General features: G+C 69.9%; 44 protein-coding genes and 1 tRNA gene (1 of these 45 running past the window's edge). 23 read left to right on the top strand and 22 right to left on the bottom strand.

Going from position 1 to position 57671, the window contains the following annotated elements:
* The 6 genes from bioC to bioB form a co-directional block, all read right to left on the bottom strand.
* On the bottom strand, positions 1-774 hold the 5' portion of the coding sequence (gene bioC, locus Q7W82_RS01030) for a malonyl-ACP O-methyltransferase BioC (RefSeq protein ID WP_242159258.1). It extends 117 nt beyond the left edge of the window; only the first 774 of its 891 coding nucleotides appear in the window; it begins with the start codon at positions 772-774; the stop codon falls past the left edge of the window.
* Positions 775-897: 123 nt separating this feature from the next.
* A complete protein-coding gene (locus Q7W82_RS01025) occupies positions 898-1680 on the bottom strand; it encodes an SDR family oxidoreductase (protein ID WP_242159259.1) in 783 nt (260 codons plus the stop codon).
* Between the two features lie 514 nt (positions 1681-2194).
* Positions 2195-2956 carry a pimeloyl-ACP methyl ester esterase BioH gene (bioH, locus tag Q7W82_RS01020; protein ID WP_242159260.1) on the bottom strand — a complete coding sequence of 254 codons (762 nt, stop codon included), beginning with the start codon at positions 2954-2956 and terminating at the stop codon, positions 2195-2197.
* Positions 2957-3004: 48 nt separating this feature from the next.
* On the bottom strand, positions 3005-3358 hold the full coding sequence (locus Q7W82_RS01015) for a hypothetical protein (RefSeq protein ID WP_242159261.1): 354 nt from the start codon (positions 3356-3358) through the stop codon (positions 3005-3007).
* Positions 3355-4560 (bottom strand): 8-amino-7-oxononanoate synthase, encoded by a 1206-nt coding sequence (bioF, locus tag Q7W82_RS01010; RefSeq protein WP_242159262.1) that lies wholly within the window; start codon positions 4558-4560, stop codon positions 3355-3357. The genes Q7W82_RS01015 and bioF overlap by 4 nt, the downstream gene beginning before the upstream one ends.
* Before the next feature lie 100 nt (positions 4561-4660).
* Entirely contained in the window at positions 4661-5698 is a 1038-nt protein-coding gene (gene bioB, locus Q7W82_RS01005) for a biotin synthase BioB (RefSeq protein ID WP_242159263.1), read from the bottom strand.
* 49 nt (positions 5699-5747) lie between these two features.
* Between bioB and Q7W82_RS01000 the strand changes: the two genes are divergently transcribed.
* Both Q7W82_RS01000 and Q7W82_RS00995 read left to right on the top strand, forming a co-directional pair.
* Positions 5748-6479: a ComF family protein gene (locus Q7W82_RS01000; RefSeq protein WP_311195493.1), complete on the top strand. Its 732-nt coding sequence runs from the start codon at positions 5748-5750 to the stop codon at positions 6477-6479.
* 257 nt (positions 6480-6736) lie between these two features.
* Positions 6737-7216: a preprotein translocase subunit SecD gene (locus tag Q7W82_RS00995; RefSeq protein ID WP_242159264.1), complete on the top strand. Its 480-nt coding sequence runs from the start codon at positions 6737-6739 to the stop codon at positions 7214-7216.
* Positions 7217-7349: 133 nt separating this feature from the next.
* On the opposite strand, the gene ubiA is transcribed toward Q7W82_RS00995, so the two are convergent.
* Positions 7350-8252 carry a 4-hydroxybenzoate octaprenyltransferase gene (gene ubiA, locus Q7W82_RS00990; protein ID WP_242159265.1) on the bottom strand — a complete coding sequence of 301 codons (903 nt, stop codon included), beginning with the start codon at positions 8250-8252 and terminating at the stop codon, positions 7350-7352.
* A 317-nt stretch (positions 8253-8569) separates the two neighbouring features.
* Here ubiA and Q7W82_RS00985 point away from each other — a divergent pair.
* From Q7W82_RS00985 to Q7W82_RS00950, 8 genes are all read left to right on the top strand, one after another.
* Positions 8570-8646, top strand: a tRNA-Arg gene (locus Q7W82_RS00985).
* A gap of 559 nt (positions 8647-9205) precedes the next feature.
* The gene (locus Q7W82_RS00980) at positions 9206-11224 is read left to right on the top strand and encodes a sensor histidine kinase (RefSeq protein ID WP_242159266.1); all 2019 of its coding nucleotides are present in this window, start codon (positions 9206-9208) and stop codon (positions 11222-11224) included.
* 75 nt (positions 11225-11299) lie between these two features.
* Positions 11300-11965, top strand: a complete 666-nt coding sequence (locus tag Q7W82_RS00975; protein ID WP_242159267.1) for a response regulator transcription factor — start codon at positions 11300-11302, stop codon at positions 11963-11965.
* 304 nt (positions 11966-12269) lie between these two features.
* Positions 12270-13997: a ShlB/FhaC/HecB family hemolysin secretion/activation protein gene (locus tag Q7W82_RS00970; protein ID WP_242159268.1), complete on the top strand. Its 1728-nt coding sequence runs from the start codon at positions 12270-12272 to the stop codon at positions 13995-13997.
* Positions 13998-14031: 34 nt separating this feature from the next.
* Positions 14032-20556, top strand: a complete 6525-nt coding sequence (locus Q7W82_RS00965) for a YDG domain-containing protein (protein WP_353949504.1) — start codon at positions 14032-14034, stop codon at positions 20554-20556.
* A 557-nt stretch (positions 20557-21113) separates the two neighbouring features.
* Complete coding sequence (locus Q7W82_RS00960) at positions 21114-21956, top strand: alpha/beta hydrolase (RefSeq protein ID WP_242161512.1); 843 nt, start codon at positions 21114-21116, stop codon at positions 21954-21956.
* Positions 21957-22359: 403 nt separating this feature from the next.
* The gene (locus tag Q7W82_RS00955) at positions 22360-23448 is read left to right on the top strand and encodes a carotenoid 1,2-hydratase (RefSeq protein WP_242161513.1); all 1089 of its coding nucleotides are present in this window, start codon (positions 22360-22362) and stop codon (positions 23446-23448) included.
* On the top strand, positions 23445-24602 hold the full coding sequence (locus tag Q7W82_RS00950; RefSeq protein ID WP_353949503.1) for a lipocalin-like domain-containing protein: 1158 nt from the start codon (positions 23445-23447) through the stop codon (positions 24600-24602). The genes Q7W82_RS00955 and Q7W82_RS00950 overlap by 4 nt, the downstream gene beginning before the upstream one ends.
* Before the next feature lie 470 nt (positions 24603-25072).
* Here the strand turns inward: Q7W82_RS00950 and Q7W82_RS00945 are convergent, their stop codons facing one another.
* Positions 25073-26596 (bottom strand): YifB family Mg chelatase-like AAA ATPase, encoded by a 1524-nt coding sequence (locus Q7W82_RS00945; protein ID WP_242161515.1) that lies wholly within the window; start codon positions 26594-26596, stop codon positions 25073-25075.
* A 13-nt stretch (positions 26597-26609) separates the two neighbouring features.
* The gene (locus Q7W82_RS00940) at positions 26610-26879 is read right to left on the bottom strand and encodes an accessory factor UbiK family protein (protein ID WP_242161516.1); all 270 of its coding nucleotides are present in this window, start codon (positions 26877-26879) and stop codon (positions 26610-26612) included.
* 176 nt (positions 26880-27055) lie between these two features.
* On the opposite strand from Q7W82_RS00940, the gene Q7W82_RS00935 reads away from it, so the two are divergent.
* The gene (locus tag Q7W82_RS00935; RefSeq protein WP_010341856.1) at positions 27056-27394 is read left to right on the top strand and encodes a P-II family nitrogen regulator; all 339 of its coding nucleotides are present in this window, start codon (positions 27056-27058) and stop codon (positions 27392-27394) included.
* A 320-nt stretch (positions 27395-27714) separates the two neighbouring features.
* On the opposite strand, the gene speE is transcribed toward Q7W82_RS00935, so the two are convergent.
* A complete protein-coding gene (speE, locus tag Q7W82_RS00930; RefSeq protein ID WP_242161517.1) occupies positions 27715-28566 on the bottom strand; it encodes a polyamine aminopropyltransferase in 852 nt (283 codons plus the stop codon).
* A gap of 224 nt (positions 28567-28790) precedes the next feature.
* Between speE and speA the strand changes: the two genes are divergently transcribed.
* Positions 28791-30680 carry an arginine decarboxylase gene (speA, locus tag Q7W82_RS00925; protein WP_242161518.1) on the top strand — a complete coding sequence of 630 codons (1890 nt, stop codon included), beginning with the start codon at positions 28791-28793 and terminating at the stop codon, positions 30678-30680.
* 209 nt (positions 30681-30889) lie between these two features.
* Positions 30890-32008 carry an acyltransferase gene (locus Q7W82_RS00920; RefSeq protein WP_242161519.1) on the top strand — a complete coding sequence of 373 codons (1119 nt, stop codon included), beginning with the start codon at positions 30890-30892 and terminating at the stop codon, positions 32006-32008.
* A 16-nt stretch (positions 32009-32024) separates the two neighbouring features.
* On the opposite strand, the gene Q7W82_RS00915 is transcribed toward Q7W82_RS00920, so the two are convergent.
* A complete protein-coding gene (locus tag Q7W82_RS00915) occupies positions 32025-32936 on the bottom strand; it encodes a LysR substrate-binding domain-containing protein (protein WP_242161520.1) in 912 nt (303 codons plus the stop codon).
* Positions 32937-33039: 103 nt separating this feature from the next.
* Between Q7W82_RS00915 and Q7W82_RS00910 the strand changes: the two genes are divergently transcribed.
* From Q7W82_RS00910 to Q7W82_RS00900, 3 genes are read left to right on the top strand one after another with little or no spacing between them, the layout of a single operon-like run.
* Positions 33040-33390 carry a carboxymuconolactone decarboxylase family protein gene (locus Q7W82_RS00910; protein ID WP_242161521.1) on the top strand — a complete coding sequence of 117 codons (351 nt, stop codon included), beginning with the start codon at positions 33040-33042 and terminating at the stop codon, positions 33388-33390.
* Entirely contained in the window at positions 33390-33788 is a 399-nt protein-coding gene (locus tag Q7W82_RS00905) for a tautomerase family protein (protein WP_242161523.1), read from the top strand. The genes Q7W82_RS00910 and Q7W82_RS00905 overlap by 1 nt, the downstream gene beginning before the upstream one ends.
* Positions 33785-34330: a DUF4865 family protein gene (locus Q7W82_RS00900; protein WP_242161525.1), complete on the top strand. Its 546-nt coding sequence runs from the start codon at positions 33785-33787 to the stop codon at positions 34328-34330. Before Q7W82_RS00905 ends, Q7W82_RS00900 begins: the two co-directional genes overlap by 4 nt.
* Before the next feature lie 18 nt (positions 34331-34348).
* Here the strand turns inward: Q7W82_RS00900 and Q7W82_RS00895 are convergent, their stop codons facing one another.
* The 7 genes from Q7W82_RS00895 to radC all read right to left on the bottom strand — a co-directional run bounded on the left by Q7W82_RS00895 (position 34349) and on the right by radC (position 44839).
* Positions 34349-35356 carry a pyridoxamine 5'-phosphate oxidase family protein gene (locus tag Q7W82_RS00895; protein WP_242161527.1) on the bottom strand — a complete coding sequence of 336 codons (1008 nt, stop codon included), beginning with the start codon at positions 35354-35356 and terminating at the stop codon, positions 34349-34351.
* A 256-nt stretch (positions 35357-35612) separates the two neighbouring features.
* Positions 35613-37667 carry a TonB-dependent receptor gene (locus Q7W82_RS00890; protein WP_242161528.1) on the bottom strand — a complete coding sequence of 685 codons (2055 nt, stop codon included), beginning with the start codon at positions 37665-37667 and terminating at the stop codon, positions 35613-35615.
* 303 nt (positions 37668-37970) lie between these two features.
* Complete coding sequence (locus tag Q7W82_RS00885) at positions 37971-40022, bottom strand: TonB-dependent receptor (protein WP_242161530.1); 2052 nt, start codon at positions 40020-40022, stop codon at positions 37971-37973.
* 248 nt (positions 40023-40270) lie between these two features.
* On the bottom strand, positions 40271-41026 hold the full coding sequence (locus Q7W82_RS00880; RefSeq protein WP_160946710.1) for an SDR family NAD(P)-dependent oxidoreductase: 756 nt from the start codon (positions 41024-41026) through the stop codon (positions 40271-40273).
* Positions 41027-41405: 379 nt separating this feature from the next.
* Positions 41406-42260: an SPOR domain-containing protein gene (locus Q7W82_RS00875; protein WP_242161532.1), complete on the bottom strand. Its 855-nt coding sequence runs from the start codon at positions 42258-42260 to the stop codon at positions 41406-41408.
* Positions 42261-42275: 15 nt separating this feature from the next.
* Positions 42276-43964 carry an arginine--tRNA ligase gene (gene argS / locus Q7W82_RS00870; protein WP_242161533.1) on the bottom strand — a complete coding sequence of 563 codons (1689 nt, stop codon included), beginning with the start codon at positions 43962-43964 and terminating at the stop codon, positions 42276-42278.
* 200 nt (positions 43965-44164) lie between these two features.
* On the bottom strand, positions 44165-44839 hold the full coding sequence (radC, locus tag Q7W82_RS00865) for a DNA repair protein RadC (protein ID WP_242161535.1): 675 nt from the start codon (positions 44837-44839) through the stop codon (positions 44165-44167).
* A 96-nt stretch (positions 44840-44935) separates the two neighbouring features.
* Between radC and coaBC the strand changes: the two genes are divergently transcribed.
* From coaBC to Q7W82_RS00850, 3 genes are read left to right on the top strand one after another with little or no spacing between them, the layout of a single operon-like run.
* Positions 44936-46225 (top strand): bifunctional phosphopantothenoylcysteine decarboxylase/phosphopantothenate--cysteine ligase CoaBC, encoded by a 1290-nt coding sequence (gene coaBC, locus Q7W82_RS00860; protein ID WP_242161537.1) that lies wholly within the window; start codon positions 44936-44938, stop codon positions 46223-46225.
* Entirely contained in the window at positions 46222-46692 is a 471-nt protein-coding gene (gene dut / locus Q7W82_RS00855; protein ID WP_017907877.1) for a dUTP diphosphatase, read from the top strand. Before coaBC ends, dut begins: the two co-directional genes overlap by 4 nt.
* A gap of 15 nt (positions 46693-46707) precedes the next feature.
* Positions 46708-49044, top strand: a complete 2337-nt coding sequence (locus Q7W82_RS00850; RefSeq protein ID WP_242161539.1) for a phosphomannomutase/phosphoglucomutase — start codon at positions 46708-46710, stop codon at positions 49042-49044.
* Positions 49045-49093: 49 nt separating this feature from the next.
* Here Q7W82_RS00850 and Q7W82_RS00845 read toward each other — a convergent pair whose 3' ends face one another.
* Positions 49094-49765, bottom strand: a complete 672-nt coding sequence (locus Q7W82_RS00845) for a hypothetical protein (protein ID WP_242161541.1) — start codon at positions 49763-49765, stop codon at positions 49094-49096.
* Positions 49766-49783: 18 nt separating this feature from the next.
* Positions 49784-50443, bottom strand: a complete 660-nt coding sequence (gene pyrE / locus Q7W82_RS00840; protein WP_242161543.1) for an orotate phosphoribosyltransferase — start codon at positions 50441-50443, stop codon at positions 49784-49786.
* A 128-nt stretch (positions 50444-50571) separates the two neighbouring features.
* On the opposite strand from pyrE, the gene Q7W82_RS00835 reads away from it, so the two are divergent.
* The 3 genes from Q7W82_RS00835 (at position 50572) to Q7W82_RS00825 (ending at position 52981) form a co-directional block, all read left to right on the top strand.
* Positions 50572-51372, top strand: coding sequence for an exodeoxyribonuclease III (locus tag Q7W82_RS00835; RefSeq protein ID WP_242161545.1), 801 nt, complete (start codon positions 50572-50574; stop codon positions 51370-51372).
* Entirely contained in the window at positions 51369-52688 is a 1320-nt protein-coding gene (locus tag Q7W82_RS00830) for an MFS transporter (RefSeq protein ID WP_242161548.1), read from the top strand. The genes Q7W82_RS00835 and Q7W82_RS00830 overlap by 4 nt, the downstream gene beginning before the upstream one ends.
* Positions 52689-52753: 65 nt before the next feature.
* Entirely contained in the window at positions 52754-52981 is a 228-nt protein-coding gene (locus Q7W82_RS00825; RefSeq protein WP_026143529.1) for a hypothetical protein, read from the top strand.
* Between the two features lie 21 nt (positions 52982-53002).
* Here the strand turns inward: Q7W82_RS00825 and Q7W82_RS00820 are convergent, their stop codons facing one another.
* Together Q7W82_RS00820 and Q7W82_RS00815 are read right to left on the bottom strand one after the other, a co-directional pair.
* A complete protein-coding gene (locus Q7W82_RS00820) occupies positions 53003-54133 on the bottom strand; it encodes an anhydro-N-acetylmuramic acid kinase (protein ID WP_242161550.1) in 1131 nt (376 codons plus the stop codon).
* Between the two features lie 89 nt (positions 54134-54222).
* Entirely contained in the window at positions 54223-55677 is a 1455-nt protein-coding gene (locus tag Q7W82_RS00815) for a peptidoglycan DD-metalloendopeptidase family protein (protein ID WP_242161552.1), read from the bottom strand.
* Positions 55678-55845: 168 nt separating this feature from the next.
* On the opposite strand from Q7W82_RS00815, the gene tyrS reads away from it, so the two are divergent.
* A complete protein-coding gene (gene tyrS, locus Q7W82_RS00810; RefSeq protein ID WP_242161554.1) occupies positions 55846-57057 on the top strand; it encodes a tyrosine--tRNA ligase in 1212 nt (403 codons plus the stop codon).
* The last annotated feature ends 614 nt before the right edge of the window (positions 57058-57671 follow it).

Here is a 57671-nt window from a genome sequence, read left to right as displayed (position 1 = left end):
CCAGGTGCTGGGCAGGGTGCCGTCGGCACCGCGCAGCGGCTCGTAGGCGGCGCTGGCGGCGGCGAACCGGCCGCGGCCGGTGAGGGTGTGGCGGCGCGCCTGCAGCGCGTTGGTGGCCCCGATCGCGCGCAGTTCGCGCATCAGCGCGGCGAGGTCCGGATAGGTCAGGTTGAACACGTCGCGGTCCAGCACTGGATCGCGGAAGCCGGACAGCATCAGCGCATCGCCGAACTGCGCGATCGGCGCGAAGCGGCTCACGTGCGGCGTGGTCTGGTCGGCCTGGGCGAAGGCCTCGCGCAGTTCGATCAGCGTGTCCGGGCCGAAGCTGGAGCACAGCAACAGGCCGCCGGGGCGCAGCACGCGGCGGAACCCGGCGAACACCGCCGGCAGGTCCTCGACCCACTGCAGGCACAGATTGCTGAAGATCACATCGACGCTGTGCTCGGCCAGCGGCAGCGCGCGCGCGTCGGCGCAGACGCGGCCGAACGGCTTCCACCAGCCGGCCTGGCGCTTGGCCTGCTGCAGCATCGGCAGGGCCTGGTCGAGCGCGATCACCTGCGCGCGCGGCCAGCGCTTCTTCATCGCCGCGGCGGCATGCGCCGGACCGCTGCCCACGTCCAGCACCACCTGCGGCACGCGGTCGCCGAGGTAGTCCAGCGATTCCAGCAAGCGCCCCTGCACCTCGCGTTGCAGCGCCGCGGCGGCGTCGTAACTGGCGGCCGCACGCGCGAAGGCGCGGCGGATGTGCTGGGAGTCGAACGCGGAAGGATCCATCCGCGCATTATCGCCGCCCGCGTCGCGCTGCGGCCAGCGGTGGCGCCTGCATCACCGCGTTCTGCGCACGCGCCGCCAATCTCGGCTGACGAATCCCGACTCCCCAATCCCCAATCCCGGCTTTCAGAATGTCCCCGGATAGCTCCCGCCATCCAGCAACAGGTTCTGCCCGCTCAGGTAACCGGCCTGCGCGCTGCACAGGAAGGCGCAGGCCGCGCCGAACTCCTCGGCGGTGCCGAAGCGCGCGGCCGGAATCTGCCGGCGCTTGCGTTCGGCCAGGTCGGCGGGGTCGACACCCTCGCGCTGCGCGGCATGGGCGATGTTGCCGCGCAGGCGGTCGGTGTCGAACTGCCCCGGCAACAGGTTGTTGATGGTGACGTTGTACGCCACCGTGCGCCGCGCCAGCCCGGCGACGAAGCCGGTGAGGCCGGCACGCGCGCCGTTGGACAGGCCCAGGCTGTCGATCGGCGCCTTCACCGCGGCGGAGGTGATGTTGACGATGCGGCCGAAGCCGCGCGCCTGCATCGCATCGACCGTGGCGCGGATCAGCGCGATCGGCGCCAGCATGTTGGCGTCGAGCGCGCGCAGCCAGTCCTCGCGTTCCCAGTCGCGGAAATCGCCGGGCGGTGGCCCGCCGGCGTTGTTGATCAGGATGTCGACCTGCGGGCAGGCGGCCAGTGCGGCGGCGCGTCCGGCCTCGGTGGCGATGTCCGCGGCCACGGCGACCACCTCGCCACCGCCGTGCAGCGCGCGCAGTTGCGCCGCGGCCGCATCCAGCCCGGCCTGGCCGCGCGCCACGATCGCCACATGCACGCCCTCGCGCGCCAGCGCCTGCGCGCAGCCCAGTCCCAGCCCCTTGCTCGCGGCGCACACCAGTGCCCACTTGCCGGCGATTCCCAGGTCCATGCTTGCACTCCGGTTCGAAGGAGTGGCGATGATCGGACATCGCCGCTGTGGCGGCCAGCGTCACATCGCGACGTTGAGGACACTGAGCACGCAAGGCAGGTGCAGGAGCGGCCTCGCTGCGCAGCGTTCATGCGTCGCGACTGAAGTCGCTCCCACAGGGGTGGCCGGCATCCTTGTGGGAGGGACTTCAGTCCCGACGACGGAGGCTGTCAGTCGGCTTTCTGCTTCGCTTGTCGCGGCGGTACGACAGTTGAGTCCCACGGCGGAGCCGCTTGCGTCTTTCTGACGTCGGTGCGGGTCGCGTGATGCGTTGTGGGAGTCAACTGTCATGTAGCGCGCGACGCACGAGACGGTGTGCGCTTTCCGACGGCGCAATGCGTCGGGACTGAAGTCCCTCCCACAGTGCACCCGGCGGGCTCGCCGCGAGCGGCTTCAGCCGCGACCCGACGCAACGGGCGCGTCGCGGCTGAAGCCGCTCCTACGACAGCATCGTGGAACGCGCGGCGCGACGCCGCTAGTCCAGCGTCGCCAGGAATCCGCGCAGCGCGTCGGTCACGGTATCGGCATGGCCGAGGAACGGGGCGTGGCCGCCGCCGGCGACGATCAGCGCGTGTGCGTTCGGCGCCAGTGCCGCGGCAGCCTCCATGCCCGCGGGCGGGACCAGGCGGTCGCGCTGGCCACCAATCCACAGGCTGGGCACGCGCAGACCGGGCAGGGCGCGGCGCAGGTCGGTGCGTTCCAGCAGGGTCAGGCCGTCTTGCAGCACATGCGGGTCGGGTGCGCCGCGGGCGTCGAGCGCTTCGCGCAGGGTGCGCAGTTCGGCGCGCGCGTGCGCCGAGCCGAGCGTGTCCAGCGCCAGGAAGCGTTCGAGGGTGCCGCGGTAGTCCTCGGCGAGGTCGCGGCCGAACTGTTCGAACACCTGTGGCTCCACCGCGTGCGGCCAGTCGCTGCCGCGCACGAAGCGCGGCGTCGCCGCGAGCATCGCCAGCCCGCGTACCTGCGGTTGCGTGGCGGCGGCATGCAGCGCGAACAGCCCACCCAGCGACCAGCCCAGCCACACCGCCGGCGGCGTGGCCGCGGCGATCGCGCTGACCACGTGCGGCAGTGCCAGCGGCGTGTCGTCGCCGCGGCTGTGGCCGTGCCCGGGCAGGTCCACCAGGTGCAGGCGGTACTGCGCCGACAGGCGCTCCACCAGCGGCGCGAAGATGCCGCCATTCAGTGCCCAGCCGTGCAGCAGGACCAGATCGGGGCCCTGCCCCAGGGTGTCGATATGCATCGGTGTCGGTCGTCGCGAAGGAACAGGAGAGCGGCGTCGGCCGCCGCGTCAGTGCGCCGCGCGCCGCGCCAGCACCTGCGGCAGCAGCAGGCGCCAGTGCCGGCGCGGATAGCCGCGGGTGCACCAGGCCGACCAGCGATGCGCGCCGCGGCGCTGCTGGATCGCCGTACTCAGCCAGTCGCCGTCGATGCCTTGCCAGGCGCCGGCCGGCGTCAGCAGGTTGGGCGCCAGCCGTGGATGCACGTCGTCGCGCAGCATCTGCCAGAGCGTGTCGGTGGCGAACGGCGAGGCGGCGAGCACGCCGGCGATGTGCGGGTGGTGCGCGTCGACCGCAGTGTCCAGGTACAGCGCCGACAGCGCCTCCCAGACCTTGCGCCGGGCGGCCAGCGCACCGTCGCTCACGCCGGCAGACCGGGCGGATGCGCGGCCACGCGGTCGCGGGCCAGCGCCAGCGCATCCAGCAGCGCCTGCACCTGCGCCGGCGTGTGCAGCGCCGACAGGGTCACGCGCAGCCGCGACTTGCCTTCCGGCACGGTCGGCGGGCGAATCGCCGAGACCAGATAGCCCGCCTGTTCCAGCGCCGCCGACCACGCCAGCGCGGTGCGCTCCTCGCCGCACAGCAGCGGTTGGATCGGCGTGTCCGAGGCCATCAGGTCGAGGCCATGGCGACGTGCGCCGCCACGGAACAGGGCGATCAGTTCGACCAGGCGTTCGCGCCGCCATTGGTCGCGCCGCGCCAGCTTGACCGCGGCCAGCGACGCGGCGGCCTGCGCCGGCGGCAGCGCGGTGGTGTACAGATACGGCCGCGCGGTTTCGGCCAGGTGCCGGACCAGCGTGGCATCGCCGACCACCGCGGCGCCGTAGCCGCCCAGCGCCTTGCCCAAGGTCACCAGTTGCAGCGGGACGTCGTCGACCCCGAGGCCGGCCTCGGCGACGCTGCCGCGCCCATGCGGGCCGACCACGCCGACGCCGTGCGCGTCGTCCACGTACAGCAGCGCCTGTTGCGTGCGTGCCACCAGCGCCAGCGAGCGCAGCGGGGCGACGTCGCCGTCCATGCTGAACACGCCATCGGTGGCGAGCATCGCCGCGCCGTCTGCAGCGTGCTTGAGCTGGCGCATCGCGCCTTCGGCATCCAGGTGCGGATAGCGGCGCAGGCGGCAGCCGGCCAGACGGCTGGCGTCGAGCAGGCTGGCGTGGTTGAGCCGGTCCTGCACGCACACGTCCTCTTCCTCGCTCAGCAGCGCCTGCTGCACCGCCAGGTTGGCGATGAAGCCGCTGCCGAACAACAGCGCCTGCGGATAGCCGAGCCAGTCGGCGATCTCGCGTTCCAGCGCCTCGTGCAGCGCGTGGTGGCCGCACACCAGGTGCGAGGCGGTGGCGCCGGCGCCTTCGCGCGCGGCCGCGTCCTGCAGGGCCGCGACCACTTCGAACTGCTGCGCCAGGCCCAGGTAGTCGTTGCTGCAGAAGCCGGTCAGCCAGCGGCCGTCGACTTCCAGGCGCACGCCGTCGCGGCGGCCGACGCTGCGGCGCATGCGCAGGCGCCCCTGCGCTTCGCGCAAGGCGCGCGCGGACTGGATGCGGTCGTGCAGGTCGGGACGGGCCATGGGCGCGGGACGGGCATCTGGCGGGCTAGCGTAGCGCGTCCCCGGCCGGGCCGGGCGCCGCCGGCGATGGACGGCCGGATCGGCGGACGGACGCGCGACGTCAGACCAGGGCGGCGGCGATCGCCGGCGGGGTGGTGATGTCGGCGTGCACGGTCCCGGGATGGTCGTGCGCATCGGCATCGACCATCACCTGCATCGGCCGCAGCCCCAGCCGTGCGAACAGCGCCCGGTCGCGTTCGGTGTCCGGGTTGCCGGTGGTCAGCAGCTTCTCGCCGTAGAAGATCGAGTTGGCGCCGGCGCAGAAGCACAGCGCCTGCAGTTCGTCGCTCATGCTCTCGCGCCCGGCCGACAGCCGCACCATCGCCCGCGGCATCGCGATGCGGGCAACGGCGATCGTGCGCACGAACTCGAACGGGTCCAGCTCGACCGTGCCGTGCAGCGGCGTGCCGGCGACCTGCACCAGGCGGTTGATCGGCACCGAATCCGGATGCACCGGCAGGTTGGCCAGCGCCTGCAGCAGGCCGGCGCGCTGGTCGCGCGACTCGCCCATGCCGACGATGCCGCCGCAGCAGGTCTTCAGGCCGGCGTCGCGCACGTGGGTCAGGGTGTCCAGGCGGTCCTGGTACTGGCGGGTGTGGATGATCGAGTCGTAGAAATCCGGCGCGGTGTCCAGATTGTGGTTGTAGTAGTCCAGCCCGGCCGCCTTCAGCGCCTGCGCCTGGGTGCCGTCGAGCATGCCCAGGGTGGCGCAGGTCTCCAGGCCCAGCGCCTTCACCTCGCGGATCATCTCCGCCACCTTCGGGATGTCCCGGTCCTTGGGCGAACGCCAGGCCGCGCCCATGCAGAACCGCGACGCACCGGCGGCCTTGGCCTGGCGCGCCTTGTCCAGCACCGCCTCGGTGCTCATCAGCTTCTGCGCTTCCACACCGGTGGCGTAACGCTGCGCCTGCGGGCAATAGGCGCAGTCCTCCGGGCAACCGCCGGTCTTCACCGACAGCAGCGTGGACACCTGCACCTGCGCCGGATCGAAGTGTTCGCGGTGCACGGCGGCGGCGCGATGCAGCAGCTCCGGGAACGGCAGATCGAACAGGGCGAGCAATTCCTGGCGTTGCCAGTCGTGTCGGACGACAGCGGACATGGGGGTTTCCTGACGGTCAGCGGCTGGGAAAGCGGGCAGTCTGGTGAGCATGCAAAGTCCTGTCAACTTCATGGGTGGCGGTTTGGTTGACGGCGGCTGGCGCTGGCTGCAGCGCCGCCTGCTGCCGGAACGCTGCCTGGTCTGCGCCGAGCCAGGCGTGCCCGGCCTGGACCTGTGCGCGGCCTGTCGCGATGGCGTGCCATGGAATGCGGCGGCCTGCTGCCGCTGTGCACTGCCGCTGCCGGCGCTGGATGCCGAGCAGGTCTGCGGCGCGTGCCAGCGCCGGCCGCCGCCGCTAGAGCGGGTCGCCAGCGCCTGCGTGTACGCCGCGCCGGTCGATGGGCTGCTGCGCCGCTTCAAGTTCCACCAGGATCTGGCGGCCGGGCGCCTGCTCGCCGCGCTGCTGCAGACACGCTGCGCGGCCTTGCCGCGGCCGCAGGCGCTGCTGCCGGTGCCGTTGCATCCGGCCCGGCTGCGCCAGCGCGGCTACGACCAGGCGCTGGAACTGGCGCGGCCACTGGCGCGCGCGCTGGCGCTGCCGCTGTGCCTGGACCTGCAGCGGATGCGGGCGACCGCGGCGCAATCCGAACTGGATGCCCGCGCGCGCCGGCGCAATCTGCGCGGCGCGTTCGCGGTGCCGGCCTCGGCGGCGTTGCCGGCGCATGTGGCCCTGATCGACGACGTGATGACCACCGGCGCGACCCTGCACGCCGCGGCAAAGGCGCTTCGCCGCGCCGGTGTGGAACGGGTCGATGCCTGGGTGGTGGCGCGGGTGCCGTGAGCGTGGTGCGTCTGTCGCACGCGCTGGCACAGGGGGCTCGGCAGCAAAGGACGTGCGGCGCGGCGCATTGTCTGTCGTGAGCGCCGGCCGCGACGCACTGCGCCGCGCGCATCGGTCGACGTGCCGCAGTGGCGATCTCTGCCAGGGCGCCGACGCCTTGGCGCATGAACGGTCGGCAGACACGCGCGGCTTTATGCTGGTGAAGAGGCCAACAACGAAAGGAGCGTGCGATGCGCTGGAAGGCTTTGGCTCTGTCGATGACGCTGTGTGTCTTCGCTGTCGCCGGGTGCGGTTATGGCAAGGCACCGGATGTCGCCGCCGCCATCCCGGTCAAGGCGAAGATCGAATGGCGCCTGGCCAGCCATGCGCCCACCCCCGACGCTGTCCAGGCCGACGACCACGGACAGCCGGTGTACCTGGCGCCGCAAGCGTTGCTGGTCGTCGAGGAGGCGGCGACCGTCGCGCCCGCCGACAACGGCGATGGCCAGCCAGCGCTGGATCTGCGCTTTCCTGGACATGGCCAACGCCTGACCCGGGCCACCGAGCAGAACGTCGGCAAGCCGATCGCACTGCTGGCCGACGGTCAGGTGCTGACCGTGGCCACGATCATGGCGCCGCTGCCGGGGGACAGCCTGCGGATCAGTGGGTTGCAGGACATGCAGGAGCAGCAGCGGGTGCTGGCGCTGTTGACCCGCGCGCCGGCCGCGACCGTGCCGGCACCGGCCGCCAAACGCTAGAACGCATCGGTGCAAGGAGCCGCGGCGGGGTGCACCCTGGCTCATCTCGGTGAGCGCCGGAGCAGCGGCCTTTGTGAGGACTTGAAGTTGATTCCAGCGCACGACGCGCGCTGCGCGTGATCGATGACAGGCCCTAGGCTGCGCGCAGCGCCAGCGCCGCAGCGATGCCGACGAAGATCGCCAGGCCGACCCAGTTGTTGTGCATGAAGGCGCGGAAGCAGGCTGCGCGTTCGCGGTGCCGGGCCATGCGGAACTCGGCCGCCACCAGCAGCGCCGCCACGCCCAGGCCGACCCAGTACCACATGCCCAGGCCCGCGCGGTGGCCGACGAAGGCGAGGGCGACGAACATCAGCGCGTACAGCACGCCCTGGATGACCAGGTCCAGTTCGCCGAACAGGATCGCGGTGGACTTGGAGCTGGCGCGCAGGTCGTCCTCGCGATCGACCATCGCATACCAGGTGTCGTAGGCGGTGGCCCACAGGATGTTGGTCGCGTACAGCAGCCAGCCCAGTGCCGGCACCTCGCCGCGCACGGCGGCGAAGGCCATCGGGATGCCCCAGCCGAAGGCCATGCCGAGGTAGACCTGCGGCAGGTAGGTGTAGCGCTTCAGGTAGGGATAGCTGGCGGCCAGCAACAGCCCGACCACGCTCATGCCGATGGTCAGCGCGTTCATGGTCAGCACCAGTGCGAACGCCACCAGCATCAGCACCGCGAACACCGCCAGTGCCTCGCGGCCGCTGACCGCGCCGGTGGCCAGCGGCCGGCTGCGGGTACGCTCGACCTGCGGATCCAGCCAGCGGTCGGCGTAGTCGTTGATCACGCAGCCGGCCGAGCGGGTCAGCCACACCCCGGCGGTGAACACGAACAGGGTCCACAGCGGCGGCACCCCGTCGGCGGCCAGCCACAGCGCCCACCAGGTCGGCCACAGCAGCAGCAGCGCGCCGATCGGCCGGTCGCCGCGCAGCAGTTTCCAGTACTGGCCCAGGCGCGCGCGCGGCGGCAGCGCGGCAGGCGTTTCGTAGCGTTCGTAAGCCATCGCGCAAGGGTAGCAGCCGCGTGGTGTGGGCGGCAGCACGCAATGTCGTGGCGGTGGCCTGCCACGCACGGTAACTGCCCGGGGCGCGAGGCGGCGTCGTCGCGTGTGGGTCTGCAGATGCACTTTGCAGTCAGTCCGGCCCCAACCTGCGGGCGCGTCTGCTACGCCTGGGGGATCGGCCTCGGCGCCGCCTGTGCGCCGCGCGCGGTTGCCTGGTCAAGCGGGACGGCCTCGAGAACGTCCGCGGGGGTGCTGTCGCAGGGAGTTGCGGCCGGGGGAGACGCGGACCACGAATGCCGTTAGAATGCGCGTCCGTTGCGCCCGTAGCTCAGCCGGATAGAGTAGTGGCTTCCGAAGCCATTGGTCGGGGGTTCGAATCCCTCCGGGCGCGCCATCCCCCGCCGTGCATGCCGATCCTGTCTGGCATCGCCCGCGTCCCGTCTGCCATCTGCGCAGGCTCCTCTCTCCCTCTCTTCGCATCCACTGCCCTGCGGCCGTACGAACGCCTGCGTTGCTCGCTGCCGGGCGCTGTGGCGTCGACGCGTCATGCCCGTGCGATCCCGACCTTGTACGAGCGCTTGGCCAGCGCCCCATCCGCTCCCAGAAGCATGATGCGCGGCGTGTCCTGCTGGAGCCCGCTTGCGCGGTGTCCGAGCAGGGCGCCAGGCGTGGCACTGGCCGCGGGACATGGAATGGGGTGCGTGCAGGTTTGGAGACGGGCCGTGCGCCGGAAGGTGCGGAACGAGGTGTGTCTCAAGGTCTTATGTTGATGAATTTCACATTACATGTCTCCCTGTGTAGAATTTCGGAGCGGGCAGGGTAGTGTCCGCCACAGGGCCGGCATGGGGATGCCGCCTCGCAGTGCTTTCAGTGACGACCGCCACCTGCATACGCACACGTTCGGATACAACGCCGGTTTCTTCATGCGCCGCCGCTCGACGCTCACGCTCCTGTTGCTCCTGGTCGTCGTGCTGCTTGGCGGTTGCGGCGGGATCCAGTCGGTCTCCGAGCAGGGCCGCCGCTCCATTGCCCTGGACGGGCAGGTGCAGATGCTGCGCGACCGTGCCGGCACGCTCGACGTGCACGCGGTGGCGGCGCGCGGCGACCTGCAGCCGGCGTCGCCGGAGTTCAGTCTCGGTTACATCCCTGATGCGGTCTGGCTGCGCCTGCGCCTGGATCGCATGACCGGCCTGCCGCGGGTCCTGATGTTGCAGGTGGACGCGCCGCTGGCAGACACCGTGCGCCTGTACGTGCCGCAGCCGGGCGGTGGCTTCCGCGAACTGCGCCGCGGCGAGGACGTGTCGCGGCGCGACTACCCCTACCTGCTGCGGACGCCGGTGTTCCAGTTGGAAGCGCCGGATGGACGCTATCCGGAGGTCTACCTGCGCCTGACCGAGCGCAACGCGATGACGGTGGCGCTGAAGCTGTGGGAGCCGCAGGCGCTGCTCGCCCACGAGGCCTTGTCCGCCAGCCAGGACAGCATCTTCCTGGGCTTCATCCTCGCGCTGTGCATGGCCGGCACCTTCATCTGGCGACGCAGCGGCGTGGGGCCGGTGCGCTGGTATGTCGCCTACATCGCCACCAGCGGCTACAGCGTGTACAAGACCCGGGGCCTGGTCGGCCCGTTCTTCCGTCTGGACACGCATGATGGCGGCGACACCGTACTCGGCGTGGTGCTGGCGCTCAGCGTGGCCATCGCGGTGTCCTTCAGCGTGCGGTTGATGGCCTTGCATACGCATTTCCCGCGGCTGTCGCGCGCCTACGAAGCCTTCGTGTGGCTGGTGATCGGCGTCGCCTGCACCGGGTTCCTGCTTGGCAGGTTCGGCACGGTGATGCCGTTCGTGCAGGGGCTGAGCCTAATCAGCGTGCCATTGCTACTGCTGGTGGCGGCCTACCTGAGCTGGCGCGGCCAGGCCATGGCCAAGCTGTACTTGGTGGCGTTCCTGGTGCTGTACATCGCGTTCTTCCGCGGCTTCCTGATCAACCTGGGCCTGCTGCCGAACACGCCGTGGCTGCGCAATGGCGCGCCGCTGGCGGTGGGCCTGACCCTGCACCTGCTGTTGCTGACCTTCAGTTTCGCGCAACGCTTCTACGCGCTGGAGAAGCAGCGCCAGGATGCGTTGGCCCTGGCGCTGGAACTCTCGCAGCAGTCCGAGGCATCGCTGGAGCACAAGGTGCGCGAACGCACCCGCGAACTGGCCGAGGAGATCGTGCAGCGCCAGGCCACCGAGCAGCGCCTGCGCGAGAGCAAGATGCAATTGCGGCAGGCGCTGGTCGCCGAGCAGCGGCTGCGCGAGGAGCAGCGCGAATTCGTGACGCTGCTGTCGCACGAGTTCCGCACGCCCTTGTCGATCATCCATGCCAGTGGCCAGATGCTGCAGGACACCGAGACCGCGCTGCAGCCGGCGGGACGCCGCCGCATCGAGAAGATCCAGCGCTCGGTGGAGCGCATGTCCGAGTTGATCGAGCGTTTCCTCGACGACGAGCAGGTGCTCTCGGACGAAGGCGCGCTCAAGCGCGAGGTGTTTGCGCTGCCCGCGCTCATCGACGAGGTGCTGGACGCGCTCGATCCGTCACGCGAGCGCGTGCAGGCCGAACTGGCGCAGGCGCCGCTGCGGGTGGATTGCGACCGCGGCCTGCTGCGGATCGCCCTGGACAATCTGTTGGGCAACGCCCTGAAGTACTCCGGGCCGGGGCAGCCGGTGCGGCTGACGGCCACGGCGCAGGCGCAGACCCTGGTCCTCGGCGTCGCCGACCAGGGACCCGGCATTCCGCAGGACGAGCACACCGGGATCTTCCGCAAATTCGCGCGCGGTAGCGGCAGCGGCGGCACCGCCGGCGCGGGGTTGGGGTTGTACCTGGTCAAGCGCATCGCCCTGCGCCTGGGTGGCGAATTGACCCTGGACAGCGACGGCCGCGGCGCGACCTTCAGCCTGCGCCTGCCCCAGGCCGTGGCCGCGGAGGGGCCGTGAGCATGCGCACGCACCGCACATGCGGCGCACGGCATGGCGCCGCGCGCCACCGCCGCGCCGGGGAGGCTCGCTGACATGGCATTGATCGGTCTGCTCGAAGATGAAGTGGATCTGTGCGAGGAACTGCAGGGTTATCTGGTCGGCGCCGGCCACCGCGTGGTGTCCGCCGGCTCGGCCGCGGCCTTCTTCGCCGCAAGTGCCGGGCTGCGCTTCGACGTGGTGGTCCTCGATCGCGGGCTGCCCGATGCCGACGGCCTGGAGATCGTGGAGCGCCTGCGCAGCGCCTCCCCGGGCATCGGCATCATCATGTTGACCGCGCGCGGTGCCAGCGAGGACCGCATCCATGGCCTGGAGAACGGGGCCGACCACTATCTGGTCAAGCCGGTGCGCCTGGCGGAACTGGCGGCGCACGTGCATGCGCTGTTGCGGCGGCTGCCGCGCGGCTGGCGTCTGGTCGCCAGCGAATGCTGCCTGTATACGCCGGAGGATGCGCGTCTGGGACTGAGCGCGCGCGAGTTCGCGCTGTTGCGGGTGCTGGCCGTGCGCGCAGGCGAGATGGCCGGCCGCCGCGAGGTAGCCGAGGCGCTGGGCTGGGACTGGATGTCCTTCGACCAGCGTCGCCTGGACACCTTGATCAGCCGACTGCGTCGGCGCTGCCGCGACGCCTGCGGCCAGGAACTGCCGATCCGCACCGAGCACGCGCGCGGCTACCTGACGACCGAGCCCGTGCGCGTGGAGTGAGTGCGCCACAACGTAAGGCGAGCGTGCGATGGCGATCTTGCGCAATCGAGCTCGCACACGCTGTGGCGCCAGCGATGCGCGTCAAAATGCCGCCGCCGATGACGTGACGCGCCGGGCACCGACCGCTTGAGCGCGCCAAAAATTCGCCGAAAACGCCTGCAATTCTGCTGCGCGAGCTACATGCGTATGCGGTCTTCTGACGTTACGCGGGCGTGTCAGAACTCGTAAGTTTTCACACCCTCGTGATCTCCAGAATGGCGCCGATCAACAAGGGCGCGTTCTGCGCACCACACGGGGACATTGCATGAATACCACGCGGCTGGCCAAGCTTCTTGGCCTCGGCTCGTTGCCACTCGCTGTCAATTTGGCTCTTGCGCAGACGGCGCCGCCGGACGCGGGTTCGCTGCTCAACCAGCAGCAGCGCCAGGAACGGCTGCAGCCGCCGGCCGACGATGCGGCCGCGTTGCTGCAGGCGCCGTTGCCCGATGCGCCGGATGGCGGCTTCAGCGCACGCATCGACCGCGTCCGCTTCAGCGGAGCCGAGGGCGCGATCGACACGCAGGCGCTGCAGGCGGTGGTCGCCGATGCGCTGGGCAAGTCGCTGACACACGCGCAGCTGCAGGCGCTGGCGCAGCGGGTCAGTGCCGCGCTGCAGGCGCAGGGTTATCTGCTGGCGCGCGCCTATCTGCCGCGGCAGGACCTGAGCAACGGCGAGCTGGAGATCGCGATCATGATCGGGCGTCTGCAGAATGCGCCCGGCCGCGTGCAGGTGCTCTCCGACGATGCCGCGCTGCGCGTCCGCGCGACCGGCATCGCCGATGCGGCCTTGCCCGAAGGCCCGGTGCGCAACGACCAATTGGAGCGTGCGCTGCTGTTGATCAACGACGTGCCCGGCGTGAGCGCGCGCGCGACGCTGGAAAAGGGCGCCGAGCCCGGCAGCAGCCGCCTGCTGATCCGTGCCGACAGTGCGCCGGCGTGGATCGGCGGCGCGAGCGTGGACAACTTCGCCAACCGCTACACCGGCGCGTGGCGCAGCAGCGCCTGGGGCGCGGTGAATCGGCCGTTCGAGCACGAGGACCTGCTCGGCGTGAACCTCAGCCACAGCAGCGGCAGCGATCTGCTGGGTCTGAACTACGCCATTGGCCTGACCCCGTCGGGTCTGCGCGCCAACGTCGCCGCCTCGTCGATGCACTACGCGGTCGGCGCCGAGTTCAAGCCGCTGGACCTGCGCGGCAGCGCGCGTACCGTCAGCGCCGGCCTCAGCTATCCGCTGTTGCGCACGCGCAAGCGCAGCCTGTGGATCAGCATGGACGCCGAGCGTCGCGAGCTGGTCGACAAGGCGCTGGGTCAGGTACTGCGCGAGCGCAATCTGGACCGGCTCACCACCATGCTCAGCGGCAACGCCTGGGACGGTTGGTGGGGCGGCGGTTACTTCGGCGCCAGTCTGGGCTGGGTCGCCGGCCGTGTGGATCTGGACAACGCGGCCGACCGCGTCGCCGACGGGCTGAGCGCGCGCACCCGCGGCAGCTACAACAAGCTGGTCTGGCGCGTGGAGCGCAATCAGAGCCTGGGCGGCTTGAGCAACTGGGGCCTGTACGTGGGGGCCAATGGCCAGTTCGCCAGCAAGAACCTGGATTCATCGGAGAAGTTCCTGCTCGGCGGCCCGTCCGGGGTGCGCGGGCATGCGGTAGGCGAAGGCAGCGGCGACAACGGCTGGCTGGTCAATGCCGAACTGCGCCGCGATTTCCTCGTCGCCAGGCACGTGCGTGCGCAGGCGCTGTTGTTCGCCGATCACGGCCACGTGCGCCAGCACATCGATCCGTGGGCGGGGTCGGTGATGCCGTGGTCGGGCAATGCGTACGACCTGTCCAGCGCGGGTATCGGCCTGAACCTGCAAGGCGAGCGCTGGTCTCTGCGCGGTGCCTGGGCGCACCGGTTGGGCGACAACCCCGGCCGCAGCGCCGCCGGTCTGAACGCCGACGGCCTGCGCGACGACCACTACCTGTGGCTGCAGGCCAGCCTGCGCTTCTGACGCCGCAACTCCACGCCTTCTGAGGACGATTCGCATGAATCACATCTACCGTTTGATCTGGGACGAACTGCGTGGCGCCTACGTGGTCGCCGCCGAAATTTCCCGCCGCCGCGGCAAGCGCAGCGGCACCGTGGTGCGCGCTGCCGCCGCCGCGATCGCCATCGGCAGCGTGCCGTTGTCGGCCTATGCCGTGGATCCTGGCGCATTGCCCGACGGCGCACAGATCGCCGCCGGCAATGCGCACCTGGACCAGCATGGCGCCAACCTAACCGTGCATCAGGACAGCCAGCGGCTGATCCTGAACTGGAACAGCTTCGACATCGGCAACCAGGCCAGCGTGCGCTTCGAACAGCCCGACAGCACCGCCATCGCGCTGAACCGCGTGCTCGGCGGCGCGCCCAGCCAGGTGCTGGGCGAACTGAGCGGCAACGGCCAGGTCTGGCTGGTCAATCCCAATGGCGTGTACTTCGGCAAGGGCGCGCAGGTGGACGTGGGCGGGCTGCTGGTCAGCTCGCTGGGCATCAGCGACAGCGACTTCCTGGGCGGACACGCGCGCTTCGTGGCCAGCGGCGCGGCCGGCGCGGTGCGCAACGATGGCACGATCCGCGCCAACGGCGGCGTGGTGGCATTGCTGGCGCCGGCGGTGAGCAACACCGGCAGCATCGCGGCGGGCCAGGTCGGCCTGGCCGCAGGCGATCGCGTTGCGGTGGACTTCGGCAGCGACGGCCTGCTGTCGCTGGCGGTCGCCCAGGACGCGCTGAAGGCGGAACTGGCGCAGAGCGGCACTATCCGCGGCAACAACGTGGTGCTCAGCGCCGCCGGCGCCAGCGCGCTGCGCTCCAGCGTCATCAACATGGATGGCGTAGTCGAAGCGACCTCGCTGGGCGCGCATGGCGGGCGCATCCTGCTCGACGGCGGCGACGCCGGCCAGGTCCACGTCGGCGGCCGTCTCGACGCCAGTTCGGCGACCGGCCAGGGCGGCCGCATCGACGTGCTCGGCCAGCAGTTGCGCCTGGACGGCGGCGCGCGCCTGGACGCCAGCGGCGCGACCGGCGGTGGCGCCATCCACGTCGGCGGCGGTTGGCAGGGACACGATCCGGCGTTGCGTAACGCCACCCACGTGGAGGCCGATGCCAGCGTCGCGCTCGACGCCAGCGCCGGCAGCAGCGGCAACGGCGGCGAGGCGGTAGTCTGGTCCGATGGCGACACCCGGTTCGCCGGTAGCATCGCCGTGCGCGGTGGCGCGCAAGGCGGCAACGGCGGCCGCGCCGAAGTCTCCGGCAAGCAGCAACTTGCCTACAGCGGCCGCACCGATGCCAGCGCGGCCAACGGCGCGATGGGCGACCTGCTGCTGGATCCGAATACCATCACCATCCAGGCCGGCGCCGGCAACGGCAGCCTCACCGGCAGTACCGTCTACGTGCAGGACCTGCAGGCGCAGAACGCCAACGTGATGCTGGTGGCCGACAACGGCATCACCGTCGCCGACCTGTCGCAGAACGGAGGCAACGGCCGGCTGAGCATGGCCAACAATGTCAGCCTGCGCCTGGAGAACACCAACGACACCATCAGCTTCGCTAATCCGACCAACACGATTGAAGTGTTCGGCACCGGCAGCATCTACATGCAGAGCGGACGCACCGGCACCGGCTTCCTGCGCAGCATCGGCAACCTGGTCGCGCACGGCGCCGGCACCAACCCCGGCACGCTGCCGACCCACGACGTCACCCAGAACGGCGACGGCACCCCGGGCGCCGGCTCGATCACCCTGTACGGCGCCGACGGCATCACCGTCAGCGGCACGCTGACCACCAACGGCGGCTATGTGCGCATCTGGGGCGACTCGGACGACATGGGCGGCGGCGACCTGACCCTGAACTCGCCGATCTTCAGCAATGGCGGCAACGTCTACCTGTCCACCGGCCAGGGCGCGGTGACACTGAACTCCAACATGACCCTCGGTGCGGGGCGCGTGCTGTTCAAGGCCGACGGCAGCTACACCAGCGGCGAGAAGATCCTCAACGGCCTGATCGACGCCAGCGGCGACTTCAACATCGATACCGCCTTCACCATGAAGGGCGGCGCCAGCATCTACACCAGCGGCAACATCAACTTCGGCAATGTCGCGGTCAACCTCGACACCGGCAGCGGCGTGCTGGTGCTGCGCGCCAACAAGGTCGACTGGGGCTCGGCGACGCTGAACAATCTCAGCACCGCGTCGATGCGCCTGGAGCCGTACGACCGCACCATCAACATGGTGCTGGGCGACGCCAACGGCTTCGCTTCGGCGGCGACGCTGAACAAGCTGCCGGGCATCCGCAACCTGACCATCGGCCGCGCCGACGGCACGGGCACCATCAGCGTCTCCGGCAACTACAACTTCAACGCCAGCGGCAGCTTCGAGTTGCTTGACAAGACCCTGGACATCACCGCCGGCAGCCTCAGCAACAGCACCGGCGACGTGATCCTGACCGGCGACACGATCAACCTCAGCCAGCATGTCACCGCCAACGGCGGCAACGGCAAGGTCACGATCCGGCAGATGACCGCGGCCAATGCCCTGCACCTGGGCACCGGGCTGAGCAATGCGTCGATCGGCCAGGTCAACGCGGCCACGCTGGAAGTGGGGCGCAGCGATGGCGGCGATCTGGTGTTCGACAGCGACATCGTCACCGGCGCCAGCACCGTGAGCCTGAAGAGCGGGCAGCGTGTGCTGGGCGTCAATGGCGGCGTGTCCGCGGCCAAGTTGGCGGTCACCGCCGGCGCCGGGGCCACGCTCAGCGACAGCACCTTCGACTTCACCACCCTGGCCCTGGACGTGGGCGGGGCCAGCCAGGTCACCAGTGCCAGCGCCAACTGGGGCCTGGGTGCGGCGGACACGCTGACCGGCCTGAACGTGCGTGCCGGCACCACCGGGACGGTCGGGCTGACCGCCAGCGGCACGTTGGGACTGAACAGCGCGATCAACGTCAACAACAGCGCCGCCACCCTCGCCGCCACCGCCGGTACCGGCTTCGATGCCGCCAGCGCCGTGCTGAGCAACCATGCGGCGGCCACGGTGGCCTTCGCCGTGTCTGGCGGCAACCCGTTCGCGTTCGGCGGCAGCAGTACCGTCCTGAGCGGCGGCACGCTGTCGCGCTTCAACGGGGTGAACACGCTGCGCGTGGATGCGGCGGGCAACGACGTGACGATGGGGGCGTTCAACGTCACCGTCGGCAACCGCATGCAGGTGCAGGCGCGTCGGCTGCAGCAAACCGACGACGTCGGCGTGAGCGGCGGCAGCCTCTACCTCAGCGCCGCGCAGGGCGGCCTGACCCTGAACCACGGCATCAGCGCCGCGCAGACGCTGTCGCTCAACGACGTCGCCGGCACTGGCATCCAGGGCAGCGGCGCGCTGACCGCCGCGGCACTGGCGCTGCGCTCCAGCGGCAAGGTGTCGCTGACCTCCGCCAGTACCCTGGTGAACGCGATCGCGGCGCAGAGCGGCGACCTGACCTTCCGCAACAACGGCAGCCTGCTGGTCGGCAGTGTCGATGGCCTCGCCGGCATCACCTCCACCGGTGCGGTGGACGTACGTCTGACCGGTGCCAGCGCTGACCTGACGCTGCAACAGGCGGTGAGCGCGGGCAATGTCGCACCACAACAGACCGGCGTGTTGCTGGCGGCCGGCCGCAACTTCATCAACCAGGCCGGCAGCAGTGCGGTGAGCACCGGCAACGGCCGCTGGCTGGTGTATTCCACCTCGCCGCTCAACGACACCCGCGGCGGTCTGGCGCCGCAGTTCAAACAGTACAACGCCGGCACCGGCAGCACCGTGCTGGATGCGGGCAGTGGCTTCCTGTACCGCGTCGCCCCGACCGTTGCCGTCGCCCTCAACGGCGCAGCCAGCAAGACCTACGACGGCAATGCCGCTGCCGCACTAGGTGGGATCGGCTACACGGCCAGCAGCGGGGCGATCGACGGCGATACGGTCGTCGTGACCGGCACCGCCGCGCACTACGACAGCAAGAACGTCGGCCACGGCAAGGCGGTCACCGTCGACGGCCTGAGCGTGGACCACGCCAGCAACGGCGTGGTGCGCGTATACGGCTACGGTCTGGCCAGCACCAGCGCCACTGCCAACATCGGTACGATTAGCCAGAAGACGCTGCAGCTGGGGGCCGGCTCGATCCAGGGCAAGGTCTACGACGGCACCACCATCGCCAGCCTGGGGTCGGCGACCCTGAGCGGTGTGGTGAGCGGCGACGACGTGCGCTTCGCCGGTGCGTCCGGCGCGGTGTTCGCCGACAAGCGCGCCGGTGTCAACAAGCAGGTCACCGTGTCCGGCATCGCGCTCGGCGGCAACGATGCCGGCAACTACCTGGTCGACAGCACGGCCTATGCCGACATCGCCAAGCGTACGCTGACGGTGGCGGTCGACGTGGCCGGCAAGGTGTACGACGGCGGGATCGGCGCGCAGGTGCGCAACGCCGCGCTCGGCAATACCGTCGTCGGCGACGATGTGTCCGTCGCCACCCAGGCCGCGTTCGTCGACAAGAACGTCGGCGACAACAAGAACGTCGTGGTTGCCGCACAACTCGGCGGCACCGATGCCGACAACTACGTCATGGACGTGGCCACCTCGACGCCGCGCGGCAGCACCGCCTCGATCACGCCGAAGACGATCGACGCCGGTACGCTGAGCGTGACGGCCAAGGTGTACGACGGCAACCGTACCGCCAACGTCGGCAGTGACGGCCCGGTCGGCACGGTGAGCGGGGACGACGTGGCACTGGTCCTGCAAGGCCAGTACGACGACAAGAACGCCGGCACCGGCAAGCGCGTGGACGTGACCGCGGGACTGCGTGGAGGCGACGCCGGCAACTACCAGTTGCTCGCGACGCGCCTGCAGTCCAGTGGCGACATCACGCCCAAGACGATCGACGCCGGCACGCTGAGCGTGATGACCAAGGTGTACGACGGCAACCGTACCGCCAACGTCGGGAGCAGCGGCCTGGTCGGCACGGTTGGTGGGGACGATGTGGCGTTGATCTTGCAGGGCCTTTACGACACCAAGAACGCCGGCACCGGCAAGCGCGTGGACGTGACCGCGGGCCTGCGTGGAGGCGACGCCGGCAACTACCAGTTGCTCGCGACGCGCCTGCAGTCCAGTGGCGACATCACGCCCAAGACGATCGACGCCGGCACGCTGAGCGTGATGACCAAGGTGTACGACGGCAACCGTACCGCCAACGTCGGGAGCAGCGGCCTGGTCGGCACGGTTGGTGGGGACGATGTGGCGTTGATCTTGCAGGGCCTTTACGACACCAAGAACGCCGGCACCGGCAAGCGCGTGGACGTGACCGCGGGCCTGCGTGGAGGCGACGCCGGCAACTATCGCCTGGTCAACACCAGCCTGCAGTCGCGCGGCGACGTGGCGGCGAAGGAGCTGACCGTCGGCAATGTGGCCGTGCTGGACAAGCGCTTCGACGGTGGCAGCGACGCGGTGCTGGTACTGCCGCCGCTGCGTGGCGTGGTCGCCGGCGACGAGGTCGCGCTGCAGGGTCAGGGTCAGTACGACAATGCCTCGGCCGCGGCGGGCAAGACGGTGCAGATCGCACTGACCCTGAACGGTGCCGACGCGGGCAACTACCGCCTGACCGACGCGCGCCAGCAGACCGTCGCCGGCATCGAGGACCTGCCGGGCCGCAACGCGGTGGACGCGGTTTCGCAGCCGAGCATGGGAGGCAACGGCACGCAGCCGGGCGGCACCACCGACGGCAATTCGCTGACCGCGGCGGGCGCGATTTCGGCAGCGGCCGGCGCGATGGGGGAACTGGGCGCATCGGCGCAACCGCGGCTGGGTGGAACCTCGCTCGATCCGACCGGCGCCGGCAGCACGGCATCGGCTGGCGGCGCCGGTGGCAGCGGCAGCGGCGTTGGCGGTAGCGCCGGTGGTTCGGGCAGCGCCAGCGGCACTGCCGGCGCTGCGATCGGCACGGGCACCGGGACTGCCGCGGCCGACGGTGCCACCGGCTCGGCGGGCGCCAATGCCGGTGGCAACAGCGCAGGCAACGTCGCCGATGCCCAGGGCGGTGCTGGCGCCGCCAGCCTGGGTGCCGGCCAGCGCGGCGGTGCCCCGGGCGATGTGGCGATGGAGCAGGTGTTGCGCAACGGTGCCGGCGTGAGCCTCGCGACCGGTGGCGAGACCCTGGCGCAGCCTGAAGTGGCGGTGCTGACGGTGTTCGACGGCGAGGGCCACGCGCTGGGCCGCCTGCGGGTGGAAGACCTTGGCAGCAGCCTGGCGCTGCACCCGCTGGACGGCAGCGCGCCGGCCGCGCCGAACCTGCAGCAGAACGTCCGCGCCAGCGCCCAGACCAGCGTGGCCATTGATGCGGACGAAAACGCTACGCTGCAACTGTCCCTGCTGGAAGATGGCACGCTCCACGTGGTGGCGCCGCGTTCGGCCGCACGCATGGACCGCGAAACGCTCAGCGCCTACGCGCTCGGTGCGCTGAAGCAACAGGCGGGCGTGTCGGTGCAGCAGGTGCGCGCGCTGGTGCTGAGCTTCGTCGACTGACGGAGCGGCGAGGGACGCGGGGGCGGCTGCCGCCCTGCGTCCCGGCGGCTTGGCCGATCGGGGGAAAGGCCAGGCCGGGTTCGACCGTCTCGGCGCGGGTGATGCGCCTGAGGCGGAGGCAGCGGCGTGCGCGGTGCGATGGTGGCAAGCGCGGAGCACCCTTGCGGTGAGATCAAGGTCATCGCCTTGCCATCCTCGCGCCGCGGACGCGCCACATTCCGGAGGTGTCATTGCCTGATGCATGCTGGGTGCGGACACAGCGCGACCCTGCGTCGCACAAGCCCTCATGCGGGAGTTGTGCTCTGGCGGCCTAGTGAGTGGGAGGCTGCGTCCGCCGTTTCGGCGCGTGTGCCGCGCGGCCAGCGCGATGCTGTGCCGCCCGTCGCCACCGCATCGCTGCAGTGTCGCCGCGCCGGGGCGATACGGCTATCGTATCGGGATGCCGAGCGCTTCCCCAGTTCCCTTTCGACGCGAGAAACGGCGTGCTGCTCGCGCGGCGATGGCGCTGTTGGCTGCTGGCTGCCGGCGTGGCCGGCGGTAGTCGCGGTGTCGCACGCATGATCGCGACGAGCAGTTCACGCACGCCCCTGCCCAAGCCGGCCGTCCGCCGGCTCGGCGCGGACGATGCGCTGGCCTATCTGCGGGTGGGCGAGGGCGCGCCGGTGCTGCTGGTGCACGGGGCGTTGTGCGACTACCGCTACTGGGCGCCGCAGCTGCGCGGCCTGGCCGACCGCTTCCAGCTCAGTGCGCTGAGCCTGGGCCAGTACTACCCGCGGCTGCCGTCGGCGGCGCGGCATGCATTCGGTTGGCGCTGGCATGCGCAGCAGCTCGCCGCCTTCATCGCCGAGGAAGCGCGGCCGGTGCATCTGGTCGGGCACTCCCGCGGCGCCGCCGTCGCCTGGCAGGCGGCGCTGCTGCGGCCCGACGCCATCGCCAGCCTGACCCTGTTCGATCCGGGCGGCCCGCAACCGCAGGGCCTGCCGGCCGAGGTGCAGGCGGTCCGCGCGCAGGCGATCGCGCTGCTCCAGGGCGGCCAGGTCGAGGCCGGCCTGGAATGCTTCGTCGACTCGGTCAGCCAGCCCGGCGCCTGGGCGCGCAGCAGCGCGAGCTTCCGGCAGATGGTGCGCGACAACGCGCAGACCCTGGTGCCGCAGATCGCCGACGCGCTGCCGGCGTACCGGCCCGAGCAGGCCGCCACCCTGACGATGCCGGTGTTGCTGGTCGCCGGCGAACGCAGCCCGGCGCAGTACCGCGACAACGCCACCGCGCTGGCGGCCTGGCTGCCCGATGCGCAACTGCAGAGCATCGCTGGCGCGTCTCATGGCATGACCTTTACCCATGCCCGGCGTTGCAATGGGGCGATCGCCGATGTGGTCGCCGCTGCCGAGCGCCTGCGTTGAATGCTGCCGGGGTGCGCGCCAGCGTGGAACATGCAGGCGCTGGACGATTATCTAGACAAGAAGCGTGACCGGCCAATTTCTATGCACGGCACGTGTCCCCCGATCGCGGTCGGACGCACAGGCAAAATTCCTCTGGGTTTTGCGCATCGCCCGGATGCGCCTGTAAGCCAGCGGTTATAAATCGCCAGCGCCGATGCGCTGAATGAATCTTCACGCACTGTCACGATGAGACGGTCGTTGCAGACCGGAATTATTTATTTTTCCGGTATTGACAGTATCTGCCGGCTCGCTGAATTTCGAATCGAACACGCCCGCTGCCCATTCACGCCGACAGCCCTCGTGTTCCACGCAAGAAAAACAGCCGCAGTTGCTACTTTCTCAAATGACCTCAGGGGATTCCGTCATGAAAATGATCCGGATGCACGCACTCGTGCATGCTTTAGTGATCGCGACCTTTGCGTTTCCTGCCACACTGCTTGCGCCCGACGCGATGGCGCAGGCGATCGGCACGTTTCCGCCGATCGAAACCAGTATCTCGCTTCCGCACGATGAGGCTGCGCATCGTCAGCCGGCCGAATGGTGGTACATGACCGGCTTTCTGGACGGCACCGACCCGTCCGGCGGAAAACATGCGTACGCGTACGAAATGGTGGTGTTCCAGATCGATGGCGTGGCCAATATGCCACCAGTCTACGATGCGCATTTTGCGATCTCGGATCTGGATCGCGGCGATTTTCGCTTCAAGAAGCAGGTGACCACCGGTCCGTTCACCACCTCGACCGACCGGTTCGATCTGGACGTTGCCGGTTTCCAGATGGGTGGATCGATGGGCAGTTACTACGCCAAGGCCGCGCCTGCCGATCTGGATTACGCCATCGACCTCAGCACGCAGGCATTGCAGAAACCGACCTTGAACGGCACCAATGGCGTGGAAACCTACGGCGATTTCATCTCCCCGTATTATTCCTTCAACGTCAATGCCACCAGCGGTACGGTCTGGGATCACGGCGTGCCGGTCAAGGTGACCGGAACCTCGTGGTACGACCACGAATGGGCCAACGGCATTCCCGGCGATGCCAACAGCGGCTGGACCTGGTTCGGCGTGTCGCTGGACGACAACAGCCAGTACAACATCAGTTTCTTCATGAAAGGCGACGGCACGGTCGATCAGGCGCTCGCCGTCAAGACCGCCGACGGCCACTACGCGCCGGTCGATCCCGCCGCGATCAAGCTGGAGCGGATCGGCAGCTGGACCAGTCCGCATACCGGCTACACCTATCCGGCGCAGTGGAAGGTCACCCTGCCGGACGGCGCAATCACCATCACCCCGATGCTGCAGGACGCCGAACTGTATGCGCCGGCCACGCAGAAGTTCTATTTCGAAGGACCGGCCAAGGTGGTGGGCACGCTGGCCGGAAAATCCATTACCGGCAAGGCATTCGCAGAAATGAATCCCTGGGGCGTGGAGTGGGGTGCTCGCATCCTGCCTTGATCTCGTCGCCTCGCATCCAGTCCGCATCACATCCATCATTCATCCAGGACATCACCATGCATCTCTCATCAAGAACGTTCGGGCGCTTCCGCGGCTGGCTCGCCGCGGCCATGGTCATCGCGTGCGGATTCTCGTCCGTGCCCGCGGCGGCGCAAATCTTCGAAGAACCCGCACCGGTGCAGTTGCCGCGCGACGAAGGCCCGCATCACAGCCAGTTGGAATGGTGGTATTTCGTCGGCCATCTGTACGGCGTCGATCCCAGCGGCGCCAAGCGCGAATTCGGCTACGAGGTCACCGTGTTCCAGCTGTGGCCGATCGGCTCCGGGCCTGCCACCTACTCCTGGCATTTCGCGGTGACGGACGTGAACAACAAGCTGCACAAGGTGGAAGAGCGCGTCGTCTCCGAACAGATCCCGGATCAGCCGGGATCCTTCAACTTCACCAACAACGGCTGGTCGATCAGCGGCTCGCAGCAAGCCTATGCGATCAAGGGCGCGCTCAGCGACGGACGCTTCGCCATCGACCTGAAGACCAGCAGCGACATGCCCTTCGTCCTGCATAACGGCAACGGCGTGGTGGATTATCGGCCGATCGCCAAGACCTCGGCCTACTACTCGTCCACGGCGCTGGATACCGAAGGCACGGTCTACGACAACGGCGTGCCGATCAAGATCGTCGGCACCTCGTGGCAGGACCGCCAGTGGTTCATCAAGGGCATGGCGTCCGACGAGAACGGCTCCTTCTTCGGCGGCGGCTGGAACTGGTTCGCCATCCAGCTCGATAACGATACGCAGTACATGCTGTATTACCTGCAGGATCCCAACACCGGCGCCATCACCAACAAGTTCGGCACGCGCGTCTCCAAGGGCGTGGCGACGCCGGTGTCCGGCGACCAGATGGACCTGCAGCGGCTCGCGACCTGGACCAGCCCGAATTCCGGCTACACCTACGAGTCGAAGTGGAACGTGATCCTGCCCGAGGGCAATCTGCTCATCACCCCATTGGTCGACGACCAGGAGATGTTGTGGACTGGTCACCGCACGTACTGGGAAGGCGCTTCGCAAGTGGTCGGCAACCTCAACGGCGCTGCCGTGACTGGCCGCAGCTACGTCGAGGTCAATCCGTGGCGGCAGCCGTACACGTCGCTGCCCTGAACGCCGCGACGTAGTGCAGCAGCCCTGTTCCAGGCGGAGACATCCGCCTGGAACACCGGCGTATGTGACGTCGGCAGTGGGGGCGGTACGCGGCGCAGCCATGGCCACGTCGGTTGGCCCGAGGTGGCGGCGCCTCGCGATTGCCCAGGTCGGGCAGCACAGGCGCCACGCAGCGTCAGGGATGGATGCCATCCTGCAGGAATGCGGTATCTGCCGCGTTCCCCGCACCACGGCTTGCCGGCCGCGGCCTGGTCAAGGTCACCTGTAGGCGCGGCTGAAGCCGCGCCTACGACAGACTTTCCGTCGTGACTGGCGGTGCCTTGAAGCCGCCCCGTTCGCCAGGTCACCGTTCCTGCGGCTCGAGTTCGCAGAGGACGATGTGCGTTGGACGTGGTGCAGGCCGCGCTCCGACATGGCCCGCACCCGCTGGTTCCACGTGCCAACCGGTCAACCTACCGATGGGGTCGGCCCTAGGCGCTGCGCGCTACCGGTGCCGGCTCCCCACGATCCAGTTGCCGGTAGGCGATGGCCTCGGTCAGGTGCGCGGTGGCGATGGCGTCGCTGGTGTCCAGGTCGGCGATGGTGCGGGCCACGCGCAGGATCCGATGCAGCGAGCGCGCCGATAGCCGCAGGCGCTCGATCGCATGTTCCAGCAGCGCCTCGTCGCGCGGCTGCAGGCGGCAGTCGCGCAGGGTTTCGCCGTGGCCGAGCTGACCGTTGGGCCGGCCGGCGCGGGCCTGCTGGCGTTGCCGCGCCTGCTCCACCCGCGCGCGCACGGCGGCGCTGGTTTCGCCGGGCGGCGCATCGGCACGCAGCGCCTGTGGCGGGAGCCGCGGCACGTCCACGTGCAGGTCGATGCGGTCCAGCAGTGGGCCGGAGATGCGCGCGCGATAGCGCCGCACCGCGTCCTCGCTGCAGCGGCAGCGGCCGCTGGGGTCGCCGGCCCAGCCGCAGGGGCAGGGGTTCATCGCCGCCACCAACTGGAAGCGCGCAGGAAACTCGGCACTGCGCGCCGCGCGCGACACCGTCACCTGGCCCGACTCCAGCGGCTCGCGCAACACTTCCAGCGCGTGCCGGTTCCACTCGGGCAGCTCGTCCAGGAACAGCACGCCGTGGTGCGCCAGCGAGATTTCGCCGGGGCGCGGATGGGTGCCGCCACCGACCAGCGACACCGCGCTGGCGGTGTGATGCGGCGCCCGGTAGGGGCGTTGCCGCCAGCGCGCCGGATCCACGCCGCGGCCGCTGACCGAGGCGATGGCTGCGCTCTCCAGCGCCTCGGCTTCGCTGGCCTCGGGCAGGATGCCGGGCAGGCGCGAGGCCAGCAGGGTCTTGCCGCAGCCGGGGCTGCCGATCAGCAGCAGGTGGTGATGTCCGGCCGCGGCGATCTCCAGGGCGCGCCGCGCCTGCGCCTGGCCGCGCACGTCGCTCAGGTCGGGAAAGGGCGCGGCGACGGCCGGCAGCGCCGTCGCCGCGGGCAGGGTCTTGCTGCCGTTGAGCAACCCGCAGACCTCCAGCAGGGTGCGCGCGGTGAACGCCTGCACGTGTTGCGCCAGCGCGGCCTCGGCGCCGTTGTCGGCCGGCACGATCAGGGTGCGTCCGGCCTGTGCCGCGGCCAGCGCGGCCGGCAGGACGCCGTCGACCGGGCGCAATTCGCCGGTCAGGGCCAGTTCGCCGAGGAATTCGTACTGGCCGAGCACCTGCGGGTCGAGCTGGCCGGCGGCGGCGAGGATGCCCAGCGCGATCGGCAGATCGAAGCGGCCGCCCTCCTTGGGCAGGTCGGCCGGGGCCAGGTTGACGGTGATCCGCCGTGCCGGGAATTCGTACTGCGCACAGAGCAGGGCGGCGCGTACGCGATCGCGCGATTCGCGCACCGCTGCCTCGGGCAGGCCGACGATCTGCGTGGCCGGCAGGCCGCCGGAGAGATGGACTTCGACCCGAACCGGAGGCGCAAGCACCCCCGCGCGGGCACGGCTGTGCACCAGCGCCAGGCTCATGGTGGCGGGTGGATCAGGGGTTGGTGCTGGGCGCTTGCCCGCTGCGTGCCGCTTCCAGCGCGGCGACGCTGCGCTCCAGCGCTTCGAGCTTCTCGCGCGTGCGCAGCAGCACCGCGCGCTGCACTTCGAACTCCTCGCGGGTGACCAGGTCGAGCTTGCCCAGCCCGGCCTGCAGCGCGCTCTTGAAGGTGCTCTGCAGTTCGTCGCGGGATTGGCGCAGGCCCGGCGGCACCAGGTCGCTGAGGCGGCGGGCGAGGTCGTCGAGATGGTTGAGATCGATCATGGCTGTGCTCCGGCAGGTGGCGTCAGACTGCGGTATCCGGCGGGTCGGCACCATCGGGATCGGACGCGGCGCGCTGTCGGAAAATTCCGGCGTTGGGGGCGCGCGGCCATTGAACCCGACGGCCGCCGATCGCGCAACCGCGCTATCCTGAGGCCATTGTGATTGGAGAATGCCGCATGAAGATGATCATGGCCGTGATCAAGCCGTTCAAGCTCGACGACGTGCGCGAAGCGCTCGCCGCGCAGGGCGTGGCCGGCATCACCGTCACCGAGGTCAAGGGCTTCGGCCGGCAGAAGGGCCACACCGAGCTGTATCGCGGCGCCGAGTACGTGGTCGATTTCCTGCCGAAGGTGAAGCTGGAAGTGGCCGTCAGCGAGGACCAGGTGGAGCGCGTGGTCGAGGCCATCGTCAAGGCCGCCGCCACCGGCAAGATCGGCGACGGCAAGGTGTTCGTCTACGACCTGGGCACGGTGGTGCGCATCCGCACCGGCGAGCTGGACGCGGACGCGCTGTAACGCGGTCACCGCGCCTGCATCGGCGTGGCATGGATGCGTTGTAGGAGCGGCTTCAGCCGCGACGGCGTATTCCTGTGACGCCTGTTGCGGCTGAAGCCGCGCCTATCGGCGTGGGGTTCGTGCCTGCCGGAGTTCCCGCTAGCGTGGCGGGCCAGCCGGATAGGCCGAGCACGCTTGCGCCAGGTGCCGGTTCAGATGCCGCCGCAGCCGCGGCGAATGAGTTGATACGGGACCTGGCCGAGAGTCGAGGACCGGGGCAGCGCCTGCGATCCGCGGCATCGGCGCACGTCGCGCGCGCCGATGCCGAAGAGGACCGGGGCTTAGCCGCCCAGTGCCTCGGCCACGAACGGCGGCAGCACCTGTGTGCCGGTGTGCAGGTGCGCGCTGTAGTAGCGGGTGGCGAACGGCTTGGCCGCGGCGTCGGCCTGGCGGAAGTCGAAGCCGCCCTGCTTGCGCGCCATGGTCACGCTCCACCAGCCGGTCGGGTAGCACGGCTGCGGGAACGGCACGGTGTGGAAGCTCGCAAAGCCGGCCTTGCCCATTTCCGCGCGCATTTCCTTGATCAGGTCCAGCAGCGCCAGCGGCGATTCGGACTGCTGCACCAGGATGCCGTCGTCCTTCAGCGCCTTGTAGCAGCTCTCGTAGAACGCCTTGTTGAACAGGCCTTCGGCCGGGCCGACCGGGTCGGTGGAGTCGACGATGACGATGTCCACGCTGCCGGCCGGGCAGTTGGCCATGTAGGCCACGCCGTCGTCGAACAGCAGTTCGGCGCGCGGATCGTTGTTGGAGTCGCACAGCTCCGGGAAGTACTTCTCGGCCATGCGCGTGACCTGCTCGTCGATGTCGCACTGGGTGGCGCTCTCCACGCCCGGGTGCTTGAGGACTTCGCGCAGGGTGCCGCAGTCGCCGCCGCCGATGATCACCACGCGCTTGGGCGCAGCGTGGGTGAACAGCGCCGGATGGCTGATCATCTCGTGGTAGAAGAAGTTGTCGCGCGTGGTCAGCATGACCGCGCCGTCGATCACCATCAGCTTGCCCCAGTCGGTGGTGTCGTAGATCTCGATCTTCTGGAACGGCGACTGCACCTCGTCCAGCTTGCCGGTGATGCGGTAGCCGATGGCCGAGCCGGTGGGCTGGAAGTGTTCGATGTACCAGTTGTCGTTGGCGCTCATGGAATGTCCTAGGAAAGCAAAAAGAAGCAGCGATTCCTTCTCCCCCCGGGAGAAGGTGGCGCGAAGCGCCGGATGAGCGCCAGGCGCAGGCTACGCCAGGCGCCCGCAAACCCGGCCCGGCTCCACCAGGAGCCGAGGGCGTCGGAACGGCGCGGATTGTAACGGACCCCACGCGTAGCAGGGGTTACAATCCACGCCCTTTTTCCGTCAGCCGAGCCGCCACGATGAGCGATTGGTCCCTCGACCAAGCCCGCAAGACCTACTCGATCCCGCATTGGGCCGACGGGTATTTCGATGTGGACGCGGCCGGCCGGCTGGTGGTGCGGCCGCAGGGCGCCGACGGCGTGGCGATCGCGCTGCCGGAGGTGGTGGACGCCGCGCGCGCGGCCGGCGCCAAGCTGCCGATGCTGGTGCGCTTCCCCGACATCCTCGGCGAGCGCCTGGGCAAGCTGCAGGCCGCGTTCGCGCAGGCCCAGGCCGATTGGGACTACGCCGGCGGCTACACCGCCGTGTACCCGATCAAGGTCAACCAGCACCGCGGCGTGGCCGGCACCCTGGCCAGCCACCAGGGCGAGGGCTTCGGCCTGGAGGCGGGCAGCAAGCCGGAACTGATGGCGGTGCTGGCGCTGTCGCGTCCGGGCGGGCTGATCGTGTGCAACGGCTACAAGGACCGCGAATACATCCGCCTGGCGCTGATCGGGCGCAAGCTCGGCCTGCAGACCTTCATCGTCATCGAGAAGCCATCGGAGCTGAAGCTGGTGCTGGAGGAGGCGCGCTCGCTCGACGTGAAGCCGGGCCTGGGCGTGCGCATGCGCCTGGCCTCGCTGGGCGCGGGCAAGTGGCAGAACAGCGGTGGCGACAAGGCCAAGTTCGGGCTGTCGCCGCGGCAGGTGCTGGACCTGTGGAAGACCCTGCGCGACACCGAGTACGCCGACGCGCTGAACCTGCTGCACTTCCACATGGGCTCGCAGATCTCCAACGTGCGCGACATCGCCAACGGCATGCGCGAGGCCACCCGCTATTTCGTCGAGCTGTCCAAGCTGGGCGCGAAGATCAGCCACGTCGACGTCGGCGGCGGCCTGGGCATCGACTACGAAGGCACCCGCTCGCGCAGCTACTGCTCGATCAACTACGGCCTGCATTCCTACGCCAGCAACATCGTGCAGCCGCTGGCCAGCGCCTGCGAGGAACACGGCCTGGCGCCGCCGCGCATCGTCACCGAGTGCGGGCGCGCGATGACCGCGCACCACGCGGTGCTGATCGCCAACGTGTCCGAGGTGGAGCAGGCGCCGGAAGGCCGCGTGCCGGATGCGCACGACGACGAGCCGGCGGCGATCCGCCACCTGCGCGAGATCCATGCCGAACTGGACCAGCGCCCGGCGGTGGAGCTGTTCCAGGAAGCGCAGCATTTCCACGCCGAAGGCCTCAGCGGCTATGCCCTGGGCCAGATCGACCTGACCCATCGCGCGCGCATCGACGACCTGTTCTACGCCATCGCTCACGGCGTGCGCGCGCGGCTGAGCCACGAGGAAAAGAGTCACCGCCCGGTGCTGGACGAACTCAACGAGCGCCTGGTCGACAAGTACTTCGTCAACTTCAGCGTGTTCGAATCGATTCCCGACGTGTGGGCGATCGACCAGGTGTTCCCGATCGTGCCGATCGAGCGCCTGAACGAGGCGCCGGCGCGGCGCGGCGTGGTCTGCGACATGACCTGCGATTCGGACGGCATGGTCAAGACCTACGTCGAGAACGAAAGCCTGGACAGCTCGCTGCCGCTGCACGCGCTGCGCCCGGGCGAGAGCTACCGCATCGGCTTCTTCCTGGTCGGCGCCTACCAGGAAATCCTCGGCGACATCCACAACCTGTTCGGCGACACCGACGCGGTGGAAGTGGCGGTGGACGGCGATGGCTACCGCATCGCCCAGCAGCGCCGCGGCGACACCACCGACGTGATGCTGGACTACGTCGGCTACCGCCTGGACGACCTGCGCGCCGCCTACGCCGAGCGTGTGGCCGCGGCGCAGTTGCCGGCCGCGCAGGCGACGGAACTGGCCGACGCGCTCGAGGCCGGCCTGACCGGCTACACCTACCTGTCGGACGAGCCGCTGGGCTGACAGCGCGCGACCCATTCAAGCCCCTCTCCCCCCGGGAGAGGGGTTGGGGTGAGGGTGCGCCCATGCACGCAGCATGGAGGTCAGCGGTCGCCGCTTGGCGCCGCGGCGGCGTCTCCCAGGCGCGATCGCACCGGCGCCGGTGAACGGCCGCCGCCGCAAACGCCGGCACAGCCAGTAAGCTGCGCGCTTCCTACCGCCACCTTCCTGCGATGCGCTTTCCCGGCCTCGACCTGCTGCGCGCCATCGCCATCGTCTGGGTGATGCTGTTCCACTCCTTCGTGGTCGGCGGGCTGGGGCCGGATTGGGAGTGGCTGTCGCGCGATGGCTGGATGGGCGTGGACCTGTTCTTCGTGCTCAGCGGCTTTTTGATCGGCGGCCAGGTGCTGGCGCCGCTCGCTCGTGCCGAGCGGCTGCGCTACGGCGAGTTCTATCGCCGCCGTGCCTACCGCATCCTGCCGGCGTACATGGTGGTGCTGGCGCTGTACCTGGCCTGGCCCGGCTTCCGCGAAGCGCCGGGGATCGCGCCGTGGTGGCTGTTCGCCAGCTTCACCCTCAACCTGGGCATCGACTACGCCAACCAGCAGGCGTTCTCGCATGCGTGGTCGCTGTGCGTGGAGGAGCATTTCTACCTGGTGTTCCCGCTGCTGGCGGCGTGGATGCTACGGCAGCCGTCGGCGCCGCGTTTCGCGGCGCTGTGCGTGGCCGTGGTGCTGGGCGGCATCGCCCTGCGCAGCGCCATCTGGCTGCACGACAGCGCGCTGGATCGCATCGGCGCGGGGCTGCAGCGCAACTGGTTCATCGAGGATCTCTACTACCCGACCTGGAACCGCCTGGACGGCCTGCTGGCCGGCGTGGCGCTGGCGGTGCTGAAGACCTTCCGGCCGCAGCACTGGCAGCGGCTGCAGCGCCACGCCAGCGCCGTGGCGCTTGCCGGCATCGCGGTCTGCGCGCTGGCGATGTGGCTGTTCCGCGACCGCACCGGCCTGCTCGGCAATGCGGTCGGCTGGCCGGTGCTGTCGCTGGGGCTGGCGCTGCTGGTCGGCGCCGGCGCCTCCACGCAGGGATGGCTGGGGCGTGGCCGGGTGCCGGGTGCGGGCTGGCTGGCCGCGGTGTCCTACAGCCTGTACCTGAGCCACAAGGCCGCGTTCCATCTGACCCAGGTGTGGTTCGGCGCTCAACTGGACGGGCGCGGGCCGCTCGCCTTCGCCGTCTATGCCGGCATGGCGCTGCTGTTCGCGGCCGTCCTGCACTACGTGGTGGAGCGGCCGTTCCTGCGCCTGCGCGAGCGGCGCAGCGCGCCCGCCCCGGTCGCGCTGCCCGGGAACTGAAAGCCCTGCCACGTCCTCATCCGCGCTCGGCCAGCGCGGCATGCGCCGCCTGCAGGCGCTGTTGCAGGATCTCCGCCAGCCGTGCCACTGCCGGCGGCGGCGTGGCGACTGCGCGATGCAGGTTCAGTCCCAGCGCCGGCAGCGTCGGCAGGCCGCCGGCGCCGGGCGGGAGCAGCGCCAATCCGGCCGGCACGCCGGCCGGCGTGCGCAGGGTGATGCCCAATCCGGCGCGCACGGCCGCCCACACGCCGCCGAGGCTGGCGCTGGTGAAGGCGATACGCCACGGGATGCCGGCGCGGTCCAGGGCGGTGGTCGCGGCCGTGCGCAGCAGGCAGGGCGCTTCCAGCATCACCAGTGGCAGCGGCGCCTCGCCGCTCCAGGTGGCCGTCGTGGGCATGTCGCTGCGGTCGGCGGCGGCGATCCAGCGCAGCGGCCACGCCGCTTGCGCCTGCCGGTGCGCCGAGGCCGCGCCGGAGTCCCAGGCCAGGGCCAGGTCGAGTTGCCCGGCCTCCACCCGCGCCAGCAGTTCCTGGTGGCGGGCGATGCGCGCTTCGATCCGCACCTGCGGGTGGGCACGGGCGAAACGCCCCAGCACGTCTGGCAGCATGTGCTCGCCGAAGTCCTCCTGCAGCCCCAGGCGCACCCAGCCTTGCAGCGCCGTGTCCTGCAGCGCCACCACCGCCTCGTCGTTGAGTTCGAGCAGGCGCCGCGCGTAGCCCAGCAAGGCTTCGCCGGCCTCGGTCAGGGCCAGGCCGCGGCCCTGGCGGCGCAGCACCGCCTGCCCGGCCTGCTCCTCCAGCTTCTTCAGCTGCGCGCTGATCGCCGAGGTGGAACGCCCGCGGCGGTCGGCCGCCTTGGCGAAGCTGCCCAGCTCCACGCCGGCGACGAAGCTGCGCAGCGCGTCGAGGTCGAAGGTGGTGGGGCGCATCAGTCGATCCTGGTTTTCCGGATGGTCGTTTCGATATTTTCCGATTTTTCGGAAGATCCTGCGCGACTAGGCTGTGCCCGTTCCCCACTGCGAGGCCAGCCCGATGTCCGACCCATCCACGCCGTTTCCCTCCCCGCAGGCCGCGTTCGGCGACATCGCACCGGCCTTTGCCCGCCTGACCGACGAGGTGCTGTTCGCCGAGGTGTGGCAGCGCCCGGGCCTGTCGCCGCGCGAACGCAGCCTGGTCACGGTGGCCGCGCTGGTTGCGCTGTATCGGCTGGAGCAACTGCCGTTTCACCTGGGGCGCGCGCTGGACCACGGCCTGGACCGCGAGGCGCTGGCCGAAGCCATCACCCACCTGGCCTTCTACGCCGGCTGGCCGTGCGCGGCGTCGGCGCTGCCGTTGCTGCGTGCCGCCGTCGCGGCGCGGCCGGCCACGACGGAGGCGCGCTGATGCCGTACGCCCGCATCTCGCTGCTGCGCGGCAACCCGCCCGAATACCTGCGCGCGCTGTCGGCCAGCCTCTACCAGGCCATGCACGAGGCGTTCGAGGTGCCGGCCGGCGACTGCTTCCAGGTCATCCACCAGCACGACCCGGACGAACTGGTATTCGATCGCCACTACCTGGGCGGGCCGCGCTCGGATGGCTTCGTACTGATCGCCATCACCGCCGGCCGCCAACGCAGCGCCGCCTGCAAGCAGGCGTTCTACCGGCGCCTGGTCGAGCTGCTGGCGATCGCGCCGGGGATCGCGCCGGAGGACGTGATGGTCACCATCGTCACCACCGACGCGCAGGACTGGTCCTTCGGCGGCGGCCGTGCCGGCATCGCGGCCAGCGGAGCGCCGGCATGATCGCCATGCAGTACAGCATCGCCTTGCCGGCGGACTACGACATGGCCATCATCCGCCGCCGCATCGCCGACAAGGGGCCGTTGCTCGACACCCTGCCCGGGCTGCAGTTCAAGGCCTACCTGGTCGCCGATCGCGCCGACCCGCTCCTGCCAGGCGGGCAGAACCTGTACGCGCCGTTCTACCTGTGGCGCGATGCGGCGGCGATGCACGCGTTCCTCGTCGGCCCCGCCTTCGCCGCGCTATGCGAGGCGTTCGGCCGACCGGCGGTGCAGTCGTGGATGGTCGGGACGGCGTCGACGTCGCTGGCGCTGCGCACGGCGCGCTATGCCACCCGCGCGCTTCAGGCACCGGTGGGCAGCGACTCCGACGACGTGCATGCGCCTGACGCACGCGTGCTGGCCATGGTGCGCGGCTATGAACCGCAGGGATGGACGCGGCTGCGTTTCCAGCTGTGGCGCGATCTGCCGCCGGCGGACGACGAGGCGCAGCGCTATGCCGTACATCACCTCAGCGTCCCCGGCGTGCTCGACGCAGCCGGGTGAGCCAGCGGCGTCGCGCGCTCAGTACATGTTCTTCTTGTAGTCGGCCTGCAGCCCCTTGCGGACCACGCCGGGCACCGAGACCGCCGCGCGCATCAGCGTAGCCTGGGCGCCGCGCGCGCCGCTGAGCCGGACGTGGTCGCGGAAGATCGCCGGCGGGTCCAGGTCGTGCGCGATGGCGGCGGGCGGCCAGGCGTCGAAGCGGCCCAGCGCGGGGCTGCGCGTCTCTTCGAGGAGCGCCGGCAGCACCCGCACCGCCAGATGCGGAATGCGTCCATCGACGGCGAGCGCGCTGCGGATCGCCGCATCGGGGCTGGGGCGGGCCAGCCCTTCGATGCGGACGCAGCGCGCGCTGCCCGGGCGCAGTGCGAGCAGGGCGATCTGCGGCCGCGCCAGCAGATTGCCCAGGCTGTCGACGCGCCGATTGCCCGGCCGGTCGGCAAACCACCAGGCGTCGCGATGCGCCTGCAGCAAGGCCCCGGCGCGATCGCCGCGCGGACTGACATCGACGCGGCCCTCGGCATCGGCGGTGGCCAGCACCAGCAGCCGGCAGTTGGCGAGAAATCCCTCCACCGTTTCCGGTGGCGTGGCGTCGGTCGGTGTCTCGGCACGCCACCAGTCGGCACGGAGCAGGGCCTTGGCACAGTGCAGATAGCACTCCTCGACGGCGATGAACAGGCACGTGCCGTCGTCGCCGGCGATGCGGCCATTGATCCGCAGGGTCTCGCCCAAACCGGGCACCAGGAACAGCGACCCGAAGCCGGCGCCGACCTGCGGATGCGCCGTGTCCAGCGCCTGCAGCGGGATCGACAGCAGGTGCGGGGTGTCGGCGCGCGCGAAGCCGGGCGCGCCACTGCCTGCGCTCAAGGCCAGGCGCTGGCCGGCGACGCCGGCGAACAGCAGTGGACTGGCGGCCAGCCAGCGCAGCGCGTGCGCGTCCAGATGGTCGATCACCTTCATGTCGCGCGGGCCGGGCAGGCGGCCCACGCAGTCCTGCAGCTGCGCTGCGTCGGTGACGAAGTCGGTCATCGCGGCGTCTCCGGGAAGCGGAACACCACGCGGTCGAGCGGAGCGGGAGAGAGCATCGCAAAGCACTCCTGTGAACGAGCGGGAGGCTTGCGCGAAGGCTGGCGACGTCTGGAAACGTACCACAGCGCGGCTGACGCCGCGTCCAGCGACCGTACGTCCTTGGCCAGGCAAAACCGCGACAGGGCACCTCCCATCTCCCCGGGAACGTGTCCTGTAGGCGCAGCACGCCGTGGCGGATGCAGGTGATGGAGGCGCGCTACAGCCGCAGTTCGAACCCGAGATAGGCCGAGCGCCCGGGCGCCGGCGAGAACATCGGCTGGTTGTTGCCACCCCAGAAGAAGCTGTCGTACCAGACGTAGGCGTAGCGGGTGTCGGTGAGATTCTTGACCTGCAGGTCGAGGCTGACGCGCGGGCTGAGCTGGTAGCGCACGCTGGCGTCGACCACGCGGAAACCGCCGTACTTGCCCTGCGTGTTGCGCTCGTCGATGTAATAGTCGCCCTGTGCGCGCGCCTGCACGCCGATCGTCCAGCGCGCATCGGGTCGGTAATCGACGCCGGCGTTGCTGATGTAGCGTGGCACCGAGAACACTTCAAGCCCGCGCAGGGATTCGCCCGAGGCGTTGCAGGCGCTGACCACCTTGGCCTCCTGCAGCGCCTGCGACAGCCACAGCGTCCAGTGCTCGCCCAGTTGCGTGCTCAGTTGCAGGTCCACGCCCTGGCGCCGGGTCTGGCCCAGGCCCACCGTGGTGCCGGAGCTGACGTTGTTGGCGACCTCGTCGGTGGCGTCCTGCCGCCATACCGCCACGCGTGCCTCGGTGCCTGCCGCCGGCTGCAGCTTCAGGCCCAGCTCCTTGCCGGTGTTGATCGACGGCCGCACGCCGGGCTGGCCGGGCGTCAGGTAGGCCGGCGCGGTGGAGCCGGTGAGGATCTGGAAGGTGCGGCCCCAGTTGGCGTACACGCTCAGCTGCGGGGTCAACGCATAGATCACGCTGAGCTTGGGCTGGTCGATCCAGCCATAGCGCTGCAGCGGTGCGTGCACGCCGCCGGGCAGCGTGGTGTCGCCGGAGAAGCGGTCGACGCGGAACGCCGGCACGATCTTCAGCGCGGCGGTCGGCCGCAGCACCGCCTGCAGGTACAGGCCGAGGTTGTCGAGCGTGTAGCGGTCGTCGTTCTGCACGCGCGCCGGTGCACTCCAGAAATCGGTGGGCACCGCGTAGGCGTAGCGATCGCGGCGATAGCGGTTGTCCTGGTGCTCGGCGTTGAGGCCGGCTTCCATGCTCAGCAGGTCGCTGGCCTGCCAGGTGACGGTGCTGAGCAGGCCGGTCTGGGCTTCGTCCCATTGCCGGCGCTGCCGCGGTGCGTTGCCGACCGGATAACTGGTAAAGGTGACCCGGCGTTCTTCGTCGTAGCGATTGACGTACAGCGTGTTGCGCAACTGCAGGCCCTCGCCGAGCTTCAGGTCTGCATGCACGCTGGCCTGGCGCAGGGTGCGCTCGCCGCCGTCGTTGGCATTCTGCGGCGGCGACTGCTCGCGGTCCTCTGCCAGTTGCGCGGCGGTGAGGAAGCCGGGCGCATCGGCGGCGAGATGATAGGCGCGGGCGATCAGGCCGATGCGCGCGGTGTCGTCGTCCTCGCCGTAGAACCACTTGCCGCCGAGGGTGTACTTGCGCGCGCTGTCGTGCGCGCGTTCGCCCTGCGTGGCCTGCGCGCCGACGAAATAGTTCTGTGCCAGGCCACCGGCCTCGTGGCCGACGGCATACTGCAACTCGCGCGTGGCGAAGCTGCCGTGGCTCAGCCGCAGGTCCTGGTAGTCGCCGCCCTGGCGCGTGGCGATGTTGAGGTTGCCGCCGATGTTGTGCAGGCCGTAGCGCGGGTCGTTGGTGCCGCGCACCACTTCGATGTAGGCGATCTCCAGCGGGAAGATCATGTCGGTGAAGCGCTGGTTGCCGCTGTTGGCATCGCTCGGCACGCCATCGATCAGGATCTTGATGCCGTTGAGGTAGCCCTCGCCATTGAAGGCGCGGAAAGTGGCCTTGCCGGTCTCGGCGCCCTGGCGGATCTCGGTGAGCTGCACGCCGGGCATCATGCCCAGCAATTCCCAGCCGTTCATGACCTGCTTGTCGCCGATCTGCTCGCTGCCGAGCACGTCGACCGAGCTGAGGATGTTGCGGGTGGACAGCGAGGCGGCGGTCTCGCGCCGCGCCTCCACGGTGCCCAGGGTGGTGGTGGTCTCGGAGGTCAGGGTCTGCGCGCCGGCGTGGCCGGCGGCAAGCCCGGCCAGGACGGCCAGGGCAAGGGAATCGATCTTCATGGGCCTGCAAGCAAGTGGGGACAGCGGAGGGCTGGCGGCAACGGCGAGGTTGCGGGGCTTGCTTGTTCGGGACGCTGGGCGTCCGTCGCTCCGTGAAGGCAATGTTAAACGATGTGGCGGGGGAAGTGCGGCCGTCCGCCAGCCGCGACGACGACAGGGCCTCCGGTCACGACGGGAAGCGCCTTGTAGGAGCGGCTTCAGCCGCGACGTGGTGATCCTGGTGAACCCGGCGCGGCAGACGCCGCTCCCACAAGGCAACCCGCCTCCGGCGTGGAGTAGCGGAAGCAGGTCGTTGGCGTTGCCCTACAGCCGCACTTCGACGCTCAGGTAGGCCGAGCGTCCTGGCGCCGGCGAGAACATCGGCTGGTCGTTGCCGCCCCAGAAGAAGTTGTCGTACCACACGTAGGCATAGCGGGCGTCGGTGAGGTTCTTGACCTGCAGGCCGAGGCTGCTGCGCGAGGTGAGCTGGTAGCGCACGCTGGCGTCGACCACGCGGAAACCGCCGTACTTGCCCTGCGCATTGCGCTCGTCGATGTAGTAGTCGCCCTGCGCGCGCGCCTGCACGCCGAATGTCCAACGCGCGTCGGGCCGGTAGTCGAGGCCGGCGTTGCTGATGTAGCGCGGCGTGGAGAACACCTCGCGTCCGCGCAGCGATTCGCCGGTGGCGGTGTAGGCGCTGACCACCTTGGCTTCCTGCACCGCATGCGAGAGCCACGCGGTCCAGTGCTCGCCCAATTGCGTGCTCAGTTGCAGGTCCACGCCTTGCCGGCGGGTCTGGCCGAGCCCGACCGTGGTGCCGGTGCTGGGCATGTTGGCCACTTCGTCGGTGGCGTCCTGGCGCCACACCGCCACGCGCGCCTCGGTGCCGGCCACCTGCTGCAGTTTCAGGCCCAGTTCCTTGCCGGTATTGATCGAGGGCCGGAACGCCGGCTGGCCCGGGGTGAGATAGGCCGGCGCGGTGGAGCCGGTGAGGATCTGGAAGGTGCGTCCCCAGTTCGCATACACGCTCAGCTGCGGCGTCAGCGCGTAGATCACGCTGAGCTTGGGTTGGTCGATCCAGCCGTAGCGTTGCAGCGGCGCATGGATGCCGCCGGGCAGCGCGGTCTCGCCGGAGAAACGGTCGGCGCGGAACGCCGGCACGATCTTCAGCGCGTCGGTCGGCTGCAGCACCGCCTGCAGGTACAGACCGAGGTTGTCCAGGCTGTAGCGATCGTCGTTCTGCACCCGTGCCGGCGTGCGGTCGAAATCGGTCGGCACGCTGTAGGCATAGCGCGCGCGCCGATAGCGGTTGTCCTGGTGCTCGGCGTTGAAGCCGGCTTCCACGCTCAGCAGATCGCTGGCCTGCCAGGCGACGGTGCTGAGCAGGCCGGTCTGGGTTTCGTCCCATTGCCGGCGCTGCCGCGGTGCGTTGCCGACCGGGTAGCTGGTGAAGGTGACGCGGCGGTCGTCCTCATAGCGATTGAAGTACAACGTGTTGCGCAGTTGCAGGCCGTCGCCGAGCTTGAAGTCGGCGTGCACGCTGGCCTGGCGCATGTCGCGGTCGTCGCCGTCGTTGGCGTTCTTCGGCGGCGATTGCGCGCGGTCCTCGGCCAGTTGCGCGGCGGTGAGGAAGCCCGGTTCGTCAGCCTCGTGGTGGTAGATCCGGGCGATCAGGCCGATGCGCGCGGCATCGTCGTCTTCGCCGTAGAACCATTTGCCGCCGAGCGTGTACTTGCGCGAGGTGTCGTGCTGCCGATAGCCGTGCGCGGCCTGCGCGCCGACGAAGTAGTTCTGCGCCAGGCCATCGGCCTCATGGCCGGCGGCGTACTGCAGCTCGCGCGTGGCGAAGCTGCCGCCGCTCAATCGCAGGTCCTGGTAGTTGCCGCCCTGGCGCGTGGCGATGTTGAAATTGCCGCCGATGTTGTGCAGGCCGTAGCGCGGATCGTTGGTGCCGCGGACCACTTCGATGTAGGCGATCTCCAGCGGAAAGATCATGTCGATGAAGCGCTGGTTGCCGCTGTTGACGTTGCTCGGCACGCCGTCGATCAGCACCTTGATGCCGTTGAGATAGCCCTCGCCATTGAAGGCGCGGAAGGTGACCTTGCCGGATTCGGCGCCCTGCCGGGTTTCGGTGAGCTGCATGCCGGGCATCTGCCCGAGCAGCTCCCAGCTGTTCATGACGTTCTTGTCGCCGATCTGCTCGCTGCCGAGCACGTCGACCGAGCTGAGGATGTTGCGGGTGGACAGCGAAGCGGCGCTGTGGCGCCGCGCTTCCACGGTGCCGAGCGTGGTGGTGGTGTCGGTCGACGTCTGCGCGGCGCCGTCGCCGGCCGCGAGCCCGGCCAGCACGGCGAGGGCGTGGGTATAGGTCTTCATGGTGTCTGCGGACGAAGGGGAGTGGAGGCTGGCGGCAGCGGCGGGCTGCGGGCGAGCGGATGGTGCGCGGTCCGATCCACGAGCGCGTCACCATTTGCGTGATGTTATATCATTTCGTTAAAAAGATGTCGGAATAGACGAGCGACCGGCATGCCCGGCCGGCCTCTGCCCTGCGACAGCAGGGATGTTTGCGCCGCGAGGGCGTGGGAAAGGGCAGGTGGCGGGGCCGCGCGCGACCCCGCGGCCGCTCAGGCCGGTTGCCGCGCGACCTGGAAGCCGGCGAAGGACTGCGTCACCGGCATGATTTCCAGCCGATTGATGTTCAGATGCGGCGGCAGCGTCGCCACCCAGAAGATCTGCTCGGCGATGTCGTCGGCGGTCATCGGCTGCGCGCCCTGGTAGAGCGTGTCCGAGGCCTTCTGGTCGCCATGGGTGCGGACCAGGGTGAATTCGGTCTCGGCCATGCCCGGTTCGATCGCGGTCACGCGCACGCCGGTGCCGTGCAGGTCCGAGCGCAGGCCCAGCGAGAACTGGCTGACGAAGGCCTTGGTGCCGCCGTAGGTGTTGCCGCCGGGGTAGGGATACAGCGCGGCGACCGAACTGATGTTGATGATCGCGCCACGGCGCTGGATCAGCGTCGGTAGCAGGCGATGGGTCAGCGTCACCAGCGCGGTGATGTTGGTGTCGATCATCGTGCGCCAGTCGTCCAGTTGCGCGGCCTGCGCGGGCGCGGTGCCCTGGGCCAGCCCGGCGTTGTTGACCAGCAGGTCGATGCCGCGGAACGCCTCGGGCAGTGCCGCCAGCATCGCGTCCAGCGCGTCGGTGTCGCGGATGTCGAAGGCGGCGATGTGCACGCGCTCGGCGCCGAAGGCGTCCAGCAGCGGCTGCAGGCGCTCGGCGCGGCGGCCGGTGGCGATCACGCGCCAGCCGGCGTCGACGAAGCGGCGCACGGCGGCGGCGCCGAAACCGGAAGTGGCACCGGTGATCAGGGCAGTCTGGGTCATTGGGGGCCGGGAATCGGGAGGGGGGAATCGGGAATGGTAAAAGCAAATGCGGTGGCAGGGTGTCGACACCGCCCTGCGCTCGCGGAGGATCACCGCATGCGCGCGATCACGGCCGCTACGGCAACCCCCACGCGCGTTCCCGCGCCCGCACGCAACAGGGAACGGGCGAGCACTCGCTCTTCCCATTCCCGATGCCCTAATCCCGATTTCCGGCGCTACCGCGCCTTGCTCGATCGCCGGTAGGTCGCGGACAGTGGACTGCAGCGCGTCACATCAGCGTCGGCGCGTCAATGGCGACGACGCATGCATGCACACAGAGGCGAGAACAGCACGCAGACCGCTTCACCCATTCCCGAATCCCGATTCCCCAATCCCGGCTTCACTGCGCCTTGATCGCGATCGCCGACAGCCCGCTGCCGTTCAACTTCTGCTTGGCCTCGGCCAACTCGCTGGCGGTGCCGTAAGGGCCCATGCGCACGCGGTAGACGGTCTTGCCGCTGATCTGCGCCGATTCCACGCGCGCCGACAGGCCCAGCATCGCCAGCTTGGCCTTGGTCGACTCGGCGTCGCCGGAGGCGCCGAATGAGCCGGCCTGCAGGATGTAGCGCGCGTTGTCGGGCGCGGCGGTTGCCGCTGCCGCTGCCGCGGCCGGTGCGGTGGTCGCGGCCGGCGTGGCCGTGGTCGCCGTCGGCCTGGACGCCGCCGGGGTGGCCGCGGTGCTGGCCGCCACGCTCGGCGTTTCCGGCAGCGGGGTCGGATTGGCCGCGGTTGCCGTCGGCGCGGCCGTGGCCGCCGCCGGCGTGGTGCCGGTCGCGGCGGCAGTCGCACCCGCAGCGGCCTGCGCCTTGGCCTGGCGAGCCGCCTCGGCGCGCGCGCTGGCGGCCAGTTCGGCGTCGGACATCTGCACTTCCTTGCCGGGCAGCAGGGTGTAGAAGTCGTACTGGGTCTGCGCGTCCTTCTTCGCCTCCGGCTTGGTGCTGCCGGCCGCGTTGGCGGCGGGCTTGGGCAGGTCCGGCGCCGCATCGACGTCGGCATCGGCCACCGGTGCCGGTTGCGCATCCGGATTGGCGCGCGGGCCGCCCACGCGCAGGAAGTCGCCATCCTTCTTGAACAGGCCCGGCGCGCCGAGGAACACCACCGCGGCGATCGCCGCGCCGGCGATCAGCCACACCCACCCGGGCGTGCCGTTGCCGGTGTTGCGTCGAGCCTGGGTCTTACCGCGTCGTGCTGCCATTTACCGCTTCTCCACTCACATTTTTTCCGGGGCCGAGACGCCCAGGAGGTTCAGACCGTTCGCCAAGACCTGCTGCGCCGCCACCGCCAGGGTCAGCTTGGCGTTGCGTTCGCCGGCGTCGTCCACCAGCACCGGGGTGCCGTGGTACCAGGTGTGGAAGGCCGTGGCCAGTTCGCGCAGGTACTGCGCGATCAGATGCGGCTCCAGCGCATGCCCCGCATTCTCCACCACTTCCGGGTAGCGCGAGAGTTCCTGCATCAATTCCAGCGAGGTCGTGTCGTTCAGCCGGTTCAGTTGCGCCTGGCCGTCGGCCTGGTCGTAGTCCAGCTTCTTCTCCTGCGCCTGGCGCAGCAGGCTGCACACGCGGGCATGCGCGTACTGCACGTAGAACACCGGGTTGTCGTTGCTCTGCTGGCGCGCCAGGTCGATGTCGAAGGTGAGCTGGGAATCGGGCTTGCGCGCGATCAGGAACCAGCGGGTGGCGTCGCGGCCGGCCTCCTCGATCAGGTCGCGCAGGGTCAGGTAGCTGCCGGCGCGCTTGGACAGTTTCACTTCCTCGCCGCCGCGCATCACCGTGACCATCTGGTGCAGCACGTATTCCGGCCAGCCCTTGGGGATGCCCAGGTCCATCGCCTGCAGGCCGGCGCGCACTCGCGCCAGCGAGCCGTGGTGGTCGGCGCCCAGCTCGGTGATGGCGCGCACGTAGCCGCGCTGCCACTTGCTCAGGTGGTAGGCCACGTCCGGCACGAAATAGGTGTAGCTGCCGTCGGACTTGCGCATCACCCGGTCCTTGTCGTCGCCGAAATCGGTGGATTTCAGCCACAGCGCGCCGCCGTCCTCGTAGGTGTGGCCGGAGGCGATCAGCTTCTGCACCGCCTCCTCGACCTTGCCGTCGCGGTACAGCGAGCTTTCCAGGAAGTAGATGTCGAAATCCACGCCGAACGCGGCCAGGTCGTGGTTCTGCTCGTTGCGCAGATAGGCCACGGCGAAGCGGCGGATCGCGTCCAGATCCTGCGGATCCCTGGCGCCGGTGACCACGTGGCCTTCCAGGTCCACCGCGGCGCCGGCCAGGTAGGCGTCGGCCACGTCCTGGATGTAGTCGCCACGGTAGCCTTCCTCCGGCCAGTCCGGGCTGTCCGGGGTCTTGCCCTGGGCGCGCGCCTGCACCGAGCGGGCCAGGTTCTCGATCTGGTTGCCGCCGTCGTTGTAGTAGAACTCGCGCTTGGCGTTCCAGCCGTTGGCCTCGAGCAGGCGCGCCAGGCAGTCGCCGATGGCCGCGGCGCGGCCGTGGCCGACGTGCAGCGGGCCGGTCGGATTGGCCGAGACGTACTCCACGCCCACGGTGCGGCCGTTGCCGACCAGGCTGTGGCCATAGTCCTCGCCCTGCTTGAGCACCGTCAGCACCTCGCGCTGGTAGGCGCCGGGGCCGAGGTGGAAATTGATGAAGCCCGGGCCGGCGATCTCGACCTTGCTGACATCGTCGTTGGCCGGCAGCGCGTCCACCAGTTGCTGGGCCAGGGCGCGCGGATTGGTGCGCGCGGCCTTGGCCAGCAGCATTGCCGCGTTGGTGGCGAAGTCGCCGTGCTCGCGGGTCTTGGGCCGCTCGACCACGAAGTCCGGCGGCAGGGTGTCGGCCGGCAGGGTGCCATTGGCGCGCAAGGCTTCGATGCCTTGACCGATCAGGGCGCGGAGTTGGGATTTCACGAGATCTCTGCTTGAAGCGCGGAACCGGCGATTTTACCCGACCCGCCGCCTCCCGGCCCGTCCCGGGTTCAGCCCGACCTCAGCCGTGACGCGGCCGCAGGCCCGCGCCGGCCAGACCGCTGCGCGGCGGCATGGCCGTGGCCGCCGTTGGCCCGCCGGGCGCGCGTGCCAGGCCGGCAAGGCCTGCCCCGCGCCGCGGCTCAGGCCCAGCCGCGCGATGCCATCGAGACCGGCACGCCGTCGCCCACGATGAAATGGTCGAGCAGGCGCACGTCGATCAGGTCCAGCGCCTGTTTGAGCCGGTGGGTGACCGCGCGGTCGGCGGGCGAGGGTTCCGGGTTTCCGGACGGGTGGTTGTGGCCGATGATCACCGCCGCGGCATTGAGCATGAGCGCACGCCGCACCACCTCGCGCGGGTGCACCTCGGCGCCGTCCAGGGTGCCCTGGAACAGCTCCTCGAAAGCCAGCCAGCGGTGCCGGGTGTCCAGGAACAGCGCGGCGAACACCTCGTAGGGCCGCGACCGCAGGCGTTGCGCGAAGTAGCGGCCGGCGCTGACCGGGTTGCTGAGGGTGTCGCCACGCTGCAGTTCCGCGGCCAGGTGGCGCTGGCCCAGTTCCAGCGCCGCCGACAGCTGGCAGGCGCGCGCCGGCCCCAGCCCGGGCAGGCGCACCAGGTCGCCGGGCGTTCGGTCCAGCAGCGTGCGCAACGGCCCGTGCCGCTGCAGCAGGTCGCGCGAGGTGCGCACCGCGTCGCTGCCGGGCAGGCCGGAGCCGAGAAAGATCGCCAGCAGTTCGGCGTCGGAAAGGGCCCGGGGGCCGCGTGCCAGCAGCTTTTCCCGGGGACGTTCTTCGCAGGGCCAGTCGGAGATGTGCATATCGCCAGGGTGCCGGCCGACATGGCGCAACGGTATCAGGCCGCCAAAAACCATCGGGTAAGCTAATCGTCCTTGTATGGGTAGGACATTCCCGACGTGACCCCGATTTTCGAGAGGCCCCTGCAGGGGCGACGTGTGCTGTTGTGCGTCGGCGGGGGAATCGCCGCCTACAAGGCGCTGGAACTGGTGCGGCGCCTGCGCGACGCCGGCGCCGAGGTGCAGGTGGCGATGACCGCCGGCGCGCAGCAGTTCGTTACCCCGCTGAGCTTCCAGGCGCTGTCGGGTCATCTCACCCGCACCACGCTGTGGGACAGCGGGGCCGAGCAGGCGATGGGCCACCTGGAACTGGCCCGCTGGGCCGAACAGATCGTGGTGGCGCCGGCCACCGCCGACCTGCTGGCGCGCCTGGCGCACGGGCTGGCCGACGACCTGGTGGGCACGCTGTGCCTGGCCAGCACCGCGCCGCTGACCGTGTGCCCGGCCATGAACCACCGCATGTGGCTGCATCCGGCCACCCAGGCCAACATCGCCACCCTGCGCCAGCGCGGCGCGCAGGTGGTCGGCCCGAACGACGGCCCGCTGGCCGAAGGCGAGTCCGGCCCCGGCCGCCTGGCCGAACCCGAGCAGATCGTCGCCGCGCTCGCTGGGCGCACCGACCAGGGCGCCGCGTCGGTTGCCCCGCCCGCCGCCAACGCCAACGTCGCCATCCCGTCGCGGTCTGGCACGGGCGCTGGCACTGGCGCCTTGCGCGGCCTGCGCATGGTGATCAGCGCCGGCCCCACCTACGAAGACCTGGATCCGGTGCGCTACCTGGGCAACCGCAGCAGCGGCAAGATGGGCTACGCCCTGGCCGCCGCCGCCGCCCGGCAGGGCGCCGAGGTGGTGCTGGTCAGCGGGCCGGTGCATTTGTCTACACCCGACGGCGTGCAGCGCATCGACGTGCGCTCGGCCGCGCAGATGCGCGAAGCGGTGCTCGGCGCGCTGCCGGCGGACATCTACATCGGCACCGCCGCGGTCGCCGATTACACGCCAAAACAAGTGGCGGCGCAGAAGATCAAGAAGAGCGGCGAGACCCTGACCCTGGAGTTGACCCGCACCCCGGACATCCTGGCCGAGGTCGCCGCGCAGACCCAGGCGCTGAAGCTGGTGGTCGGCTTCGCCGCCGAGACCCACGACATCGAGCGCTATGCCCGTGGCAAACTCGCCGACAAGCACCTGGACCTGATCGTGGCCAACCGGGTGGGGGTGGCCGGCAACGGCTTCGAGAGCGACCAGAACGCGGCCACCGCCTATTGGCAGGATGGCGAACGCGACTTCCCGGCGGTCTCCAAGACGCAGCTGGCCGAACAACTGCTGGACCTGATCGCGCAGAGGCTGCACGCATGAGCACTCCCACGCCCTATCCGCTGCAGGTGAAACTGCTGGATCCGCGCTTCGGCGACAGCTGGCCGCTGCCCGACTACGCCACCGAAGCCAGCGCCGGGCTCGACCTGCGCGCGGCCACCGAGGCGCCGCTGACCCTGGCGCCGGGCGACACCGCGCTGATCCCCAGTGGCCTGTCCATCTACATCGCCGATCCGCAGCTGTGCGCGGTGGTGCTGCCGCGCTCGGGCCTGGGCCACCGTCACGGCATCGTGTTGGGCAACGGTACCGGCCTGATCGATGCCGACTACCAGGGGCCGTTGCTGATCAGCGTCTGGAACCGCGGCCGCGAGGACTTCACCATCGCCCCCGGCGATCGCATCGCGCAGTTAGTGGTGATGCCGGTCGTGCGCGTCGCCCTGCAGGTGGTGGATACTTTTGCCGACAGCGCCAGGGGAACGGGTGGATTCGGCCATACCGGAGTGCGCTGACAGGGGATCGTCTGCATGAGCGAGGCAACACAAGCGCGGCCGGTGCCGCAGGGTTTGCGCAAGGTGGCGCCTCTGCTGACGGTGCTGCTGGTGCTGTTGGTGGTCTGGTTCGGCTGGAGCGGGGTCGAGCAATGGCGGGCCGAGCAGGCCGCCGCCACGCTGGAGCAGGCACGCGATGCCGCGGTCATGCAGACCCAGCAGGCGCTGGCCGGCGCGGGCAAGCGCCTGTCCGAGCGCCTGCAGCAGCCGGCCGTGCAGGCGGCCCTGAGCCGCGGCGATGCCGCGGCCGCCGCGCAGGCGCTGCGTGCGGACTGGGCGCAGGCCGAGGACGCGCTGGTGCTGCCCGCCGACCTGGAGCCGGGCTATGCCGATACGGCGCGCTTCGGCTACGGCCGCCTGGCGCTGCTGGAAAAGGCCCTGCTGACCGGCAAGCTGGCCAGCGCGGTGATCCGCGACGGCGGCGGCCCGCGGCTGGGCCTGGCCGCGCCGGCGTCGCTGGGCGGCAGCGCCGGGGTGGTCTACCTGCGCCTGCCGCTGGCGCTGCTGACCGATCCGGTCGCGCAGGCATCGGTGCCGGGCACCGGCTACCTGGCCCTGCGCCAGGGCGGCTATGACGTGATCGCCGCCGGCGACAATGCGCTGCACGATCGCGCCGACGCGCTGTCGCGGCCGGTCGGCGACAGCGGCCTGCGCATGGTCGCCTCGCTGCCGGATACCGAAGCCGGTCCGCTTGGGCTGGGCGCGCTGCCCTGCCTGCTGGTCGCCGGCCTGTGCGCGGTGCTCGGCGCACTGCTGTTGCTGGCCGCGCGTGGGCGCCTGCCGCAGCCGCGGGCGCGCCGCGCCGGCGCGGCGGCCACCGAAGAACACACCCTGCAGCAGAGCCTGCAACGCCAGGAGCCGCCGCCGCCGCCGCCGCCCGCCGCCGAGGAGGCCGCGCCGGCCAAGCCGGTGCCGGCGTTCACGGTGGCGCCGGAGATCTTCCGCGCCTACGACATCCGCGGCGTGGTCGGCCGCGACCTCAGCCCGCAGGTCGCGGCACTGATCGGCCAGGCGATCGGCGCGGTGATGCAGGAACAGGGACTCAACGAGGTGGTGGTCGGCCGCGATGGCCGCCTGTCCGGGCCGGAGCTGTCGGCGGCGCTGATCGAAGGCCTGCGCCGCGCCGGCTGCCATGTCACCGACATCGGCCTGGCGCCGACCCCGGTGGTGTACTTCGCCGCCTATCACCTGCGCGCCGGCAGCTGCGTGGCGGTCACCGGCAGCCACAACCCGGCCGACTACAACGGCTTCAAGATCGTGATCGGCGGCGAGACCCTGTCCGGCGCCGCCATCGCCGACCTGCACGCGCGGATCAGCACCGGCTGCCTGCCCACTGCCGAGGAACCGGGCCGGCTGCAGCAGCGCGCCGTCGGCGACGACTACATCCAGCGCATCGCCGACGACGTGCAGCTGGACCGCCCGCTCAAGGTCGTGGCCGATGCCGGCAACGGCGTCGGCGGCGAACTGGCGCCGCGGCTGCTGGAGGCGATCGGCGCCGAGGTGGTGCCGCTGTACTGCGACGTCGACGGCACCTTCCCCAACCACCATCCCGACCCCAGCGAGCCGCGCAACCTGGAGGACCTGGTGCAGACCGTGCGGCGCTTCGACGCCGACCTGGGCGTGGCCTTCGACGGCGACGCCGACCGCCTCGGCGTGGTCACCAAGGACGGCACGGTGATCTATCCGGACCGCCTGCTGATGCTGTTCGCCGCCGACGTGCTGCAACGCAATCCCGGCGCGCTGGTGATCTACGACGTCAAGTGCACCGGCAAGCTGTCCGACTACGTGCTGCGCAACGGCGGCAGCCCGCTGGTCTGGAAGACCGGGCATTCGCTGATCAAGGCAAAGATGCGCGAGACCGACGCCGAGCTGGCCGGCGAGATGAGCGGCCACTTCTTCTTCAAGGAGCGCTGGTACGGGTTCGACGACGGCCTGTACGCGGCGGCGCGATTGCTGGAGATCCTGGCCCAGCGCGAGGAAGCGCCGTCGGAAGTGCTGGCCGAGTTGCCCGACAGCGTGGCCACGCCGGAGATCAAGCTGCCGGTGGACGGGCAGGATGCGCACGCGCTGGTCGCCGACCTGGCCGCCCGGGCGCAGCAGGACGGCTCGCCGTTCGCCGGTGCGCGGCTGCTGACCATCGACGGCCTGCGCGCCGATTTCCCCGACGGCTGGGGCCTGGTGCGCGCCTCCAACACCACGCCGGTGCTGGTGCTGCGCTTCGAGGCCGACAACGCGGCGGCGCTGGAGCGGATCAAGGCACTGTTCCGCGCCCAGCTGCAGGCGGTGCTGCCGGGGCTGACGCCGACGTTCTGAGGGGGCTTCGCGCGCCCGGCCTGGTCCGGGCGCCGGACCGTACGGCGGCTCAGCCGCCGGCGGTGGTCGCGGCCGCTGCCGGGCCGACGCCGCGGGCCGCGCGATAGCGCTGCAGCACGTCCTCGATTTCCTGATCCAGGCCGAGCCGCTGCTGCTCGAAGTTCTTCTGCATGCGCAATTGCCACAGCAGGGCGCGGTGCCGCTGCTGCACCTCGTCGGCGGTCTTGGCCGGCACGCTCTGCCCGGTCAGCTCGCGCGTGCCGGCGCCGGACAGCAGGCCGATCAGGCCCTGGCGCAGGCTCTCCACGTTGTAGCGCGCGGTCTGGATGTTGTTGTCGACGATGCCGATGCGCTCGGCGAACACCCGGCGCAGTTCGTCCTCGGTCTGGTACGACAGCAGCATCGCCTGGTCGGTGCGCTTGCGCGTTTCCAGCGCCGCCTGGTCGGCGCGCTGCTGCGCGGCATCGGCCGCGGCCGCGGCGCGCTCCTCGGCGTTCAGCGCGCGTCCGACCTCGGCGCTGCGCATGCCGCTGGTGACGTTGAACTCGTCGCGGGCCTGGTTCACCGCTTCCGGCGGCAGCGCATCGCTGCAGGTGCGTTGTCCGCCCTGGTTCCAGCAATACAGCTTCTTGGACGGTGCCGGTGCCTGCTGCGCGGCGGCCGGCAAGGCCAGCAGCGCCAGCACGGCCGGCAGGACGCGATTGCGTGGTCGGATCGGCATCGTGGCAGCCCCCTGCTGTCAGCCAGACGAAGCGCAACCGTAGCGGACCCGGTAGGCCAGCAGCGGTTCGCGGAAGCCGACAAGGTCTGCGTTTCCGTCGATGAATGCAAGCAGGTCGCCCAGATGCGCGACCGAGACCACAGGAACGCCGGCTTCGGCGGCCACCGCCTGCGCCGCCGAGCGGCGGTCGTCCTCGGCCGCGATCTCCTGGCGGTCCAGCGCGACCAGGATCGCGGCCGGCGCGCCGCCGGCGGCGCGGATGATGCCCAGCGCCTCGCGGATCGCGGTGCCGGCGGTGATCACGTCGTCCACGATCAGCACCCGGCGGCCGGCCAGCGGCGCGCCGATCAGGCTGCCGCCTTCGCCGTGCGCCTTGGCTTCCTTGCGGTTGAACGCCAGCGGCAGGTCGCGCCCGCGCCGCGCGTACTCGCAGGCCACCGCCGTGGCCAGCGGAATGCCCTTGTAGGCCGGGCCGAACAACAGGTCGAAGTCGAGCCCGGCGGCGTCGGCCGCATCGGCATAGCACGCCGCCAGCCGCGCCATGCTGGCACCGGAGTCGAAACGTCCGGCGTTGAAGAAGTACGGACTGAGGCGCCCGGACTTCAGCGTGAACTCGCCGAAGCGCAGCGCCTCCACGTCCAGGGCCAGTTGCAGGAAACGTTGCCGGTAGTCGGTCATTGGAGCGCCGGGAATGGGGAAACGGGAATAGGGAACCGATAAAGCGTACCCCAGCAGGACCGCGAAGACGGAACAACCGCTATGCTTTTCACCATTCCCTAGTCCCCTTTCCCCATTCCCGGCTCTCCATGCGCATCATCAGCTTCAACGCCAACGGCCTGCGATCGGCCGCCACCAAGGGCTTTTTCGAGTGGTTCGCCACGCAACAGGCGGATGTGCTGTGCGTGCAGGAGACCAAGGCGCAGGAGCATCAGCTGGCCGGGCCGGCGTTCCTGCCGGACGGTTACCGGGTCTGGTTCCGCGACGCCAGCACCAAGAAGGGCTACAGCGGCGTGGCCATCTACAGCAAGCGCGAGCCGGACGAGGTGCGGACCGCGCTGGGCTGGCCGGAGTTCGACGAGGAAGGCCGCTACATCGAGGCGCGCTTCGGCAACCTGAGCGTGGTGTCCTTCTACATCCCCTCCGGGTCCTCCGGCGAGCTGCGCCAGGGCTACAAGTTCCAGGTCATGGACTGGCTGCGGCCGATCCTGGTGGAGTGGCTGCACAGCGGCCGCGACTACGTGCTGTGCGGCGACTGGAACATCGTGCGCTCGGCGCTGGACATCAAGAACTGGAAGTCGAACCAGAAGAACTCCGGCTGCCTGCCGGCCGAGCGCGACTGGCTCAACGGCCTGTGCGCCGACCGTGCCGAGGAGGCCGACCCGGCCAGCGGCCGCGGCTGGGTAGATGCCTACCGCGCGCTGCATCCGGAGGGCCAGGACTACACCTGGTGGAGCAACCGCGGCGCGGCGCGCGCCAACGACGTCGGTTGGCGCATCGACTATCAGTTCGTCACCCCGACCCTGCGCGAGCGCCTGCAAGGCTGTTCCATCTACACCGCGCAGCGCTTCTCCGACCATGCGCCGTTCACGGTGGACTACCGCGAATGAGCGGTGGCACCTCCGCGGCGCCGGTGTCGTACAAGGGCTGGGCCGGGATCAAGCGCGCCTTCGCCACGCCGTCGGCGGCGACCATGGCGCTGCTGGGCTTCGGCAGCGGGCTGCCGTTCCTGCTGATCGCCTCGCAGACTCTGTCCACGCGCCTGCGCGACGTCGGCCTGGACCTGGGCAGCATCGGCCTGATCAGCCTGGCCAGCTTCTTCTACCTGCTCAAGTTCCTGTGGGCGCCGCTGCTGGACCGCTACCGCTTCCCGCTGCTCGGCTTCCTCGGCCGGCGCCGCTCGTGGCTGCTGGTCGCGCAGCTGGGCGTGGCCATCGGCCTGGTGGCGCTGGCGTTCACCCGCCCGGAGTTGAGCGTGGGCACGCTGGTGCTGTGGGTGCTGATCGCCTCCTTCGCCGGCGCCACCCAGGACTCGGTGGTGGATGCCTACCGCATCGAGATCGCGCCGCCGTCGGCGCAGGCCGCGCTCGCCGCGACCTACACCTTCGGTTATCGCATCGGCCTGATCCTGTCCGGCGCCGGCGCGCTGTACCTGGCGCAGTTCGGCAACTGGACATTGGCCTACCTGGTCATGGCCGGGCTGATGCTGCTGCCGATCGTCACCACCCTGGTGTGCCGCGAGCCGGAGGTGCCGGCGGCGACGGTGGTGCGCAGGATCGACGTGGTCGGCGCGTTCTGGCAGCCGATTTCCAGCTTCTTCTCCAGCAACGGCCTGGCGCTGGGGCTGGCGCTGTTGCTGTTCGTGGGCCTGTTCAAGTTCCCCGACCAGGTGATCGGGGTGATGTCCGGTCCGTTCTACCTGGACTCGGGCTTCGACAAGGCCGACATCGCCAACGTCTCCAAGCTGTTCGGGGTGTGGATGGGCATCGCCGGGGCCTTCGTCGGCGGCCTGGCGGTGGCCGCCTTCGGCTTTCGGCGCATGCTGCTCGTCGCCGCGTTGGGCGTGGCGCTGTCCAACCTGGCGTTCCTGCTGATGGCGCACAACCCCGGCCAGCTCTGGTCGTTCTACGCCGCGCTCAGCGCCGACAACCTGTTCCAGGGCTTCGCCGGCACCGTGCTGGTCGCCTTCATGTCCTCGCTGACCGATCGCAACTTCACCGCCACCCAGTACGCGCTGCTGGTGTCGCTGGCCAATCTGCCGGGCAAGTTCGTCGGGGGTGTCTCCGGCTACATCGTCGAAGCCACCTCCTACAGCACCTTCTTCGTGCTTAGCGCCTTCACCGTGATCCCGACCCTGCTGTTGCTGGCCTGGCTGTGGCCGCGGATCCGCGAACAGACGCCACAGGCGGTGTCGTCCCGCGATTGAAAGGGCGTCCCCAGGCAGGGATGATGGGCAGCGGCGCACGGGTGCGCCGCCGCCCGGGAGTCCGCATGAGCGACCTTGTGTTGCGCGATATCGACCCGTTCCTGCTCGAACGCATCCGCCGCATCGCCGTTGCGCGCGGCTGGACCCAGCGCCAGGCGGTGCTGGCGCTGATCGAGCAGGGCCTGTTCTCCAGCGAGCACGACGTGCGCAGCGGCTTCGAGCACCGCGAAGTGGATGCGCTGTCGGAGGCGATCGCGGCCTTGCGCGCGCTGCCGGCCGGCAGCGGCTTCTGACCTTCTCGCTGGCGTGGTTGCTCAGGCGGGATGGATCGCGCCGAGAATGCGCGGCCCGCGCGCGCCGCTGACCGACGGCAGGTTGCCCGGCAGCCCGGCCAGGGTCTGTCGCGCCAGCCAGGCAAAGCCCATCGCTTCGATGTAGTCCGGGTCCAGGCCCTGCGCCTGGGTGGATTGCACCTGCACGCCCGGCAGGCGCGCCTGCAGCCGCGCTAGCAATACCGGGTTGTGCACGCCGCCGCCGCACACCAGCAATTGCCGGGTCGCCGGCTGCTGCGCCAGCAGTGCATCGGCGATCGTCGCCACGGTCAGCTCCAGCAGCGTCGCCTGCACCGCGGCCGGCGCCGGCGCCGGTGTTTCCAGGCAGGCCTCCAGCCAGCGCAGGTGGAACTGCTCGCGCCCGGTGCTCTTGGGCGGCGGCAGCGCGAACCAGGCATCGGCCAGCAGGCGCTGCAGCAGGTCGGCGTCGACCGCGCCGCTGGCGGCGAACGCGCCGCCGGCATCGTAGGGCTGGCCCTGATGGCGCTGGCACCAGGCATCGAGCAGTGCGTTGGCCGGGCCGGTGTCGAAGCCGCGCACGGCGCCGCGCGCCGGCAGCAGGGTCAGGTTGCCGATGCCGCCGAGGTTGAGCACGGCCCGGTCCTCGTGCGCCGCCCCCAGCATCGCCGCATGGAAGGCCGGCATCAGTGGCGCGCCATGGCCGCCGGCGGCGACGTCGCGGCGGCGGAAATCGCAGACCGTGGCGATGCCGGTCAGTTCGGCGATGCGGTTGCCGTCGCCGAGCTGCCAGGTGAAGGCGGGATCGGCCAGCGGGCGGTGGCGCACGGTCTGCCCGTGCGAACCGATCGCGCGGACCGCGGCCGGCGCGACGCCGGCGTCCTCGAGCAGGCGCAGGGCCGCCTCGGCGAAGGCGATCGCGACCTCGGCATCGAGCCGCCCCAGTGCGTCCAGCGAGGTGATGTCGCCGCCTTCGCCCAGGGCGATCAGCGCCGCGCGCTGCTGCGGTGCCCAGGCGTAGGTACGGCCCAGCTGCAGGTGCGGGCGTCCATCGTGGCCGAAGCGCACCAGCGCGGCATCGATGCCGTCGGCGCTGGTGCCGGACATCAGGCCCAGGAACAGGGCGTCGTCGGGAACGGCGGAGGGCGAGGACATGCAAGGCACCAGGCGGCGGTCGGCGCCGCAGCGTGGGCCAGGTGCCGCCGCCCGTCAATGCGCGGCGCGGCGGAACCGGACGCCGGTGCTCAGCCGGCGTCGTGCGAGGCGGCGGCCTTGGACGAGGCGACGACCTTCTTCTTCTTCGCCGCCGGCTCGTCGGCATCGGCGTAGATCAGCTTCTCCACGCGCTGGATGCGCGCCAGCGCCGGCGAGGTCTGGGCGCGGAACGCGGCCAGCTCGGCGCCCGCCAGCGGGGTCGGCGGCGGCATCGTCACCGAGGCCGGATTGCGCTGCACCCCGTCCACGCGGAATTCGTAGTGCAGGTGCGGCCCGGTGGCCATGCCGGTCATGCCGACATAGCCGATCACCGTGCCCTGGTTGATGCGCTGGCCGGCCTTGATCCCGCCGAAGCGCGACATGTGCCCGTACAGCGTGCTGTAGCCCTTGCCGTGGTCCAGGATCACCACGTTGCCGTAGCCGCGCTGGGTGCCGACGAACTGCACCCGCGCATCGCCGGCGGCCATGATCGGGGTGCCGGTCGGCGCGGCGTAGTCGATGCCCTTGTGCATGCGCATGGTGCCCAGCACCGGGTGCTTGCGCGCGCCGAAGGTGGAGCTGATGCGGCTGTAGGACACCGGCATGCGGATGAAGCTCTTCTTCAGCGGCCGCCCGGTCACGTCGAAATACTCGGCCGGCTTGCCGCCGCGCTCGAAGCGGAAGCCGCTGTAGGTCTTGCCGCGGGTGGTGAAGGTCGCCGCCAGGATCTTGCTGGTGTCGATACGCTCGCCTTCGCGCCAGGTCTCGTCCATGACCACGCTGAAGCGGTCGCCCGGCTGCAGGTCCTTGTCGAAGTCGATGTCGTACTTGAAGATCTCGTCGGTCATCGTCGCGATCGCCGACGGCGACAGCCCGGCCTTGCGCGCGGCCACGTACAGCGAGCTGGTGATCTCGCCGCTGGTGACCACGGTGCGCGTGCTGGTCTCGCGCTCGATCACCTTTTCCTTGATGTCGTCGTCGAGCAGCGACAGTTCCACCCGGTGGGTGGCATCGCGGTCGAAGCGCAGGGCGCGCAGGTCGCCCGTCGTCGCCAGGTCGAAGCCGATTTCCGCGCCCGGGCGCAGCTTGGTCAGCGCGTCGTGGGTGCCCGGATGGTCCAGCACCCGCTGCATCACCGTGGCGGGGATGCCGAGCTGCTCGAACACCGAGCCCAGGGTCTGCCCGGATTGGATCCGCACCACCTGCCAGTTGTCGGTGATCGCGGCCTGCTGTTGCTGCGCCAGCGAAATCGGCGGCAACGGCAGCGCCAGCGTCGCCTGCGTGGTCTGCAGCGGCACGTCGATGGCGTTGGAAAAGCCGGGAACGATGGTGGCGACCATCGCGCCGATGGTGGCGAACAGGCTGGCGTGGATCCAGTGGCGGCGCGTCCAGCGTCCGGCGGGAAGGTGTTCCTTCAACTTGCGATGCAGCGCAGTGTCGTGGAGAACATGAAGGCGTTGCTGGAAGCGCTGCCGGCGCGCGCGTTCCTGATCACTGTTGGGCATCAAGGCTTCCTCACGAGCCCGAAGCGCGAGCTCAAAACTCGGCTACCATAAACATGGTTCCACAGCGCGTCAAACCATTGAGCCGGCTCGGATTTTCACCTGACTGCATGGTTAACTCGCTCTTAACGCCATTCACGTTGCTTGACGCCATTCGCCGGAGTTCCTGTTTTGTCCACGATCGAAGAGTCCCTTGCCCTGATCGGCCGCGGTGCCGATGAAATCCTCAAGCGTGAAGAACTGGAGGCCCGCCTGCGCAGCGGCCGCCCGCTGCGGGTCAAGGCCGGCTTCGATCCCACGGCGCCGGATCTGCACATCGGCCACACCGTGCTGTTGAACAAGATGCGCCAGTTCCAGGACCTGGGACACCAGGTGATCTTCCTGATCGGCGACTTCACCGGGATGATCGGCGACCCGACCGGCAAGAACGTCACCCGCAAGCCGCTGACCCGCGAGGACGTGCTGGCCAATGCGCGCACCTACGAGGAGCAGGTGTTCAAGGTGCTGGACCGGGAACGCACCGAGGTGCGCTTCAACTCCGAGTGGTTCGGGCAGATGAGCGCGGCCGACATGATCCGCCTGGCCGGCCAGCACACCGTCGCGCGCATGCTCGAGCGCGACGATTTCGCCAAGCGCTATGCCGCGCAGCAGTCCATCGCGATCCATGAGTTCCTGTACCCGCTGGTGCAGGGCTACGACTCGGTGGCGCTGAAGGCCGACGTCGAACTGGGCGGCACCGACCAGAAGTTCAACCTGCTGATGGGCCGCGGCCTGCAGGAGCACTACGGGCAGCCGGCGCAGATCGTGCTGACGATGCCGCTGCTCGAAGGCCTGGACGGGGTCAACAAGATGTCCAAGTCGCTGGGCAACTACATCGGCATCAGCGAGCCGGCGATCGACATCGTCACCAAGACCATGAAGATCGGCGACGAGCTGATGTGGCGCTGGATCGAACTGTTGTCCTTCGAGATCGGCATGAGCGAGGCGCAGGCGCTGCGGCAGCAGGTGCAGGCCGGCGGGCTGCACCCGCGCGAAGTGAAGCTGCGCCTGGCCCGCGAACTCACCACCCGCTTCCACGATGCGGCTGCCGCCGAGCAGGCCATCGTCGGCTGGCATGCGGTGGTGACCGGGCAGGGCGACACCAGTGCCTTGCCGCTGCAGCAGGTCGCCGTGCCGGCGGAGGGGCTGCGGATCGCCGCGCTGCTGACCGCCGCAGGCCTGACCGCCAGCAATTCCGAGGCCACCCGCAAGCTGAAGGAGCGGGCGGTGCGCGTGGCCGGCGACGTGGTGGAGGATCCCCGGCAGAGCTTCGCCCCTGGTTTCGAGGGCGTCCTGCAGGTCGGCAAGCGCACCTTTGCCCGGGTGCAACTCGTCGAAGCGTGAGATCGGCTGCCCGGTCCCGGCGAGGAGCCGGGTGTGGGGGCGGTCGGCAGGGCCTGCAACGCTCTATATAGAGAGTCGCGCCACGCGAGCAGTGCCAAGCAGTGCGGAGCGGCGTAAAGGCAGGGTCGGCGGGGCTGGCAGGACCTCCGCGACGGGAGAGTGAAAAAAGTTTTCACGCCCTCTTCCCAAGCGGGCGATTTGGGGCCATACTTTCCCTCCCCTGACGCAACGCCTTCACGGCAACGCGGCAAGGGCGTCAAAACCTCTTCAAAAAGGTGTTGACGAAGTGAAAAAGTCGGCTAATATGGCCGGCTCGCTTCGAGGAAAAGCCTACGGGTTTGGACGAAGAAGCAGCGTCAACCACCTGATCAAAAAGGTGTTGACGGCAAGAAAAAAGCCGCTATGATGGGCGGCTCGGTTCGACGAAAAGCCCTCGGGTTTGAAGACGAACCAGCGTCAACCGCCTCGAAATGAGGTGTTGACGGAAACAAAAAGTCCGCTATAATGGGCGGCTCACTCGGACGGAAACGTCGGGGCGAAAAAGGGAAAGGCGCTGAGGCCGGCCCCGAAGTTCTTTGACAGTGTGCGCAGGTAACTTGTGAGGACGCCTGCAG

The sequence above is a fragment of the Xanthomonas indica genome (assembly GCF_040529045.1).
Classification (GTDB): domain Bacteria; phylum Pseudomonadota; class Gammaproteobacteria; order Xanthomonadales; family Xanthomonadaceae; genus Xanthomonas_A; species Xanthomonas_A indica.
This window is presented reverse-complemented; position numbering and strand designations above follow the sequence as displayed.

Coding starts and splice junctions, on each gene's coding strand:
- Q7W82_RS01025 (WP_242159259.1), bottom strand. CDS start 1,680: ATGGACCTGGGAATCGCCGGCAAGTGGGCACTGGTGTGCGCCGCGAGC.
- bioH (WP_242159260.1), bottom strand. CDS start 2,956: ATGCATATCGACACCCTGGGGCAGGGCCCCGATCTGGTCCTGCTGCAC.
- bioF (WP_242159262.1), bottom strand. CDS start 4,560: ATGGCCCGTCCCGACCTGCACGACCGCATCCAGTCCGCGCGCGCCTTG.
- bioB (WP_242159263.1), bottom strand. CDS start 5,698: ATGTCCGCTGTCGTCCGACACGACTGGCAACGCCAGGAATTGCTCGCC.
- Q7W82_RS01000 (WP_311195493.1), top strand. CDS start 5,748: ATGCAAAGTCCTGTCAACTTCATGGGTGGCGGTTTGGTTGACGGCGGC.
- Q7W82_RS00995 (WP_242159264.1), top strand. CDS start 6,737: ATGACGCTGTGTGTCTTCGCTGTCGCCGGGTGCGGTTATGGCAAGGCA.
- ubiA (WP_242159265.1), bottom strand. CDS start 8,252: ATGGCTTACGAACGCTACGAAACGCCTGCCGCGCTGCCGCCGCGCGCG.
- Q7W82_RS00975 (WP_242159267.1), top strand. CDS start 11,300: ATGGCATTGATCGGTCTGCTCGAAGATGAAGTGGATCTGTGCGAGGAA.
- Q7W82_RS00970 (WP_242159268.1), top strand. CDS start 12,270: ATGAATACCACGCGGCTGGCCAAGCTTCTTGGCCTCGGCTCGTTGCCA.
- Q7W82_RS00965 (WP_353949504.1), top strand. CDS start 14,032: ATGAATCACATCTACCGTTTGATCTGGGACGAACTGCGTGGCGCCTAC.
- Q7W82_RS00960 (WP_242161512.1), top strand. CDS start 21,114: ATGATCGCGACGAGCAGTTCACGCACGCCCCTGCCCAAGCCGGCCGTC.
- Q7W82_RS00955 (WP_242161513.1), top strand. CDS start 22,360: ATGAAAATGATCCGGATGCACGCACTCGTGCATGCTTTAGTGATCGCG.
- Q7W82_RS00945 (WP_242161515.1), bottom strand. CDS start 26,596: ATGAGCCTGGCGCTGGTGCACAGCCGTGCCCGCGCGGGGGTGCTTGCG.
- Q7W82_RS00940 (WP_242161516.1), bottom strand. CDS start 26,879: ATGATCGATCTCAACCATCTCGACGACCTCGCCCGCCGCCTCAGCGAC.
- Q7W82_RS00935 (WP_010341856.1), top strand. CDS start 27,056: ATGAAGATGATCATGGCCGTGATCAAGCCGTTCAAGCTCGACGACGTG.
- speE (WP_242161517.1), bottom strand. CDS start 28,566: ATGAGCGCCAACGACAACTGGTACATCGAACACTTCCAGCCCACCGGC.
- speA (WP_242161518.1), top strand. CDS start 28,791: ATGAGCGATTGGTCCCTCGACCAAGCCCGCAAGACCTACTCGATCCCG.
- Q7W82_RS00920 (WP_242161519.1), top strand. CDS start 30,890: ATGCGCTTTCCCGGCCTCGACCTGCTGCGCGCCATCGCCATCGTCTGG.
- Q7W82_RS00915 (WP_242161520.1), bottom strand. CDS start 32,936: ATGCGCCCCACCACCTTCGACCTCGACGCGCTGCGCAGCTTCGTCGCC.
- Q7W82_RS00910 (WP_242161521.1), top strand. CDS start 33,040: ATGTCCGACCCATCCACGCCGTTTCCCTCCCCGCAGGCCGCGTTCGGC.
- Q7W82_RS00905 (WP_242161523.1), top strand. CDS start 33,390: ATGCCGTACGCCCGCATCTCGCTGCTGCGCGGCAACCCGCCCGAATAC.
- Q7W82_RS00900 (WP_242161525.1), top strand. CDS start 33,785: ATGATCGCCATGCAGTACAGCATCGCCTTGCCGGCGGACTACGACATG.
- Q7W82_RS00895 (WP_242161527.1), bottom strand. CDS start 35,356: ATGACCGACTTCGTCACCGACGCAGCGCAGCTGCAGGACTGCGTGGGC.
- Q7W82_RS00890 (WP_242161528.1), bottom strand. CDS start 37,667: ATGAAGATCGATTCCCTTGCCCTGGCCGTCCTGGCCGGGCTTGCCGCC.
- Q7W82_RS00885 (WP_242161530.1), bottom strand. CDS start 40,022: ATGAAGACCTATACCCACGCCCTCGCCGTGCTGGCCGGGCTCGCGGCC.
- Q7W82_RS00880 (WP_160946710.1), bottom strand. CDS start 41,026: ATGACCCAGACTGCCCTGATCACCGGTGCCACTTCCGGTTTCGGCGCC.
- Q7W82_RS00875 (WP_242161532.1), bottom strand. CDS start 42,260: ATGGCAGCACGACGCGGTAAGACCCAGGCTCGACGCAACACCGGCAAC.
- radC (WP_242161535.1), bottom strand. CDS start 44,839: ATGCACATCTCCGACTGGCCCTGCGAAGAACGTCCCCGGGAAAAGCTG.
- dut (WP_017907877.1), top strand. CDS start 46,222: ATGAGCACTCCCACGCCCTATCCGCTGCAGGTGAAACTGCTGGATCCG.
- Q7W82_RS00850 (WP_242161539.1), top strand. CDS start 46,708: ATGAGCGAGGCAACACAAGCGCGGCCGGTGCCGCAGGGTTTGCGCAAG.
- Q7W82_RS00845 (WP_242161541.1), bottom strand. CDS start 49,765: ATGCCGATCCGACCACGCAATCGCGTCCTGCCGGCCGTGCTGGCGCTG.
- pyrE (WP_242161543.1), bottom strand. CDS start 50,443: ATGACCGACTACCGGCAACGTTTCCTGCAACTGGCCCTGGACGTGGAG.
- Q7W82_RS00835 (WP_242161545.1), top strand. CDS start 50,572: ATGCGCATCATCAGCTTCAACGCCAACGGCCTGCGATCGGCCGCCACC.
- Q7W82_RS00830 (WP_242161548.1), top strand. CDS start 51,369: ATGAGCGGTGGCACCTCCGCGGCGCCGGTGTCGTACAAGGGCTGGGCC.
- Q7W82_RS00825 (WP_026143529.1), top strand. CDS start 52,754: ATGAGCGACCTTGTGTTGCGCGATATCGACCCGTTCCTGCTCGAACGC.
- Q7W82_RS00820 (WP_242161550.1), bottom strand. CDS start 54,133: ATGTCCTCGCCCTCCGCCGTTCCCGACGACGCCCTGTTCCTGGGCCTG.
- Q7W82_RS00815 (WP_242161552.1), bottom strand. CDS start 55,677: ATGCCCAACAGTGATCAGGAACGCGCGCGCCGGCAGCGCTTCCAGCAA.